This is a genomic window from Neisseria sp. Dent CA1/247 (assembly GCF_022870825.1).
GTDB classification, from domain to species: Bacteria; Pseudomonadota; Gammaproteobacteria; order Burkholderiales; family Neisseriaceae; genus Neisseria; species Neisseria zoodegmatis.
In genome coordinates this window covers 1,324,831-1,382,501 of record NZ_CP091522.1, presented here as the reverse complement: position 1 = coordinate 1,382,501, position 57,671 = coordinate 1,324,831, and the positions used below count along the sequence as shown (strand labels likewise).

Sequence of the window (57,671 nt, the reverse complement as noted above, 5' to 3'; positions counted from 1 at the left end):
GGCGGTTGCCAAGCTGATAGAGGTATTGGGCGATTATGCCGACAGCGGCATGGAAATCGAAATCGCCGTTCGCAAACACCAACTGCCGCATATCTTCAGCGAAGCCTGTTTAGAGGCTGCTGCAAACATTCCCGACCATGTTACGCCGCAAGACATCAAAGACCGCGTCGATTTGCGCGACCTGCCTTTGGTTACGATAGACGGCGAAACTGCACGTGACTTCGACGATGCGGTTTATGCCGAAAAACAAGGCCGCAACTACCGGCTGATTGTGGCGATTGCCGACGTCAGCCACTATGTGCGCCCCAACGACGCAATCGATAAAGATGCCCAAGAACGCGCCACCAGCGTGTATTTCCCGCGCCGCGTGATTCCGATGTTGCCGGAAAATCTTTCCAACGGCATTTGTTCGCTGAATCCCGATGTGGACCGCCTGTGTATAGTGTGCGACATGGTGGTAACGTATGCCGGCAATATTAAAGAATACACATTCTATCCGGCAGTGATGCGCTCGCACGCCCGCTTAACCTACACGCAGGTTTGGGACTGGATAGAGCAGGGCGACGATTATCCGCACAAAGCGCAGATCGAACCTTTATACAAGCTGTTTCAGATTTTGCAGAACAAACGCCAAAAACGCGGCGCAATGGAGTTTGAAAGCACCGAAACGCAGATGATTTTTGACGACAACGGCAAAATCGAGCGTATCGTGCCGGTTGTCCGCAATGATGCGCATAAACTGATTGAAGAATGTATGCTGGCTGCCAATGTGTGCGCGGCTGAATTTTTGCTGAAACACAAGCATCCTTCGCTTTTCCGCAACCACTTAGGCCCCACGCCGGAAAAACTGGCGGTTTTGCGCGAACAGCTCGGCTTACTCGGCCTGCATCTGGGCGGCGGAGACAATCCGGCACCGAAAGATTACGCACTCTTGGCCGAACAGTGTGCAGAGCGCCCCGATGCCGAACTGCTTCAAGTAATGTTGTTGCGCTCCATGCAGCAGGCGGTTTACGAACCCGGCAACCAAGGCCACTTCGGACTCGCTTATGAAGCCTATACCCACTTCACTTCTCCCATCCGCCGCTATCCCGATTTGACCGTACACCGCGCCATCAAAGCCGTGCTGCAAGGCGAACAATACAAACCGGAATCTTGGCAGGCTTTGGGCGTACACACTTCATTCTGCGAACGCCGCGCCGACGATGCCAGCCGTGATGTGGAAAACTGGCTGAAAACCTACTACATGCGCGACAAGATCGGCGAAGTGTTTGAAGGCCGTATCAGCGGCATGGCCAATTTCGGCATTTTCGTTACTTTAGACAATCTCCATATCGAAGGCATGGTCCACATCAGCGATTTGGGCGAAGATTACTTCAACTACCGCCCCGAAATCATGGCCATGCAGGGCGAACGCAGCGGCGTGCGCTTCAATATGGGCGACCGCGTTACCGTGAAAGTGGCACGCGCCGATTTGGATACCAGCAAAATTGACTTAACCCTGATCAGCGGCGGCGAAGTGCCACGAAAGAAAAGCAGAAAAGCCGGCGTTCAGACGGCCTCAGCAGCACCGGCTGCACGCAGCAAACGGGGAGTTACGGTGAAAGTGGAGTCGGGTGCTAAAGCTTCATCCGACCGTAATTCTCACGAAGAAAAGCGGAAAAAACGCAGCCGTAGCGAAAGCACCAAAGCCAAGCGTAAGAAGCGTTAACCGCTTATTTGGCGAGACCCGCTTAGCGGGTTTCGCCAAGCTCACAAAACTTGCTTTCAGACGGCCTTCTGCTATTTATTGTAGTGAGTGAAACACAGGCCAAACACTCTGCTTGTGATAAGAAATTTAAGGAATTGAATATGCCTATTCATTACAACGAAGTGGTAAAGACTGTCGTATTCGATGTCATTGAAACTGCTGATGATGGTCTGGTGTACAGACTTGAAATACTTAAAACGCCTAATGGCTACAAGGGAGAATTGTTTCGATTGGATACCTATTCTCTGCAGTGTTCTTTTGTTAGATATAGGCCTGATGAAAGTATTTACGTTATAGACGGCCATTTCCACTCAATAAATTTAGATGTAAGGACTTTTGAAAGCCCACAAGAATGTATAGATTTTGTAGCCAAATCATTAGAAGAAAAATTCTCCATAAACCATCAGAACACCTGAGTGAAGTAGGAAAAAAATAAGAACCGCTGCGGAAAAGTAAATACTTTTCCGCTTTCTTTATAGTATTAACGCCGACTACTGAAAAACCGCTTCAACATCTCGCCACACTCATCCGCCAAAATCCCGCCTTTTACCGCCGTATGGCAGTTAAGACGGCTATTCGCAAACAAATCGCACACGCTTCCTGCCGCTCCGGTTTTCGGTTCTGCCGCACCATAAATAACCCGCCGCACCCGCGCCTGAATCAACGCGCCCGTACACATGCAGCACGGTTCTAAAGTGATATACACATCGCAGCCGTCCAAGCGGTAATTCTTCAAAACTTCCCCCGCCGCCGACAGCGCATTGATTTCAGCGTGTCGGCTGATGCTGCATCCGGTAACGCAAGTATTGTGTGCGGCAGCAATTACTTCACCGTCGCGCACCACCACCGATCCGACCGGTATTTCGCCCACCGCTGCCGACTGTTCGGCCTGCGCCAAAGCCTCGCGCATAAAATGTTCCATCTCGGCCAATGGCGGAAAAACATCAACGGGCGGATGTTGCTTCAACTTTTCCAGCAGTTCGGCCTTTTCAGACGGCATCAAGTCTTGCGGTTTAACACCACGAATTAAAGCCTCAAGCTGCCACAAAGTGCTGCGGGTAATCGTTAATCCGGCAGCCTTCAGCAGCAAAAATGCCTTAACCGAACCATGCGCGTGCAAATCCTCAAGCGTTTGAATGCCGAGCGAATTTAACGTGTGCAAAACATTAAGCGTGAGCGGAGGGTGGGTAAGCTGCATCGGAAACAGGCCGTCTGAAAAGAAAGAGGAAGATTTTACAAGATATAAGCCGGGCAAGATACTTGAGCAACGGCAAGTATCCAAACAATCATCAGTTTGCCTTGCCCATCCCCATCAAAAATCCTTCAGGCCGTCTGAAACCGCCTTGAAACGCCTTGAGAATCGGGCGATAATCCAAGCGTTTTTACCCCTAAACAACAAAGGTATCCAAATGGCTTCTCAACTGGCAAACGCCATCCGTTTTCTTTCCGTCGACGCAGTTCAAAAAGCCAATTCCGGCCACCCCGGTGCGCCGATGGGCATGGCTGAAATGGCCGAAGTGCTGTGGACGAAATTTTTAAACCACAACCCCGCCAACCCCAAATTCTACAACCGCGACCGTTTCGTCCTTTCCAACGGCCACGCATCCATGATTCTTTACAGCCTGCTGCACCTTACCGGCTACAACGTATCTATTGAAGACCTGAAAAACTTCCGCCAACTGCACAGCAAAACCCCCGGCCACCCCGAATACGGCTACACCGACGGCGTGGAAACCACCACCGGCCCGTTGGGGCAAGGCATTGCCAACGCAGTCGGCATGGCGCTGGCCGAAAAAATCCTCGCCGCCGAATTCAATAAAGACGGCCTCGATATCGTCGACCACCACACCTACGTATTCATGGGCGACGGCTGCCTGATGGAAGGCGTGTCGCACGAAGCCTGCTCGCTGGCCGGCACTTTGGGCTTGGGCAAACTGATCGTGCTCTACGACGACAACAATATCTCCATCGACGGCAAAGTCGACGGCTGGTTTACCGAAAACATTCCGCAACGCTTTGAAAGCTACGGCTGGCATGTGGTGCCGAACGTAAACGGCCACGACACCGCCGCCATTCAGACGGCCATCGAAGCGGCCAAAGCCGAAACCGGCAAACCCTCCATCATCTGCTGCAAAACCCTGATCGGCAAAGGTGCGGCCACCAAAGAAGGCAGCCACAAAACCCATGGCGCACCGCTGGGAGCCGAAGAAATCGAAGCCACCCGCAAACATTTGGGCTGGAATCACGGCCCGTTTGAAATCCCGCAAGACGTTTACGCCGCGTGGAGTGCCAAAGAAAAAGGCGCGAAACTCGAAGCCGGATGGAACGAAAAATTTGCCCGTTATCAAGAAAAATTCCCCGCCGAAGCCGCCGAATTCGTGCGCCGCATGAACGGCACTCTGCCGGAAAACTTCGATGCCTATGTTCAGACGGCCTTAAAAGAAGTGTGCGGTAAAGCCGAAAAAATCGCCACCCGCAAGGCCAGCCAAAACAGCATTGAAATCCTCGCCAAAGTCTTACCCGAATTTGTTGGCGGTTCCGCCGACCTCACCCCGTCGAACCTCACCGATTGGTCGGCAAGCAAAGCCGTAACCAGCGAAAACGGCGGCAACTATATCCACTACGGCGTACGCGAATTCGGCATGGCCGCCATCATGAACGGCATGACCCTGCACGGCGGCGTGAAACCCTTCGGTGCCACCTTCCTGATGTTCAGCGAATACGCCCGCAACGCCCTGCGCATGGCCTCGCTGATGAAAATCAACCCGATTTTCGTGTTTACCCACGACTCCATCGGCCTCGGCGAAGACGGCCCCACCCACCAACCCGTCGAGCAAACCGCCACCCTGCGCCTGATTCCCAACATGGCCGTATGGCGTCCGTGCGACACCGCCGAATCACTGGTGGCATGGGCAGAAGCCGCCAAAGCGGCCGACCATCCGAGCTGTCTGATTTTCAGCCGCCAAAACCTGCCGTTTATCCCGCGCAACCAAGCCCAGTTGGATAACATCAAACGCGGCGGCTATGTCATCAGCGAAGCCGAAAACGGCCAAGCCCAAGCCGTGGTGATTGCTACCGGCTCCGAAGTCGAGTTGGCTTTGAACGCGCAAAAAGCATTGGCCGAACAAGGCATTGCCGTAAACGTCGTTTCCATGCCTTCCACCAACGTATTCGACCGGCAAGATGCCGCCTACCGCAACAGCGTACTGCCGCAAAACCTGCCGCGCATCGCCGTTGAAGCAGGCGTTACCGACGGCTGGTACAAATACGTCGGCCTGAACGGTGCCGTAGTCGGCCTCGACCGCTTCGGCGAATCGGCTCCGGCAGAACTGCTGTTTAAAGAATTCGGCTTTACCGTTGATAATGTGGTAAACACCGTAAAAGCCGTGCTGAAAGGTTAAGTGTAAGCTAGTTGTGAAAGAGGCCGTCTGAAAAGTATTTTTCAGACGGCCTTTGATTTAAAATCGTCGTACAATAACCGCTACAAACATCATCCCGTTGAATATAGCGGAACGCACGTTCTTCCGCATTTTCAAACCGCATAAACGATTATATGGCGGTATTATCATAACTTCGATATTATGCCTTCTCAATATTTTTCCAGTTGTCAATGCAACTTCGTTTGCCAGGAATTTTTGATGAAAAAAGCTGTTTTGCCTGTATTGCTTTCCCTAGTGCTGAGTGCCTGCCAATCTACGCCGAAAGAAGATCGCAACGTCTATACCAATATCAACGAGCTTCCGCAAACCCAAGCGGATTTTTTGAAGCGCACGGCTGCGGCTCAAGAAGCGGCAAAAGGCTTGCCGGTGCAAAAAGTGGTTTATTTTGATGCCGAATGGAATGTTAAAGAGCAGGCCGATCCCAAAGGGTTTTACCGCGAATCTTACGGCTTGCAGGATAACGGCCTTTATCTGATGCAAGACTTTTTTGCCGACGGGCGCAAGCAAACCGATGTGTTTTACGGCGTTAATATCGAAAGCCCGCTCACCAGCAGCGTTCGAGGATATCTGGCCGTTTATACGCCCGAAGGCAAGCTGGATGCAGTTTATTTCAACCACGACAATAAGCAGTTCAACCGTATCGGTTTCTGCGACGACGGCTCTATGTGCGCCGAGCAGCGTTTAAGCGAAAACAGCAGCAGCGAAACCATCTACTACAAAGGTAAGAAAATAGACGAGTGGTCGCGCACGGGCGGCCGAATCGAATACGAAGAAAGCCGCAAGCATTGGTATCTCAACGGGCAGATGGCGATGTCTTTAAATGCCCGCAAAGAAACAAACCGCAAAACCACAATAGAAATTCAATACCGCCTTGAAGACGGCACGCTTTCCACCGTTGAGCCTGCCACGGAAAGCTACCGCTTTATCAAACAAAAAATTATCGACACCGAACGCGATGTATATGGCCGCGAGCCTGCCGCAAAGAAAAAGAAAGTCCAAGCCAGCCCTCCGGCTGAAAAAGCATCGCCGAATACCCAATCGAATACGGAAAACCCTAAACAAAACAAAGCTGATGAATAGGTTTTCGCACGCCCATCAAGGAATCCGAATGAAATTACGTTTATTAGCCCTTTGCCTGCCTTTACTGTTTGCCGCATGTGCCAGCCGCACCGCGCCCGATGCGCCCGCTGCGGTTGAGGAACAAACAGACGTGATGCCGTCTGAAACCGAAAAAACCGCCCCTGCCACTCAAGCAAACGATGAAAGCGTTTTGTTTTATGTGATTGAAAAACCGCTGTATCCCGAGTGTAAAGTTTCTGCGGAAACCCGCTATACCTTGCTGGATAAAAACGGCACGGCCAAAATCGCCGAACAAGATGGTTTCATCTACCCGCTCACCGCCATTCCCAACATCGAAAAGAATTTGACTCAGGAAGAGAAAAAGCTTTTGGCGACTTTGTTTATGTCGGAGAAAAAACCCGAGCAACCGGCTTCCAAAGCGCAACGCAAAAAACACTGTTTGGATGCCCGAACACTCGCCAAAAGAAACCGCGGGTCGTCTTCCAAAATGGGCATCATCAATGCAGAAGGCGAATGGCTGGCCGAGCCGTTTGTGAGCAAGTGGCATCCCGATATTGATGCTTTGCTGCTTCAAAAATTACAACAACTTTTCCCCGGCAAATTTCAGACGGCCTCAGAAAAAGCCCAAAAGCACCAAGCACGCATACAGCAAGATGCCGGTACGGCAGTTTCTTTGTTCTTTCCGAGTGATAAAGCAAACAGCGCCATGGTTTACGACAATGCCGGCACGCAAACGGTGGGGCTGTTCGACGTTAACGGCAGCTGGCTGATTAATCCGCAAGATTTTAAACAACGCGCTTACAACCGCTTGATTCCTTTCCGCAATCCGCAAAATTTCGAGCTGTGGATGTCAGTCAAACAGCAAGGCGGAAAAAAATGCTACGGCTTGGTCAACGCCAAAGGAGAAGATGTTTTACCGCCCGAATTTGAATATTTCCCGGTTGATTGGATGAATCAAGCAGGCAGATTCCCCGTAAAAACATGTAACGGCTTGGAAAAAGGATTTGTCGACCTGCAAGGGCAGTGGATATTCAAAATGCCGCTCGAATACAGCCATCTCGATATCAGCGGCCCGATGGCTCCAAATGGCTGGTTTCGCGTTACCTCGAAAGAAACCGGCTACACGGGCATGATGGATTCGGCAGGCAAACTGCGCATACCGGTGAGGTTTAAAAAGTTGGAACCGCTCGATAACGGAGAATATGTGATGGTTCTCGACGACAAAAACCTCAACGGCGTGCTGAATGCCCAAGGAGAGTGGACGCTCAAGCCGAAAAAAGAAAGCATCAAGCATCTGCCGAACAGCTCTTTGCTGGAAATAACCCAAGCAAGTGGAGAAGCTCAAGTCTCGAGCTATCAATACCGCACGCTAAACGGCCAAGAAATAGCAGAACCTTTTACCGAAAAAGGCGTGGAATTGGTGTTTGGCTTCGACAAGCAAGGCTACGGATTCGCCCGCAAAATAGATGCCGACCGCCAAGCCATGCTCAACCAAGAAGGCTTCGTGAATGAACAAGGCGAATGGATCATCCAGCCGGAATACAGCTTTACCTTGTTGAACCACGATACCAAGCCGGGTAAAAAGGCACAAAAGTCAAACGAAACACCTGCTTCCAGCCCTGCAAAAAAATCCGGCAGCAAAGTTCCCGGCTCAGACTTGCAACACATCCGCTTCAACGAACACGGCCTGCTGATTGCGGCTAAAAACGGTAAAAAAGGCGTAATCGACCGCCAAGGCAAAATCGTTTTACCTTTTGAATACAAGCACATCAGCCTTTACAGCAACAGCATTGTGGCCAAGCAATAGAGAGGTTTCCATAAAAGCTTGAGGCCGTCTGAAAACGAGCTTTGCGAGTTTTGCTAAAGCGAGCTTTGCTGTTTTTTTCAATACAGCCTTGCCGTTATGGATAAGAGGCCGTCTGAAAAACAGCAGACGGCCTCCATATAAAAAAGCTGCCCGACAAATCAGGCAGCTTTTTTATGCTTCATACGACATAGCGATATCAGCGATGCGGGCGGCGTTGGCCTTTCATTTGCTGTTGCGCCATTTGGTTCATTTGTTGGCGGGTAGGGCGGTTTTTCATCATTGCGTGTGCTTCTTCAACCGAGCATTTTTGCGCCATGCACAAAATCGTAATCACGTCTTTTTGCGCTTGGCCGCCGCTGTGGTACATACGGCGCAGGTTGGCTTCGTTCACGCGGCCTTTTTCCGGGTCGATGTCGAATTTTTTCAAACGCTCGAGAAACTGGCGTTGTTGGCGGCGCGAAGACCAAATCAAACCGAAAACCGTGCCGGCGACAACGGCAACTGCCAGCAAAATCGCAATCGGCCAAGAATCGGTAAATAAGACGAAAATCAAGCTTAATACTGCGGCAGTCAGCACCGCGAGGCCGCCTAAGCGGAGTTTGGTTTTGTTATCCATATCGTTGTGTTTCCTTGAAGAACTTGGTTTTTCAGGCCGTCTGAAAGCAAGCTTTGGGGGTTTCGTTAAAACTTTTCAGACGGCCTGTTGTGTAAATGGGTGCATATTATATCCGTTACAAGGCCAAACCCGTAACCAAATGTTTAAATTCCGCCCACGCATTGCCGTCTTCCGCACCCTTGATGATGCGGTCGATGCGGGCGCAATCTTGCAAGGCGGCAAGCAAACGGCTGATGCTGATGCGCTTTACCGCCATCAGTGCGAGGGTTTGTTTGTCGCCCCACAAACGCAGGCTGTTGCGCACGGCCTGTATGCTCTGGCCTTGCTTCAGCGCGGCGGTCAGGCGGATGAGGGTACGGATGTCTTCGGCTACCGCCCACAGCAGCAACACCGGCTCTTCGCCTTCGGCTTCCAACCCTTCGAGCAGGCGGGCAACGCGGGCACTGTCGCCGCTCATCCACGCGCCTGCAAGTTGGAACACATCAAAACGGGCGACATTGGCGACGGCGGCTTCGGCATCCGCCATATTCACGAGATGGCCGGCAGGATGTAGCAGCGCGAGCTTGTCGATTTCCTGCTTGGCGGCCAAGAGATTGCCCTCCACGCGTTCGGCAAACAAAGCCAGCGCATCGGGTTCGATATTGAGTTTTAAAGCGTTCAGACGGCCTCTTATCCATTGCGGCAAGGCTGCACCGGTAACGGCTTTAGCTTCCAACACCACGCCGTGCGCCGCCAACGCGCCGAACCATTTGGCCTGCGTTTGGGCGCGCTCGAGTTTGGGCAGCATCACAATGATCACAGTGTCTTCCGGCAGATTTTCCGCCAGCGATTGCAGCGCATCGCCGCCGTTTTTGCCGGGCTTGCCGTTCGGGATATGGATTTCCAGCAGCTTCAGATCGGCGAACAAACCCATGCTGCCGGCGGAGTGCAATAATTCGTTCCAATCGAACGCATTATCGGCGGTATAGACTTCGCGGTTGAGATAGCCTTGCTGTTTGGCGGCGGCACGCAAAGTGTCCAATGCTTCCACGCGGAGCAAATCCTCTTCGCCGTGAATCACATACAGCGGTTTCAGCGGCAAATCGGGCGATACCTGTTCGATACTCATTACCGGCATCAGTTGGCCTTCAAAAAGGTTAGGCGGCGCACGATTTGGTCGGCTGCATCGGCACGCATTTCCGCCCAAATGGTGGCTTCTTCTTCCTGTTTGCCCAATACTTCGCTGTCGGCATAATCCATCTTGCGTTCAATCAACACCACCATAGGCTCGCCTTGCGGACGCCCGTTCACAAGCATCTGAGCCACTACGCGCAAAGTCAGCAGATATTCATTGATGTCCGCCGCGCGCGTAATCGTATGAATATCACGCTGGGCTTGGGCGGCATTAACCACAATCGTCGCCTGCGCCTGCCCCGCAGACACAGGCTTGCCGTCGGCCCGTCGTAACGCATTTTCCAACGGCTGGCGCATAGATTGCACGCCTTCCACATGCCAAGAAGGATAGGGCAACTTACTCGGCGTACCGGCCATCCCTTTTAAATGAAAGCCGCAAGCGGCAATCAGCAGAGTTGCGGCGGTCAAAAATATCTTTTTCATAACGGCTTTCACAGTCAGATAAACAGATGGGGATTATAGCCCAGCGGGAAAGCGTTTGTCAGGCAGCGGCGATAAGCTTGAGGCCGTCTGAAAGTTTTCAGACGGCCTCTTGTATGGTAGGGCTTATGCCGTTATTTCAGAATGCAAAACATATAGTGGAAATACACACCATACATATTCACGGACCTATAAAAAATCAAACCCGAAATGGTTGTAAGTAGGGCGGGCATCCTTGCCCGCTCTACAGGTGTTTGACTGAAATTTTGTGCGCATAATTTTAGTTCGTTTTTACTATAAAAATAATTGTAGCTGCACATTAACTATATCAGCTTAATTCAATAAAATGGCATTTTCTACTTTTCCTTTTTCATCGAATGTTAGAGCATATTTCAGTTCTTTTTCAGAATTAGCTATTTTTAGGCTGTTATTCAGAGATAACATGAGCATTTCACATTCCTGTTCAGAAAGTTTTATACTATCACTAAATTTATTAGATATAGATAGAACTTCGTTTCTTCTACTTTCCAAGGTATCATTCAAATTAAAAACTTTATTTTGAAATAATTCATATACTTTATTTTCAACTGAATTATTAAATTTAACTACTGAACTATTCCAATCTTCATTGGAAAAAATATTTTCAAATGATGAATACTTTTTATTGTAAGGGTCTATATAGGCAGTTAATAATTTTAATAAACAATAAAGTTTAATAATTAGTTTCCGACGAATGGTAATTCTATTAATATCTAAGATAGTAATTTTTAATTCTTTATGAGTATTACCTGAACCAAACCAATCTTTGTCTTTTTGCTTTTCAATTTTGCTTATTAAGTTCTTTAAATCTACTGTTAATTGTTCTTGAAATTCATATATATCTTGAATAGTATCTTCTAACTTTGTACTTTTTTCTGATGATAGATGATAGGGATTGTAAGGATCCTTAAATACTTTTACACCAGACAAAAAATTTTCTAAGTAACTTATACGACCTTTTATTTTTGAAAGCTTTTCAGATTCTTGGTTATTTTTTATGTCATTGCATAAAGTCTCAATACTCTTTAAACTTTTTTCAATATCATCTAAATGAGATTGTGCTACAGCTATACTTATCAATTGAAATCCAGCTCCTGCTATTTGTTTTAACTTATTACCTTCTACCAAACGTCCTTTTCCAACAATATTTTTACTTGATATATCTATAGCATCAGCCAAGACTTCTCCATTCTTTGTTCTCATGAGTTTATAAGAACCATTTTCTAGGCCTTTTATAATTTCCGGATGAAATGTAACCTCTAGAGTTTTATTGGGTACACTAACTATGCCCTTAAATATATCTGAAGTTAGATGTTTAAAGTGTTGTTGAATATTTTTATCCGGTTCCTTAATATCCTGAAATGGTTTGTTAGATTGGCAAATTGATATTAATTGAATCCCAGAATTATCTACAATAATAGCATCTAGATCTTCTTCTTTAGATTCTTCAAAAATTTGTGTTGTGACATTTGTAGACAGAGTATTTTGATACCGAATAGAATTAGCCACTGAATTATTAATATTCTCATCTGAATTTTTATGTAAAATTCCTTTTTGATTTATTTTTTGTTTTTTTATAATAAAATATACTAAGATAAAAAATATAATAATTAAAAAGACCGTAATAATTATAAGCATTTTATTCATAAATTACCTCTAATTCTATTGTTGATATAAAACAGATACCTAAAAATTAGGTATCTGTTTTAAGAAAAAATTTACAAAATTAAATTGATCTATTATTAATCCAATCATCTACACTACCCAAAGCATCTGGCAATTTAGCAGTATCCGTACCGCCGGCCTGTGCCAAATCCGGTCGTCCTCCGCCTTTGCCGCCTACTTGCTCGGCGACAAATTTCACTAAATCGCCTGCTTTTACTTTGGCGGTTAAGGGTTTGGAAACGCCTGCGCACAGGGAAACTTTGCCGTCGTTTACGGCGGCGAGCAGTACGATGGCTTTGTCGGATTTGCCGGTAAGGTCGGTAACGATTTCGCGTAAAGCGGCTGCGTCGGCTTCGATTTGGGCCACCACGAGTTTGGCTTCGCCTACGTCTTTAGCGTTATCCAAGAGTTTTGCGCCGGCGTGTACGGCAAGCTCGGCTTTGGCTTTGGCCAAATCTTTTTCCAGCGCTTTGGTTTGGGCGGCGTTGGCTTGGATTTTGCCCAATACGTCGCGCTCGGTTTGGGCTTTTACTTCGGCGATGATGTCTTTAACCAAGCGCTCTTGGTTTTGCGCCCATTGCAGGGCGTTCAGGCCGGTGATGGCTTCGACGCGGCGCACGCCTGCGGCGATGCCGCCTTCGGAAATGATTTTGAAGAGGCCGATGTCGCCGGTGCGTTTGACGTGGGTGCCGCCGCACAATTCGGTAGAGAAATCGCCCATTTTCAGTACGCGCACTTCGTCGCCGTATTTTTCGCCGAAGAGCATCATGGCGCCGGCTTTTTGGGCGTCTTCCATGCTCATAATGTCGGCATCTACGGCTACGTTGGCGAGGATGGCGGCGTTAACACGGCGCTCCACTTCGGCGATTTCTTCAGCGGTAACGGGCTGCGGATGGGAAATGTCGAAGCGGGTGGATTGTGCGGTAACGAGTGAACCTTTTTGTTCTACATGTGTGCCCAATACGTCGCGCAGGGCTTTGTGCATCAGGTGGGTGGCGCTGTGGTTGCGCATGTTGGCATCGCGGATATCGTTGTCGATTTCGGCGGTAACGGTGTCGCCCACTTTCAGACGGCCTGATGATACGACGCCGAATTGTCCGAATACGGCGGCTTTGATTTTTTGGGTGTCACGCACTTCAAATACATTACCGCCTGTTTTAATTAAGCCGACATCGCCCACTTGGCCGCCGCTTTCGGCATAGAACGGGGTGTTGTCCAGCACAACCGCGCCGGTTTCGCCTTCGTTCAATTCGTTTACGGGTTCGCTGTCTTTATAAAGGGCGAGGATTTTGGCTTCGGTTTTGCGCTCGGTATAGCCTTTGAACTCGGTGTCTTGACCGTCGTAGGCAAGCTGGGTGTCGGCTTTAAAACTTTGCGCGGCACGGGCGCGTTGGCGCTGGGCTTCCATTTCGCGCTCGAAACCGGCTTCGTCCATGTCGATACCGCGCTCGCGGCAGATGTCGGCGGTAAGGTCGTAGGGGAAACCGTAGGTGTCGTAGAGTTTGAAGATGATTTCGCCGTCCAGCGTTTTGCGGCCGTCTGAAAGGGCGTTTTCCAGTAAGGCCATGCCGGTTTCGAGGGTTTGGGCGAAACGGGTTTCTTCATGGCGCAAGGCTTCGGTGATGGCTTCTTGCTTTTCTTTCAATTCGGGATAGGCTTCGCCCATTTCGGCCACCAAATCAGGCACGAGTTTGTGGAAAAACGCGCCTTTTTGGCCGAGTTTGTAGCCGTGGCGCACGGCGCGGCGGATGATGCGGCGCAGCACATAGCCGCGGCCTTCGTTGCTCGGCAGCACGCCGTCGGCAATCAGGAACGAGCAGGCGCGGATGTGGTCGGCAATCACTTTCAGGCTGGGCACGTCCATGCTGAATTCGGTGCCGGTTTCGCGGGCGGCGGCTTTGAGCAGGTTGCCGAACAGGTCGATTTCGTAGTTGCTGTTAACATGCTGCATCACGGCGGCCATGCGCTCCAAGCCCATACCGGTATCTACGCTCGGCTTGGGCAGCGGGTTCATATTGCCTTGTTCGTCGCGGTTGAACTGCATAAATACGCAGTTCCAGATTTCGATAAAGCGGTCGCCGTCTTCTTCATCGCTTCCCGGAGGGCCGCCCCAGATGTGGTCGCCGTGGTCGTAGAAAATTTCGGAGCAGGGGCCGCAGGGGCCGGTGTCGCCCATTTGCCAGAAGTTGTCGCTGGCGTAGCGTTCGCCTTTGTTGTCGCCGATGCGGATGATTTTTTCAGACGGCATGCCGATTTCGTTTTGCCAGATGTTGTAGGCTTCGTCGTCTTCGGCGTAAACGGTGGCCAAGAGTCTTTCTTTGGGCAGGTTCAGCCATTCGGGAGAGGTAAGGAATTCCCAAGCGAAATGGATGGCATCGCGTTTGAAGTAGTCGCCGAACGAGAAGTTGCCCATCATTTCAAAAAAGGTGTGGTGGCGTGCTGTGTAGCCTACGTTTTCCAAGTCGTTGTGTTTGCCGCCGGCGCGCACGCATTTTTGTGCGGTGGTAGCGCGGTTGTAGGGGCGTTTGTCGAAGCCTAAGAATACGTCTTTAAATTGGTTCATGCCTGCGTTGGTGAAGAGCAGGGTGGGGTCGTCGTGCGGCACGAGTGATGAGGAGCGCACGATTTGGTGGCCTTTGCTTTCGAAGAATTTGAGGAATTTTTGGCGTAATTCAGTGGTTTTCATAGCGGTTTCTGCAATTGGTTAAAACGGTTTCAGACGGCCTCATTTATAGATAAGGCCGTCTGAAAAAATCAGATAAAAATCTTGCGTATATTACCGCAGATTTCAGCTTACGCCTACTCAAATACGGCCGGCTGCTCTATACTTTGGGAAACCTCGATTTATTCGTATCGGTTTGTATCAAAGCAGGGAACTTTACGATGGTTTTTCCCCTAAGAACATAACGCTACCTAAAGGAATGATAATGCCTCTGAAACTTTCTTTTCTCGTGCTTTCCCTTTCATTGCTGGCTGCCTGTGGCGGCCGTTCTTCTGATAAACCCGAAGTAGCCGATGCGCAAAACAGGCCGTCTGAAACGGCTCCTGCACAGCACAGCAATCTGCCTCAAACGGATGCTTTGAAAATTTATAACTGGTCGGATTATGTGGATCCGAAAACGGTGAAACATTTTGAAGAGCAGTTTGGCGTGAAGGTAACTTATGATATTTATGAAAGTGATGAAACGCTGGAATCGAAAGTGCTTACAGGCAAATCGGGCTATGACGTCGTAGGGCCGTCCAACGCTTTTGTCAGCCGTCAGATCAAAGCCGGCGCATATCAAAAAATCGATAAAAGCCTGATTCCGAACTACCGTCATATCAGCCCGAAGTTATTGGATTTAATGAAGCAGGTGGATGCAGGCAACGAATATGCCGTACCGTTTTTTTGGGGCACCAACACCTTTGCCATCAACACCGAACGGGTTAAACGCGCGCTCGGTACAGACAAGCTGCCCGACAACCAATGGGATTTGGTATTCAATCCCACCTACACGGCCAAGCTGAAAAAATGCGGCATCAGCTATTTGGACAGCGCGGCGGAAATGTACCCGATGGTATTGAATTATTTAGGTAAAAATCCCAACAGCAGCAAGCCGGAAGATATTCAGGCCGCCACGGATGTGCTGAAAGCCAACCGTGCCAATGTGAAACGCTTTACTTCTTCCGGCTTCATTGATGCACTGGCGCGCGGAGATACCTGCGTTACAGTCGGATTCGGCGGCGACCTGAATATAGCGAAACGCCGTGCGGCAGAAGCAGGCGGCAAAGAAAAAATCCGCGTGATGATGCCGAAAGAAGGCGTGGGTATTTGGGTGGATTCGTTTGCAATCCCGAAAGACGCCCACAACGTACTCAACGCCCACCGCTACATCAACCATTTTTTAGAGCCTGAAATCGCTGCGAAAAACGGCAATTTCGTCACTTATGCACCATCGTCTATGCCCGCCAAAGATTTGATGGATAAGGAATACAGCAGTGACAATTCGATTTTCCCAAGCGATGAAGATTTGGCCAACAGCTTCATCATGGTGCCTTTGGAGCCGGAAGCGCTGAAAGAAATGGTGCGCCAATGGCAGCAGATTAAAGTAGCGAAATAGACTGAATTCTGTTTGATGTTTTTAACAGTAGATACTTAAAACTCCGCTATGCTTTGTTGTTTGGAGCATGGCGGAGTTTTTTGAATGGATAGGTCTTAACTTGCCGTCTGAAAAAGTGGCTTGGCAAAAATATAAAATCCCTCATGCCGGAACCATTTTTCAGATGGCCTCAAGCATGAGGGATTTTGATATGAATCTTAAGAAATTAAGCGTTTAAGTTGACAGAATGTTCGCGCGTTTCGTGGAACACAATATCCGGCCAGCGCTCTTGGGTTAAATTCAGATTTACGCGGTTGGGGGCAAGATAAGCCAAATTGCCGCCTGCATCAATGGCAAGGTTGATTGCATTGGCTTTTTCAAACTCGGCCAGTTTTTTCTTGTCGGCACACGATACCCAGCGGGCAGACCAAATGCTGGCGTTGTCAAACACAGCTTCCACGCCGTATTCGGCCGCAAGGCGCGACGTAACCACTTCAAATTGCAACACGCCTACTGCACCCAAAATCAAATCGCCGCCGTTGTGCGGTTTAAACACCTGCACCGCGCCTTCTTCGCCCAGCTGTTGCAAGCCTTTTTGCAGTTGCTTCATTTTCAGCGGGTTTTTAATACGCACGCTGCGGAACAATTCCGGCGCGAAAAACGGAATGCCGGTAAATGCCAGCTGTTCGCCTTCGGAAAAACTGTCGCCGATTTGGATGTTGCCGTGATTGGGAATGCCGATGATATCGCCCGCATAGGCTTCTTCCACCAGCTCGCGGTCGTGCGACATAAACGTAACTACGCTGGAAGCGGCAATGTCGCGGTTGATGCGCAAGTGTTTGATTTTCATGCCGCGCTCGAATTTGCCGGAGCAAACGCGCAAAAAGGCGATGCGGTCGCGGTGTTTCGGATCCATATTGGCTTGAATCTTAAACACAAAACCGGAAAACTTTTCTTCAGACGGCATCACTTCGCGCACGGTGGCATCACGGCCTTTGGGAGCCGGCGCCCAGTCAATCAGCGAGTTGAGAATTTCCTGAATGCCGAAGTTGTTGATGGCCGAACCGAAAAATACGGGCGTTAACTCGCCGGCCAAAAATTCTTCGAGGTTAAATTCGTTTGACGCGGCTTGAACCAATTCGATTTCGGCGCGCAGATTATCCATTTCAAGCGGGAACAGCTCGTCTAAGCGCGGGTTATCAATGCCTTCGATAATTTCAAATTCGTGCGGTAACTTCTCTCCTCCGGCATCGAACAGGTAAATTTCATCATTCAGAATGTGGTAAACACCTTTGAAGTTTTTGCCCATACCGATAGGCCAAGTGACCGGCGCGCAACGGATTTTGAGGATATTTTCCACTTCGTCGAGCAGTTCCAACGAATCGCGCACTTCACGGTCGTATTTGTTCATGAAGGTTACGATGGGCGTGTTGCGCAAACGGCAAACGTTCAAAAGTTTTATGGTTTGCGCTTCCACACCTTTGGCGGCGTCAATCACCATCAAGGCGCTGTCAACGGCGGTGAGTACGCGGTAAGTATCTTCCGAGAAATCTTGGTGGCCGGGAGTATCCAGCAGGTTGACGGTATGGTCTTTGTACTCGAACTGCATGACCGACGATGCTACGGAAATGCCGCGCTGCTTCTCGATCTCCATCCAGTCGGAAGTGGCGAACTTGCCGGTTTTTTTGCCTTTTACCGTACCGGCACTTTGAATCGCACCTGAAAACAACAGCAGTTTTTCGGTCAACGTCGTTTTACCCGCGTCGGGGTGGGAAATGATGGCGAATGTGCGGCGGCGGCGCACTTCTTGTAGGATGTCGGACATATAAACTCGTATCGGAATCGTATGAAAGAGATTTTCAGACGGCCTTAAACATTAACCAAACAACTGCCTGCGTTGTATTTTTACTGCGGATATTATGATGCAGGGCGGTATGTGTTCTTAATAATCGTGCCAATGCTTGCGCCTGAAAAAACGGCGGATTATACGGAAAAACGCTTGTTTTTTCAATGTTCAATCATAAAGTGAGGCCGTCTGAAAAAAGCTTTTCAGACGGCCTCATTTATTTATGCTTTATCAAGCAATGCAGGCAAATTATTCGGCAAAGTATTGTTTTTGAACTTTGTCGTAATCGCCGTTTTCACGCACTTTTTTCAGGGCGTCGTTCAGCATGTTCAAAGTGGCGGTATCGCCTTTGCGTACAGCAATGCCGTAGTTTTCCACTTCAAAATCAGGCGGGGCAATCATGTTGAAGCCTTTGTTGCCGTTGTTTTTCACATAGTTGCCGACAACCGCGCTATCAGAGATGACTGCATCCAAACCGCCGTTTTCAAGCTCTTTGATCACGAGCGGCAGGGTCTCGAAGCGGGCGATTTTGGGGCTGTCGTTACCCAAAATTTTAGAAGCGGCAAGGTCGCCTGTTTGGCCGGTTACCACGCCGACTTTTTGGCTGTTTTTCAGATCGTCGATGGATTTGATGTCTTTGCCTTTTTGCACCAAAATCACTTGGGTAATTTTGAAATACGGATCAGAAAAGTCCATGGTTTGTTTGCGGTCGTCAGTGATGGTGATGGCGGAAAGCAGAATGTCCACATCGCCGTTGGCAAGGCCGGGGAAGAGGCTGTTCCACGGTTGGTGTTTGTATTCCACTTTGAAATTGCCGGCTTTGGCCATGGCGTTCATCAGGTCGATATCAAAGCCTTGAATCTCGTTGTTGCTGTTTTTAGATTCAAAAGGGGCGAATTCGGCATTGGTGGCAACGCGGTAAACTTTTTCACCGGCAGCGGCTGTTTGTTTGTTGTCGCTGCTTTGGCCGCCGCAAGCGCTTAAAGCAAATGCCGAGCAGGCAACGGCTGCGGCAATCCATTTTTTCATATTCATTTGATTCTTCCTGATAAAAGAGTGAAAAATTGATTTTAACATAGGCTAATAAAAATACACATATTTTGATGTTGCGCAATGTCACTTGAGGCCGTCTGAAAATGTTTAGGGAAACTGGCTTTCAGACGGCTTGAACATTGGTTGTGTATTTTTTAAAAACGACGTTTCAGCTGGCAAGCCTGCATGATGCTCACGGCCAATTCTTCCACCGATTTATCCGTGGTGTTGGTAAAAGGAATGGAGTGTGCGCGAAACATGCTTTGTGCATCGGCTACTTCGCGGCGGCAAGTAGTGAGCTGCGAATAGTTGGAGTCCGGCCGGCGCTCGTGGCGAATGGCTTGCAGGCGCTCGGGCTGTATGGTTAAGCCGAATAATTTGTGTTTGTACGGTTTTACCATGCGCGGCAGGTCGCTGCTTTCCAAATCTTCGGGGGTTAACGGATAGTTGGCAGCGCGGATGCCGTATTGCAGGGCGAGATACAGGCAAGTAGGGGTTTTGCCCGAACGGGAAACGCCCATCAAAATAACGTCTGCGTCTTTTAAATCTTTGCCGCTGATGCCGTCGTCGTGGTTTAAAGAGAAATTCACCGCTTCCATACGGGCATCGTAGCGTTCGGTGTCGCCGATGCCGTGGGTACGGCCTACCGAATGCCGCGCCCGCAAGCCCAGTTCGCGCTCAATCGTGCCTAAGAAAGCATCGAAAAAGCTGAGATGCAAACCTTGGCAGGTTTTGATAATCGTGCGGATTTCGTCGTTGATGATGCTGGTAAATACCAATGGCCGCAGGCCGCTGTCTGAAGCGGCGGCATTGATGATTTGCACCATTGCGCGCGCTTTTTCGGGCGTATCGACAAAGGGGTAGGTTGCTCTTTTGAAATTCACTCCCTCGAATTGATCCAGCAGGGCTTCACCCATGCTTTCGGAAGTGATACCTGTGCGGTCGGAAATAAAAAAAGCAGAACGGCGTGCCATTATGGTTCCTTTTTATAATGAGTTATTGATTGCTTAGGATGCCTTCAGACAATACCGCCGTATCATAAGGCCATCTGAAAATGTAAGTCAAAGCAAACCTTGATTCGTTGCTGTCCGCCGGGGCGGGTGGATAAACGCAATGCGGCCTTCAAAAACTACATCAAACTACAATTAAAATCAAAAAAATTTTAAACGCACATTTTTTACAATAAATTCATTATTATTGAAACAATATGCCAATATAAGCAGTTTAAATATCTATTGAAAATATGCTGTTTTAAACCAAACCCTATATTTAACAAGGGTTAATAGGATTTCAAACGGTTTTGTATAATTTATTTCAAGAGACTACATATCCGGCTTCCCGCAATTTTTCAGACGGCATCAGCCATTCTTTCGCAATAAAACACATGACACTGCGGGTTTGAGTGGTTAGAATACCCCCGCGAGATTTATTTCTTTTTTAACTTGTTTAATGGATTTAAAAATGGCTGCAAATTACGTGATTTGGTTTGAAAACCTGCGCATGACTGATGTAGAGAGCGTAGGCGGTAAAAACGCCTCTTTGGGCGAAATGATCAGTCAGCTTACTGAAAAAGGCGTGCGCGTACCCGGCGGTTTCGCGACAACCGCAGAAGCTTACCGTGCTTTTTTGGCGCATAACGGTCTCAACGAACGTATCTCTGCAGCCCTTGCAGCTTTGGATGTGGAAGACGTTACCGAATTGGCGCGCGTAGGTAAAGAAATCCGCCAATGGATTCTCGACACACCATTCCCGGAGCAATTGGATGCCGACATTAAAACCGCTTGGGACAAAATGGTAGCCGATGCCGGTACCGATAAAATTTCCGTAGCGGTACGTTCTTCCGCCACCGCAGAAGATTTGCCGGACGCCTCTTTTGCCGGCCAACAAGAAACCTTCCTGAATATCAATGGCTTGGAAAACGTTAAAGAAGCAATGAAACATGTATTCGCTTCTTTATATAACGACCGAGCCATTTCATATCGTGTACACAAAGGCTTTGCCCACGACGTGGTTGCTTTGTCTGCCGGCGTTCAACGCATGGTGCGTTCAGACAGCGGCGCAGCAGGTGTGATGTTCTCCATCGACACCGAATCCGGCTTTGAAGACGTTGTATTCGTTACCGCTTCTTACGGCTTGGGCGAAACCGTCGTACAAGGTGCGGTGAACCCCGACGAGTTTTACGTACATAAGCCCACATTGAAAGCAGGCCGTCCGGCCATCTTGCGCAAAACCATGGGCTCGAAACTGATCAAAATGACGTTTACCGAGCAAGCTCAAGCAGGTAAATCCGTGCAAGTGGTTGATGTACCTCAAGAAGACCGCAAAGCGTTCTCTATCAGCGACGAAGAGATTACCGAGCTGGCCAAATACGCTTTGATCATCGAAGAGCATTACGGTCGTCCGATGGATATCGAATGGGGTCGCGACGGCACTGACGGCAAGCTGTACATTTTGCAAGCTCGCCCTGAAACCGTGAAATCTCAAGAAGACAATACCCGCAGCCTGCGTCGTTACAGCATTAGCGGCGACAAAAAAGTATTGTGCGAAGGCCGTGCCATCGGTCAAAAAGTCGGCCAAGGTAAAGTACGTTTGGTCAAAGACGCTTCTCAAATGGATACCGTTCAAGCCGGTGATGTGTTGGTAACCGACATGACCGACCCGGATTGGGAACCGGTGATGAAACGTGCGTCTGCTATCGTGACCAACCGCGGCGGACGTACTTGCCACGCGGCGATTATTGCCCGCGAACTCGGCATTCCTGCCGTAGTAGGCTGCGGCGATGCCACCAGTGTGCTTTCAGACGGCCAAGAAGTAACCGTATCGTGCGCAGAAGGCGACACCGGTTTGATTTACGACGGTTTGCTGAATGTGGAAGTAACCGATGTGGCTTTGGACAATATGCCCAAATCACCGGTAAAAATCATGATGAACGTCGGCAACCCCGAATTGGCCTTCAGCTTCTCAAGCCTGCCCAACGAAGGTATCGGCCTGGCGCGCATGGAATTCATCATCAACCGTCAGATCGGTATCCACCCCAAAGCTTTGTTGGAGTTTGACCGCTTAGATGCTGATTTGAAAAACGAAATTTCCGACCGCATCGCAGGCTATGCTTCTCCGGTAGCGTTTTACGTTGATAAAATTGCCGAGGGTGTGGCGACATTGGCTGCGTCTGTTTATCCGCGCAAAGTCATTGTGCGTATGTCGGATTTCAAATCAAACGAATACGCCAATCTGGTTGGCGGTAATCTTTACGAACCGCATGAAGAAAACCCGATGTTGGGCTTCCGCGGTGCCGCCCGCTATGTATCGGATGATTTCAAAGACTGCTTCGCTTTAGAATGCCAAGCTTTGAAACGTGTTCGCGACGAAATGGGATTGACCAACGTCGAAATCATGATTCCTTTCGTGCGCACCCTCAACGAAGCCGAAGCGGTAATCAAAGCCCTGAAAGAAAACGGCTTGGAGCGCGGTAAAAACGGCCTGCGTTTGATCATGATGTGCGAACTGCCAAGCAATGCCTTGCTGGCCGAACAGTTCCTGCAATATTTTGACGGCTTCTCAATCGGCTCGAATGACATGACCCAGCTGACTTTGGGTGTTGACCGCGACAGCGGCGGCCCGATTGCCGGTACATTCGACGAGCGTAACCCTGCCGTTAAAGTAATGCTGCACTTGGCGATTTCTGCCTGCCGCAAACACAACAAATACGTGGGCATCTGCGGACAAGGTCCTTCGGATCACCCCGATTTTGCGAAATGGCTGGTAGAAGAAGGTATTGAAACCGTATCGTTGAATCCTGATACCGTGATTGAAACTTGGCTCTACTTGGCTAAAGAATTGAACAAGTAAGCCTTAAGGCCATCTGAAAAATGCCTTGTCTGTTTAGACAAGGCATTTTTGTTTTGAAACATTTGAGATGAAAACGATTTAGCAGAAGCGGCACTGAAAACATCATGCGGGCGTACAATCCACGCTTACGAAAACAGCTCATCGTTGCAAGGGTATTTTGCTAAATCGGTAATGCCTCTCTCTCAAAGCTTGTTTTAGCGAAACTCACTAAGTGCGTTTTAGCTAAACCCGCGTAGCGTGTTTTGGCGAAGCTCACACAGTTCACTTTCAGACGGCCTCAAGTTCTTAGAGCTAAAAAGCAAGCTCAAAATTGAAACCCTCTATGAAAACACGCTAAATTAACGGACTACTGCTTCCGATGCTTTTTCCAGCCCAAAGTTTAAAGATTCCACCATCGCTTTATAACCGTCGCCGTGCTGCTCGGTTTCAACGTGAAAGGGGCGGCTTTGGCCATTCGGCCAAAGTGCATAGCCGCTGACCAATGTTTTGCCTTGATAGCTTCCTTGAAAAGCTTCCACATAAATTTTCAGCGTTTGCGAACTGCTGCTGCGTGCTGCGGGCACAAATGTGTAGTTCGGATTCAATCGGTTCAGCTTGTTACTGAAACCTGAAGCCAAAGCGTTATCCAGCGCACCTGCCCACAAGTGGTTGCGGGCGAAGTTCACATGATAGGCATCGGTTTGGTAAACCAAGCCGCCGTTGTTTAGAGGTTCTGCCAGATAAACGCGCACGGCGACTTCGTTGCTGCTCCGGCCGGGGTGGATGTATTGGCTGTCGGGCAAGGTAAAGTATTGCGGCACGGGGGTGGCGCAGGCGCTTAATGCGAGTAGGGCGCCAATCACTGTCAATTTACGCATCAGCGGCTTCCTTTCGGGATGGGGTCTTTAACATTGCTGTTAAAAATTAATGAATTGGGTTTTTCTTTTAACGTGTTGATTACGGGCTGGGCTTCTTTCAGCGTTTTATCAATGCTTTGCAGGGTTGTTTGAACATCGCTGTAAAGAGGCGATTGCGGCGAAATACCTTGCAATGCTTGGCGCAGTTCGTACAGGGTTTTATTCAACTCGTTAGGAATGCTTTGGGTTTGCGGTTTGCTGATTAAGGCATTGGCAGAATTGAGCGTGGCTTTCAGTTCACGTAATGAACCGTTCAACTCGCCCACGGTTTTTTCCAGCGGCAGTTTGTTGAATTTTTCCAAGAGGTTGCCAAGCTGGTCTTGCAGGTTATCCAAACCGCCGCCGCGGCTGGCAATCACGACATTGCCGTTGTAATTGGCAAAAGGCTTGAGCTTGCTGCTGCTTGAGGGATTGTCGTCCAATTCGATCATCTTGCTGCCTGTAAGCAGGCTGTCGCTGGTTAAGGTGGCGGTAAGCCCTTTGTTTAAGGCCGTCTGAAAACGGTCGCGCCAATATGCTTGGCTTTGGGCTTCGGCGTTGATTTCCATGCGGTCGGGTTCGATGCGGATGCGCACGGGAATCCAGCCGTTGTCCAGCAGCTTCAGGCTGTCGTTTTGGGCGAAATAGGGCACGTCGGCTACTGCGCCGATATTGATGCCTTTGTATTCGACCGGCGCACCGGGTTTAAGCCCGCGCACGCTTTGTTTGAAAAATGCGGTGTAATACAGAGAACGCTCGCTCGGCAGGTTTTCTACTTCGTTGCGGTTGTTGTACACCGTGAACGTATCTTCGTTGACGGCCGGTTCGCCTTTATCTCCGCCAATCGGTGCTGAGAAGGAAATCGAACCGGAAAGCAGCGCGGCAATGGGGGCTGATTCTATCCGTACGCCGCCGCCGGTCGCTTCGATTTGAATGCCGTTTTGCAACCAAAATTGGCTGTTTTTACCGACCAGTTTGTCGTTGGGGCTTTTGATGAATATGGTGTAATGAACGGTTTGTTCTTTAGGGTTGAAATCGGCGCTCTCTACCACACCGACGCTGAAATCTTCATATAAAACCGGGCTGCCTACGCTGATCATTTTGTCGTTTTTGCCCACCAGTTTCAGGCGCAGGCCGTGCTGGCCGATGGCGGTAATCGGCGGAATATCCGAAACTTCGAAGCGGTATTGGGTTTCTTCGCTTTTGCCGGGGGTGAAAGCGATGTAAGAGCCGGAAACGAGTGTGGTCAGGCCGGAAATGCCGCTTTCGTCGATGCGCGGTTTGACTACCCAAAATTGGGTGTCTTTGCGCATCATATCTTTTGCGTCGGCGGTAAGGAGCACGGTAACTTCCACGCCTTTGCGGTCTTTTTGCAGGCCGATATGGGTTACCCGGCCGACTTCGACGCTAAGCACTTTTACCACCGTATTATTGACTTCGATGCCGTCTGCACTGTCCATCAACAGGGTTACTTCCGGCCCTCTGTTGCGGATCTCTTTCATCAGCAACCAGCCGCCCACCAAAAAAGCGATGACGGGAATCAGCCAGATCACGGAGGTAAACACGTTGGTTTTACGCACCACGGCAGGCACGGGTTTGTATTCGGTTTGATTATTATCGTTACTCATATTCAGCTTGTGTTACCGTCAGATTTTCAGACGGCCTCTTGATGTTTGCAGGGTTTTTACGGGCTTTGTCCCACAATAAACGCGGGTCGAAAAAATAGGCGGAAAGCATGGTCAACAATACGACCAAGCAGAAATATACGGCGGCAGACCCCGGCACCACCCGTGCCACATGGGTGTGAAACGAACTCATCAAAATAATGATGACGAAAATATCAATCATCGACCATTTGCCGATAGATTCGGTAAAACGGTACACCCTCAACATGATTTTGGGGCTGGCGGGCAAGCCGTAGTGAGCGCTCAGGTTCAACACCAGCAGCAGGGCGATTTTAGCGCCGGGCACCAAAATACTGGCACTGAAGATAATGGCCGCAATCAGCTTGTCGCCTTCGTCCCACATATAAATGATGCCGTTGAGGATGGTATTGATCTGCACCGTAGTGGGATTGGAAGAAATCATAATCGGCAAGAGATTGGCCGGAATATACAGCACGATGGCCGCCATTAAAAACGCCATCGAAATGTAGATGCTTTTGGGGCGGCGCTCGTAAAGGTCGGCACCGCATACGCCGCAGGTAGGCTCTTCTTTGCTGCGGAAATAAAGACAACGGCTGCAACATATCCGCTCGTTAGAGGCCGTCTGAATCGTATTTCTGCCTAAAATGCGGTGGATTTTGTAATATACCCAATGTTGCGGAATCGACACAGATGTGCGGATCAGCAAAACGGCGAGTCCGAACATCAAATAAAACGCCGCGCCGTATTCGACTTTTGCCACCGAAGAGAGTTTGATGTGCGCCACCAGCGTGGAAATAAAAAACACATCCACCATAATCCAGTGCCTTAAACGCACCAAAGTACGCGTTGCCGTGCGCAATCCCGGATAAGCCTTGCCTTGCCACAAAGCCGTGTACACATAAAGACACAACAGCAAAAAAAGCAGCGGCGTGCCGAACGTGAGCGCGAACATTACTTCCGCCAAGAAGCCGAAATCAAGCAGAATCAGCTTTCTCATCATCGACGGCAGCGACTGGATAGACGTTACGCCCGCCATCGTGACCGTAACAAACATCATCGTGTAAACGAAACCCATCAACACCAAAGAGGCCGTTGCATAAGCCAAAGGCGCGATATACGGGTTTTTCTCCACTTCCACCACCTCGTAGCCGCAATTGGGGCAATGCGCTTCCTGCCCCTGATGCAAACGCGGCAATTCCATACGCTGCCCGCATTCGGGGCAGTCGAGCGTATGGGCGGGGAGAGCCATATGACGTTGCAGGGTGTGGTAACGCCACCAGCGGCGGTATTGTCGGACAGCTTTCACAGTTATTCAGACGGCCTCGTAAAAGCACGGGCGGGGAAATCAAACAGGTGTGTATTATAACTGAAAACAGCAAAATACATTTTAGCGAAACCTGCTTGGCGGGTTTGGGCGAGGCTCACACAGTTTGCTTTAGCGAAACTCGCAAAGCTCGTTTTAGCGAAGCTCACATAGTTCGCTTTCAGACGGCCTCAAATTCCCACATCACGCCAACACCATACTCACGCTTTCGGGCATTCCTGTTACAATTCGCATCTTAATCAAAACACTCGACTTCCCACACAGGAAAACGCATGAGCGAAAACATTTTAATTACCGGCTCCAACCGCGGCATAGGCAAGGCCGTTGCCTTGGGGCTGGCCGCAGACGGCTACGATATTGTGGTGCACTGCCGCAGCCGTCGCGAAGAAGCAGAAGCCGTTGCCGAAGAAATACGCGCATTGGGCAGACAAACACGCGTATTGCAGTTCGATGTATCAGACCGCCAACAGGCGCGGGAAATCCTGACGGCCGATATCGAAGCCAACGGCGCTTATTACGGCGTGGTGCTGAATGCCGGTTTAACGCGCGACAATGCGTTCCCTGCTTTTGAAGATGAAGACTGGGATCAAGTGTTGCGCACCAATTTGGACGGCTTTTATAACGTTTTGCACCCCGTAATCATGCCGATGATACGCCGCCGCAAAGCCGGGCGCATCGTGTGTATGTCTTCTGTATCCGGCCTTACCGGCAATCGCGGACAAGTCAATTACAGCGCATCGAAAGCAGGTATTATCGGCGCAGCCAAAGCATTGGCGGTGGAGTTGGCCAAACGCAACATCACCGTAAATTGCGTTGCTCCCGGTTTAATCGACACAGAGATTGTTGATGAGCATGTGCCTGTGGACGAAATTTTGAAAGCCATACCCGCGGCACGGATGGGCTTGCCCGAAGAAGTAGCCCATGCCGTACGCTTTTTGATGGATAAAAAAGCCGCCTACATCACGCGGCAGGTTATTGCAGTAAACGGAGGTTTATGTTGAAACGGGTAGTCATCACAGGCATAGGCGGCATCACAGCCTTCGGACGCGACTGGCACACCATTCAGACGGCCTTCAAACGCAAACGCAACGCCGTGCGCAACATGGGCTGGCAAGAGCAGTTTCCCGATTTGGAAGCCAATCTGGGCGCTCCCGTGCCCGACTATGCACCGCCCGCGCATTGGACACGCAAACAGTTGCGCAGCATGGGGCGGGTGTCTTATCTCTGCGTCGATGCGGCCGAACAAGCCCTAACCGACGCCGGGCTTTTGGGAGACGAGTCGATTAAAGACGGGCGCATGGGTGTGGCCTGCGGTTCTTCAACCGGCAGCACCAAAGACATCCGCGACCTCGGCGAACTGCTGCTTACCGGCACTTCGCGCAATTTCAGCGCCAACACCTATGTACGCATGATGCCGCACACCACTGCGGCCAATGTCGGTATATTTTTCGGGCTTACCGGCCGCATCATTCCCACTTCCAGCGCCTGTTCGTCGGGCAGCCAAGGCATAGGCTATGCTTACGAAGCGATTAAATACGGCATGATCGACATGATGCTTGCCGGCGGCGGCGAAGAGTTTTGCCCGTCGGAAGTGTATGTGTTCGACTCACTCTATGCCGCCAGCCGCCGCAATGACGAGCCTGAAGCCACTCCGCGCCCTTACGACGCGGGCCGCGACGGCTTGGTAATCGGCGAAGGTGCAGGGATGTTGGTTTTGGAAGAGTTGGAACACGCCAAAGCGCGTGGTGCCAAGATTTACGCGGAGATTGTCGGCTATGGCGCCAACAGCGACGGCACCCATGTGACCCAGCCTCAAAAAGACACTATGCGCCGCTGTATGGAGTTGGCACTGAAAGATGCCGGCATCAAACCCGAGCAGGTAGGCTACGTTAACGGGCACGGAACCGCTACCGAAAAAGGCGATATAGCCGAAACATTGGCAACCGAGGCTGTGTTCGGCCACGTTCCCATGAGTTCGCAAAAAAGCTATTTCGGCCACACCTTAGGCGCGTGCGGTGCGTTGGAATCTTGGTTTTCGATTGAAATGATGAACGGCGGCTGGTTTGCGCCCACCATCAATCTCGAGAATATCGATCCGCTGTGCGGCAAGGTGGACTACATTCGCGGCGACGGGCGGGAAATCCGTACCGATTATGTAATGAACAACAACTTTGCCTTTGGCGGTGTGAATACTTCGCTGATTTTCAAACGTTGGCAGAAATGAAGCGGCAAACCGGTTAAAAGAAAAGGATTTTAAACCGTAGGCCTTAAATAGAACGCCAAAGCCGCAATATTTTAGCTGCTGTTTCGGTGTTATATTTAAGGCCAATTTACTTCAGCCCCATTTTAATTCTTATCTTAAATTATTTTTGCAAAAATTATTTTTGCAAAAATCTATCAATTTTGCTTTTTGTTTTAATTACAACTATTAGATATGGGTTAACCAATTTTCTACCATAATATTAAAGATTTCAGGTTGGTCGATTTGTAAATTATGTCCTGCAATATCTAAAGTTAGAAAAGTCAGTCTCTCATAATTTTTTGAAACTTCCCATAAATCTTCATAGCCGACAACGTTATCTTGTTTACCACTCAAAATCAAAATTGGTTTGCCAAATTTTATTTCATTCAGTTTTCGATAAAGTTCAAAACTGAATTTATAGTTTTTAACTACTTCTTCTACAAAAGCCAAATCCATCAGCTTATTGCCTGTTTTCACTTCATTGTTATATCTTTGATAGGTTTTTTGGGTGGCAACGACTGCAATGTTTAAAAAGTCGTCTTTTTCTTCCTGAGGCAATGTTTTTAAAAACTCTTCATCTTTAACGATAATGGATTTTTGGGGCAGCTTTCTCGTTGAATGTTCGGGATTAACCATAGGGCAGATAAGGCACATTCCCAAAATCTGAGTATGGAATTTTGAAAGAATACCCATGGATAAATAGCCGCCATAAGACTCCCCGATAATAAGATACGGAGTTTTTCCAATCTCTTTCTCGATAAAACCAATCAAGATGTTTAATATTGCATCAGAATTTGCATATTGTATATCGTTGCCGGATTTTCCCATGCCGGGCAAATCTATATAAATACGTTTAAATCTTTTTTTATTGGCAAATACCGGTTCTAAACAAGCTGTCATCAGACGATGGTCGCAGGTTAGCCCATGTAAAATTAATACGGGTACGCCTTCCCCGATTGACTGATAATGCAGCAATATGTCATCTTGTTTGTAAAACATTTTTCTTTAAACGTTCATTTCTAAAAGCACGGAATTTGGGTTAAGTGATTTTGTTTTCTAAGCTTCAAACTGCTTGAGGCCGTCTGAAAATATAATCACCACTTGAATCTTGATTATTCGGCTTCCGGCAAATCCATTGCCAATACAGTTTGCTCCTGCTTGTCGCGGAACGCCGCAAGTTTCTGCGCCAGTTCGGGATTTTCGTTGGCTAACATGGAAACGGCAAAAAGGGCGGCATTGGCGGCGCCGGCTTCTCCGATGGCAAAAGTGGCAACAGGCACGCCTTTCGGCATCTGAACGATGGATAACAACGAATCTTCGCCGCGCAGGTATTTACTCGGCACGGGCACGCCCAATACCGGCACGGTGGTTTTGGCCGCTACCATGCCGGGCAGGTGGGCGGCACCGCCGGCACCGGCGATAATCGCTTTGATACCGCGTTCACGGGCGGTTTCAGCGTATTCAAACATTAAGTCCGGCGTGCGGTGTGCAGACACGACACGCGCTTCAAACTCAACGCCGAAGTCTTTCAAAAACTGTGCCGCATGCTGCATAACCGGCCAGTCGCTGTTGCTGCCCATGATGATGCCTACCTGTATCATATGTTTTCCTTGTGGATAAAAAATCGAAAATTTGTTGGGTGTTGAAACCGGAAAATCGGATGATTCTCCGGCTTCTTTATTATATTAATAGACGCTTAACTAAATCAGCGTTTTTTCAATTCGCCGTAAGCACGCTTGGCCGAAGCACTGTCGGGATAAATCTGAATCAGCTTCCGCCAAGTATCGCGGGCAATGTCTTGCTGCTGCATACGGTATTGGCATGAACCGACGCTAAACAAGGCTTCTGCGGCTTGCGGGGAATGGCGGAAGCGGGTGGCGAAGCGGTTGCCTATATTGATTACGGATTCGCAGTTTCCCAAGTTTTGATGGCTCTGCATCAGCAGATACATGCTTTGCCTATCGGTGTCGCCGCCGTTGCCGCCGCCGTCTACGCCTTTAAGCAAGGCCACGGCTGCGGCATAGTTTCCGCTTTTATATTGCTTTAAAGCCTGCTCGTATTGTGACGACTGTGCCGCCGAACGGGTCGGCTCTGCCGCGACTGCATTTGCCTGATTGCCGGAAGAGCGGTTTTGCGTGCTGCGTCGAACGGCAGAACGGCGTTCGAGTTGGCGGACGCGGGTTTTTAAACTCTCAACTTCTTTTTCAAGGCGTGCTACTTTGATGCCCAAACTGTCGATTTGGACTTGCGCGTCAGGTTCGGGATAGGGAATGGCGTTGTTTTTGCTTTGCTTGTCGTCGGGAACGGGAGCAGGCGGCGTCATGCTGACACAGGCACCCAGCAGAAACGTGCCGAATAACGGGGCGGTAAATTTGAAATTCATCATCATGACCTCGCATTACTTTTTGAGCAGAAGGGTCAAACCGTCGCCCACGGGGAGCGTGATGGGAATGATGCGTTTGTCTTGAGGCAGGCTTTCATTGAACGCCTGCAAAATGCCGAGAGCCGGCGGGCTGTTTTCATCAGCGGGATCCAACACTCTGCCGCCGAGCAAAACGTTGTCGATGGCAATCACGCCGCCGCTACGCACGAGCTGTAAACAGCGTTCGTAATATTCCGGCGTGGGCGGTTTGTTGGCATCAATCAGGGCTATATCATAAGTGCCTGTTTCGCCCGCGTCGATCAGGTCGTCCAACGTCAATAAGGCGGGCTGGAGATGCAGGGTAATTTTGTGTTCGACCCCGGCCGCCTGCCAAGTTTCACGGGCGATATCGGTAAAGGTAACGTTGATGTCGCAAGCGGTAACGGTGCCGTGGGGCGGCAAAGCCAAAGCCATGGCAGTACTGCTGTAACCGGTAAACACGCCCACTTCCAAATAGCGTTCGGCGCGTATCAGCCTTGCCAGCCAAGTCAGCAGTGTCGCTTGGGCTGGGGCAATGGCCATTTTACCGAGGCGGTGTGTGGCCATGCGTTCGCGTAAGGCGGTTAGGGCAGGGTGTTCCGCTTCGCCGATGCGGTTAAGGTAGGCGCCGAGCTTAGGGTCGATATTGTGTATGTGGGTTGCCATTGAAAGTTAGGCCGTCTGAAAACTCAGTCGGGCTGGTAGGCATAGGGTTTTTTAGGCAGCTTGGCAGCTTCGAATCCGGCTTGTTCTTCGGGATTTAATTCCACATCCCACAACAAGCCGCGGTTTTTCAGGCGTTGTTCTGCTTCTTCGGGATGCTTGGCAATGTATTCTTCGAGAAATTGGGTGGCATCTGATTTGTAGTGGTACATTTTGTTCTCCGAATGGATGGCGTGGTGTGTATCGTATAAGCTAAATTATATTATAGCTTGATACCTTTGCAAAATCCTTATCTGCGGTGCATTGCGGCAGTTGTGCGGTTGTGCGTATGACGGAATTTCAGACGGCAGGCTATTGCCGGAAATGTGAACAAGCCTGTGGTGTTTTTGAGGTAAAACAGCAAGCTCAATTTCAATCGGGTATAATACGCCGTTTTGTTTTTTCAGGCTTTTTACCGTGGCCGTCTGAAACCTTTGCAGAAAGGCTTGTGTGCAGGCTTTTCTGCAAAGGTTCAGGCGTTTCAGACGGCATGGTTTTGAAATGGTTGATTGATATATGTTGAAAAAATGGCTGCATAAGGTGTTGCCCGGCAAATCGGGCAAGCCTCGTGCGCGTAAAGAAGTGATTCCGTTTACCGAGCACCGCATCAGTGCCGATATGTTGAGTTTTGCAGCTGAGAAAGTTGTCCGCCGCTTGCACAATGAAGGTTTTGAGGCGTATGTGGTCGGCGGTGCCGTGCGAGATTTGCTGCTCGGCATGGAACCCAAAGATTTTGATGTGGCGACCAATGCTACGCCCGAGCAGATACGCAAAGTGTTCCGCCGCAGCCGTATTATCGGACGACGCTTTCAGATTGTGCATGTGATGATCGGGCCGGAAACGATCGAGGTAACGACCTTCCGCAGCGGCGGCAAGGTGCAGCACAACGAACACGGCCGCATTATGAAAGACAATGCGTATGGCTCGATGGAAGAAGATGCCATGCGTCGCGATTTTACCTGCAACGCTTTGTATTACGACCCGATCCGTCAGCAGATTATCGACTTCCATCACGGCGTATCGGATGTTTTGGCGCGCAAACTGGTGATGATTGGTAATCCGGCCGAACGCTATCAGGAAGACCCTGTGCGCGTGCTGCGTGCGGTGCGTTTGTCGGGCAAACTTGGTTTTGAAGTGGAGCAGGAAACTGCCGCGCCGATTGCGGAGTATGCAGGCCGTCTGAAACAAGAGCCGGTAGCGCGTTTGTTTGACGAAATCATGAAGCTGCTGTTTTCGGGCTATGCTTCGAGCTGTTTGGCGCAGTTTGACAAACTCGGCGTGCGGGAAAATATCCATCCGATTTTATCCGCCTTGCTGAAAGCGGCGAAAGACGGGCAGAGCATTGCCGCAGCCGCTTTGCGCAATACCGACGAGCGTTTGCGTGCTGATAAATCGGTGTCTGTGGGCTTTGTGCTGGCGGCGGTAATGTGGCCGCAACTTGATGCGCGCTGGCAGAAAAACATCAAAAGCGGTCTGAAACCTGCTCCGGCGCTCACTCAAGCCATTAACGATTTGCGCGATATGGAAAAAGGTTGGGGCGTGCCGCAGCGTTTTTCGGCAACAATGCGCGAAATCTGGCAGCTGCAACCACAATTTGAAAACCGCAAAGGCGCCCGTCCGCATCGTTTGTTGGCACAACAGCGTTTCCGTGCCGCCTATGATTTTCTTCTGCTAAGGGCGGAAACAGGCCATGCCGATCTCGAGTTGGCGCACTGGTGGACGGCGTTCCAATACGCAGACGATACGCTGCGGCTGGAAATGACGGCTTCACAACGCGGCCAAGGCGCAAAATCCGGCGATGAAGCCAAGCGCAAGCGCCGCCGCAAACCGAGGAAGAAAAAAGAGGTTTCGCATGAGGCCGTCTGAAAAAGTACAGCAGCCGCAATGGAAACTAACTTTGATGTTCCGCGAATATTGCAGCTTGTGCCACAAAATGCGCGATGCTTTACAGCCTTTTCAAACGGAATACGGGTTTGCGCTGAATGTGGTTGATGTGGACGACGATCCTGTTTTGGAAGAAAAATACAACGAATTGGTGCCTGTATTGCTGGATGGCGATGTTGAAATCTGCCACTGGTTTTTAGATGAAACCAAGTTACGGGCGCATTTGGACGCAAAGGCCGTCTGAAAAAAAGCCGGAGCCGCATATCAGCAGCTCCGGCTTTTTTCAGACGGCATCATCGCTATATTATTTTCCGTTTACCGTAATCACGCCGAATGGGAACTAAGATTGGCACGCACAGCGTCAAGGCTTTGTGCAAACGGCATTATATTTTGCAGATTTTAAAGTTTGCTTACGCTGATTTATAGTTAAATGTGGCGCAAGTCTGTCATGACATTGAAAGGAAAGAGATGAAAACATTAACGGCCGCCTTATTTGCCGTACCCGTTGCTATTGTGGCGCCTTATGCCGCCGCCCAAACCCAACAGCATCCGGCGCAAGCCCAGCTTCAGCAGAATATCGACGCAGTGTTGAAAGTGGTGCGCAACAAGGGCTTGAGTGAGCAGCAGAAAATCAAACAAATTGAGCGCTATGCCGACAATTATCTCGATTACCAACGCATTTCCGCTCTGGCCGTCGGCCTGCCGTGGAAAGAGTTCAGCCCCAAGCAAAAAACCGAATTTATTTCGGCGTTTAAAGAAATGATTATCTCCATGTACGCCCATTCGGCTTTGATGGGGGCGGAAAAAGCGCAAGTGAAGGTGCTGCCGAAGATGGTGGATAACGGCAAAAACAAGGTTGATACTTATAGCGAAATCGTTACGCCCTCGGGCAAAAAATACGAAGTTTCTTACCAGTTTTACAAAGTCGGCTCCGTTTATAAGGTGTACAACATCCGCGTTGACGGCGTGAGCATGGTCACGGTGTACCGCAACCAGTTTAATGATTTGATCAAACAAAAAGGCATCGACGGCACGATTGCCACCGTCCGCGCTAAAGGTTTGAAGAAAGCCGAATCGCTGTAACTCGTTTTGAGCTTATATAAAATGAGGCCGTCTGAAAATGATTTTTCAGACGGCCTTAATATATAAACCGTACATTTCATTTTATAGATGGCTTATTTTTTCCTTTTTACAAGCCATCAGGCAAATTACCTTGCAAGCAACACCCGATGCCGTCTGAAAATTACTTCTGGCAGTTCGGGCAATAAAATGTACCGCGTTGGCCAATGGTTTCTTTGTGAATCAAACCGCCGCACTTCATGCAGGCTTGGTTGTGACGGCCGTAAACCGTGTATTCCTGCTGAAAGTAGCCGCTTTTCCCTTCGCTATCGACAAAATCACGCAGCGTGCTACCGCCGGTTTCGATGGCACGCATCAGTACCGCCCGTATATTGTCTACCAGTTTGGCGCATTCTTCTTGAGACACTTGGTTGGCGGGGCGTTTGGGCGAAATGCCCGCTTTAAACAGGCTCTCGTTGGCGTAGATATTGCCCACGCCCACCACCACGGCATTGTCCATCAAGGCCAGTTTCACGGCGCGTTTTTGCGTGCTCAGTTTTGCGTGCAGATAAGCCGCATCAAATCCGCTTTCCAGCGGTTCCGGCCCTAAAGACGCCAACAAAGGATGATGCTCGGCGGCTCCGGCAAACCACACCACCATACCGAAACGACGCGGATCGTGATAGCGCAGAACCGTGCCGTTTTCAAATCTGATGTCCACATGATCATGCTTGCCGGCGTGTTCGATGAGGGGATGATCCGCCGTGAAAATGCGCAAACTGCCCGACATCCCCAAGTGAATCAGCAAGATACCGGCTGGGAAGTGAATCAACAGATACTTGGCGCGACGCGTGCAGCCCGATACTTTCTGATGGCGCAGAATGTCGGCCAAATCAGGCGTAACCGGCAAACGCAGCTTGGCTTGACGGACGACAACGTCTGCAACGGTTTGGCCTTCGATGTGGGAACGGATACCGCGCAGGGTGGTTTCAACTTCCGGTAATTCAGGCATGGCAGGCTTTCATGAAAGAAGCAGTTGATGAGGATTAAGCATAATATTCAGAGCAGGCAGAAAGTTTGCAGGCCGTCTGAAAACAATCCATGCTGTTTTCAGACGGCCTGTGCCAGTGTTATGCCGATTATTTCCACACCAGCAAAGCATGATTGCGCTTGCCGCGGCGGATAATCGTGTATTTGCCGAAGCGTTTGTGTTCGTCGGTAATCAGGTAGGCATCATCGGGCTTTTCGGCGGCGTGTTCGGGGTTGTTGAACACGGCCGTTTCTCCGTTGAGCAAAACCGCTTTGTTTTTCACAAACTCGCGCGCTTCTTTGTTTGACTTGGCCAAACCCGCAGTAATCAAGGCCTCCACCACATTCAGACGGCCTGATACCTCAAACGCAGGCAAGCCGTCTAGAGCAAGCTGCGCGTAGTCGCTTTCGGTCAGGCTGCTTTCGTCTCCGGAGAACAGACTGGCGGAAATGCGTTGCGCCGCCTCCAAAGCCTCTTCGCCGTGAATCAGGCGGGTCATTTCTTCCGCCAAAATACGCTGTGCCTCCGGTTTCACGCCGCTGGCTTTATCTTTCGCTTCGATGGCATCAATTTCTTCAACCGACAAGAACGTGAAGTATTTCAGGAATTTATACACATCGGCATCGGCTACTTTCAGCCAGAATTGGTAAAACTGGTAGGGCGAAGTTTTTTGCGCATCCAACCATACCGCGCCGCCTTCGGTTTTGCCGAATTTCGTGCCGTCCGATTTCGTTACCAGCGGCAAAGTCAAGCCGTAAACGGTGGCTTTGTTTAAACGACGGCACAAGTCGATACCGCCGGTGATGTTGCCCCATTGGTCGGAACCGCCGATTTGCAACACCGTGCCGTAGCGTTTGTTCAACTCGGCAAAGTCATAACCTTGCAGCAGCGCGTAAGCAAATTCGGTAAACGAAATGCCCACGTCGTCGCGCTCGATACGCTGCTTTACCGATTCCTTGTTCAACATCGCATTCACAGAAAAATGCTTGCCGATGTCGCGCAGGAAATCCAAGCAGTTCATGCCGCCGAACCAATCATAGTTGTTCGCCATAATCGCGGCATTGTCGCCCTCAAAACTCAAAAAAGGCTTGAGCTGGTTGCGGATTTTCTCCACCCAGCCCGCCACGGTTTCCGCCGTATTCAAACTGCGCTCAACCGCCTTAAAGCTCGGATCGCCGATCATGCCCGTCGCACCGCCCACCAAAGCCACCGGCGTATGCCCGGCCAATTGGAAACGGCGCAAAGCCAACACCGGCAGCAAATGGCCGATATGCAGGCTGTCGGCAGTAGGGTCGAAACCGCAATATAAAGCGATTTTTTGTTCGTTTAATAAAGCGTCTAAGGCTTCGGCATCAGTGGTTTGCGCGATTAAGCCGCGGGATTGGAGGTCTTGGATAACTGATTTCATTGAAATTTCCGTGATTAATATAAGCTGGATGTTATCCAGCAATTTCAAGAATTTAATTATTTCTAAATTTTTGATTAATATATTATTTATGTTGTTAATTCATATTTTTTGTACAATTTAGCCACAGTCCATTTGTGAAAAATTGCTTCTAAGTAATGTAACTCAGTTAATGCTTGGAATCTTAAAAATCTTCTTTTTATTTTATCGGCTACATCAGCCGCTTCTTTTAAATGTTCTGGATATTTGTCGGGGAAATTTGCCCCTGACGGATAAAAACTTTCAGCATGCTTATTAAAATACCAAGCTGGATTTTCATCATCGCATCGAGGTTCCCATTCTGGAACTTGTATGTATTCTCTTAGATGATTATATTCATTCATAATTTCTATTAGTTCAATATTAAAATAGCATGCAATATGACTAGAAAAGCGTGTATATTGTTTTTTCTCTCTAATATCATTACCTAAAATACCCATATCTAGAAAAAACTTACTAGAAACACGACGATGCAAATAAATACTTGAATCTAAGTATAAAATCCTATCTTCTTCGATGAGTTCAATTATTTTTTTTGCATTTTGAAAATCTTGCTGAAGTTTACTCTCAAATACTGGACGAAAAAACGCAAATAACCCTGCCAAAGAACCAATAAAATAAAATATATTTTTTACAATATCTATATAACTAACATTAGACATTTTTCTGAAGCTTTTGAAGAAAAAGTAGGCTAATAAAAGCCTAGCCTACTAAACTTACATTTTTTATATTTTCAAATGACCTTACACATTAAACAAGAAATGAATCACATCTCCGTCCTGCACCACATATTCCTTACCTTCGGCGCGCATTTTGCCGGCTTCTTTGGCTTTGGCTTCGCCACCTAAGGTAACGAAATCGTCGTAAGCAATGACTTGGGCGCGGATGAAACCGCGTTCGAAATCGGTGTGGATCACGCCGGCGGCTTGCGGGGCGGTGTCGCCTTTGCGGATGGTCCAAGCGCGGACTTCTTTTACGCCGGCGGTGAAGTAGGTTTGCAGGCCGAGCAGGTCGTAGCCTGCGCGGATCAGGCGGTTGAGGCCGGGTTCTTCCAAGCCCATTTCGGCGAGGAATTCGGCTTTTTCTTCGTCTTCGAGTTCGGCGATTTCGCTTTCCAATGCGGCGCACACGGCAACTACGGGTGCGTTTTCTTTAGCGGCCAATTCTTTCAGGCGGTCTAAGTGCGGGTTGTTTTCAAAACCGTCTTCCGCTACGTTCCCCACATACATGGCGGGTTTGGCGGTGAGCAGGAACAGGGGGCGCAGCATGGCGAGTTCTTCGGCATCAAGGCCGAATGAGCGTACGGGTTTGCCTTCGTTGAGATGGGGCAGCAGTTTTTCGCACAGGGCAACGAGTTTTTGCGCGTCTTTATCGCCTGATTTGGCGCGTTTACCTTCGCGGGTGATGGCTTTTTCTACGCTGGCAAGGTCGGCCAATGCCAGCTCGGTGCCGATGGTTTCGATGTCGGCAATCGGATCAACTTTGCCGGAAACGTGCACGATATTGTCGTCGTCGAAGCAGCGCACGACGTTCACAATGGCATCGGTTTCGCGGATGTTGGCGAGAAACTGGTTGCCCAAGCCTTCGCCTTTGCTCGCGCCTGCTACCAAGCCGGCGATGTCGACAAACTCGACAATGGCGGGCTGCATTTTTTGCGGGTTAACGATTTTAGCCAGCTCGGCCATGCGCGGATCGGGCACTTCGACGATGCCGACGTTGGGTTCAATCGTGCAGAAGGGGTAGTTGGCCGCTTCGATACCGGATTGGGTTAAGGCGTTGAACAAGGTGGATTTGCCGACGTTGGGCAGGCCGACGATGCCGCATTTTAAGCTCATGTGATTTCCTGAAATGGCTAATGTAATCAAACGGGGGATTTTAGCATATTTCAGACGGCCTCATGCCTTTATGTGAAAGGTATTAGGCAGAAAACGGTATGGGTTGCCGAGGTATGATCGTGTAGAGCTAAAGAGTTTGCAGAATGTGGCGGGACGGGATTTTCAGGCTGTGAGCGCGGCGGGCAAATATTTCCACTATCTTTACTTAAATTGGCGTGTGCCTTTGCGGGATTGATATATGCTCAAACTTTTAACCGAAGGAGAGTGTGTGATGAAAATGAAAGGCTTGTTTTTGCTGGGTGCGGTGTGTTGTGCCGCTTCTGCACAGGCGGAGGGTTTGCCGCCGCTGCAAACCGTGCCGCAAGTGGATGTGCAGCGTTATGCCGGGCAATGGTATGAAATCGCGCGTTTGCCTATGCCTTACCAAAATCAATGTGCTTCGGATGTGACGGCGTTTTATCAAATTAAGAGTAAAGACACCATCAGCGTGACCAACCGTTGTTTGAAGGCCGACGGCACTTGGTCGGTGGCGGAAGGTTTGGCGCGCGTGCAGAATGCGGAAAACACTAAGCTGAACGTGACTTTTCTGCCTAAAGCGATACGCTGGCTGCCTGTGGGCAAGGCGCCTTATTGGGTAATGGCGTTGGACAGCGATTACCAATATGCGATGGTGGGGCAGCCGGATAGGAAATATCTGTGGTTGTTGTCGCGCAAGCCGAATATGGATGAGGCAGTGTATCAGGCTTATCTGCAACAGGCGCAGGCTCAAGGATATGATTTATCTACGCTTATCCGCACCAAGCACGGGCAGGCAAAGTAATCTGCAAATGCGGTTTGAAATACAAAAAGGCCGTCTGAAAATTTCAGACGGCCTTTCATTCAATGGGGTGCTTATTTGCCTTCTTTGTCGGCTTTTAACAGGATTGCGTACAACTGGTCTTTCAGATGTAATTTTTGTTTTTTCAGCTCTTCGATTTCATCCAAGCCGCCGGTAACGGGGTTGTTGGTTAAGCCGGTGATTTTGTCGTCAAGCTCGTTGTGCTCGTTAAACAAACGGGCAAAGTGTGCATCTTCTTGTTTTAATTTTGAAATTAAATCACGGTATTCTGGAAACATATCGTTTTCCTCTTTAAATGACAATTAAAAATTAAGCAAATGATTGCTTACCTGAGTCTGATTGCATTTTATAACAAAGCCGCAGTGCTATCCAGCTTTTTGATGCGGCGTGCGGGTTGCGCCCGGTATAGACGTTTCGCCTTGTCGGGCATACAATTTTCACGTTTCTTGATTCAGGATAACCGCCATGAAAAACGCTGTCGAAACCATGCTGAACCACCGCACTTACCGCCATTTTAAAAACACACCCGTGCCTGACGCCGACATTCAAACCATTATCGATTGCGCCAAACAAGCACCATCTTGGATGAACGGCCAACACTATACGATTATTAACATCACTTCGCCCGAGTTGCGCCAAAAAATTGTTGAGTTGCAGCCTGCCAATCCGCAAATCGGCACCTGCGGCGTGTACTTGATTTTCGTAGCTGATCTTCACCGCGCCGACTTGTGCAGCCGTGCGGCCGGAGGCACTTACACCGCGGCAGGCGAGCTGGACAGCTTGATTACGGCGGTAACCGACACGGCATTGGCTGCCCAAAATGCGGTGGTTGCCGCCGAAAGTTTGGGTTACGCCACCTGCTATACCGGCGGTATCCGCAATATTGCGGTGGAGTTGGTCGAACTACTCAAGCTGCCAAAGAATACGTTTCCGATTGTCGGGCTGTGTATCGGCGAGCCGGACGTTGAGATGAAGCTCAAACCGCGTTTGCCCGAGCAAACTGTTTATGCGGAAAACGCTTATCCCGACGACGCCACGCTTTCAGACGGCCTCGAGCAATACGAGCAAACGATGACGGCGTTTGGTGAAGCGCGTGAAAAATTTCCTTATCGAGAGAAGTTCGCCCGCTATTACAGCAATACTTACGCGCCCAGAAACATCAAGCTGATGCAGCAGCAAGGTTGGTTGACTAAGATGAATGCGGATTCGGAACCATCTTAAAATCATCATCTTATGATGAAGCCGATAGCAAGAGGCCGTCTGAATATTTTCAGACGGCCTTTATCGTAAGCAAACATTAAGTTCCAAACAAACCGCTAAACCAATTCGGGGTCGGGGCTGTCTTCCAAAACTTTTTTGCGCACATAGGCTTCGGCGGCTTCTTTCAATGCAAATCTGTCTTGGCCTTGATATTCCTCGCTGGTAATCGGTTTGCCGAAATCCACATGAATGTGCAGTTCGGGCATGGAGACCACGCGCCAGAGCGAGGTAAGCAGGTTGACGTCGGCGTAGGAAGGCATGGCGGTGCGTCGGCCTAAATGGTCGTAATAGCGCAAAACCACGGTTTGCACGGGTGCGCCGCTGTCTAGGGCGGATTGGAAGAGGGCGGCTTTAAAGGGTAAAACGTCCATACCGGAAGAGGTTTTGGCTTCGGGGAAAAAGCTGACGTTTTGGCCGTTTTTCAATGCTGCGGTAATGGCTTGGTTAATCGGTTCGACATCTTTGCGCGAGTTGCGGTTGATGAACACCGTGCCTGCGTTGCGCCCCATTTTGCCCAATACCGGCCAGTTGCTGATTTCCTGTTTGGCGATGAAGCTGCTGGGAAAGAGGGCGCTCATGGCGAAAATATCCAGCCAAGACACATGGTTGGCCACGACCAAAGTGCCGGTAACGCTGAAATGTTCGGGCGGCGTGGTCACGTTGAGTTTGGCGCCGACCGCCTGCAAAGCGGTGGAGCCGAGTGTAATCAAGGCTTGTTCGCGCTCGTGGGGATTGTTGCCGTCGATATTGCTCAGATTGCGGCCGGTTTTAAACAGCCAAACGGCGAGCTTGGCCAAGCGGGCCAAACGTAAGGTGAAAGGGGCTTTTTGCTGGGACATGTGTATCGTTGCCTTAGAGAAGTGGCGGCGATTATAGCAAGCAGCGGTATTTCGTGGAATGTGTGAATGAAAGCAGGCAGCTTTTTATTAAACACCACTCATCTCGTTTTCAGACGGCCTCAAGCCTGCATCATGGGTTTGAGGCCGTCTGAAAAGACCGTTTTCCTTATGCGGTATTTATAGAGAGAAGGGCGTATAATTCATGTGATAAATACTTTAACGAACCCTTGTTCAGGAGCTGCGCTGTATGGCGAAAGACGAACCCAAACCAACCAATACCCATTCTGCCAATTACGGCTTTTTGATTATGCCGCGCTACGGCCTGCTGTGGCTGTTTGGCGCGCTGACCGTATTCAGCCTGCTGTTTCAAATTTGGTGGCTGTTTGCCATTTCGTTGGCGTTTTCGCTGCTGGGCATACACGACGTTACCCAAAGACGCCATGCGATTCTGCGCAACTATCCCATCGGCGGACACATCCGTTTTCTGCTGGAAAACTTCCGCCCCGAAATCCGCCAGTATTTCTTGGAAGACGATCAGGAGCAGGTGCCGTTTTCGCGCCAGCAGCGTTCGCTGGTTTATCAACGGGCAAAAAATCTCGACAGCACAACGGCTTTCGGCAGCATCAACGATTTAAACAAAACCGGCAGCGAGTGGTTTTTGCACTCGGGCAACAGCCACAAAATCGACAACCACGATTTCCGCGTGCGTGTGGGCAACGAACGCTGCCTGCAACCTTACGACTTATCCGTCTTCAACATTTCCGCCATGAGCTTCGGCGCACTTTCCGCTGCCGCCATCGAAGCGCTCAACAGCGGGGCGAAGATGGGCGGTTTTGCCCACGACACCGGCGAAGGCAGCATCAGCCCTTACCATAAAAAACACGGCGGCGACCTGATTTGGGAGCTGGGTACGGGTTATTTCGGCTGCCGCGACGAGCACGGCAATTTCAATCCTAAAACCTTCGCCGAACGCGCTTCGCTTGAGCAGGTAAAAATGATTGAAATCAAGCTGTCGCAAGGCGCGAAGCCGGGCAAAGGCGGCGTGTTGCCCGCGTCTAAAATCACCGAAGAAATCGCACGCACGCGCGACATTCCCATCGGCGTGGACTGTATTTCTCCGGCCAGCCATCCCGCTTTTTCCACGCCGAGCGAGTTGGTGAAATTCTGGCAGCAGCTGCGTGAATTGTCCGGCGGCAAGCCCGTAGGCTTCAAGCTCTGCATCGGTATGCCGTGGGAGTTTATGGCGATTGTTAAAGCCATGATTGAAGAAGACAACTATCCCGACTTCATCGTGGTGGACGGCGCGGAAGGCGGCACCGGCGCAGCGCCTGTTGAGTTTATGGACTCCATCGGTATGCCTCTGGTTGATGCCTTGATTTTCGTGCAAAACACATTGGTCGGCGCCGGCATCCGCGACAAAATCAAAGTCGGCGTGAGCGGCAAATTGGTGAGCGGTTTCGACATCGCCAAAATGATGAGCTTGGGCGCCGACTGGTGTAACAGCGCGCGCGGCTTCATGTTTGCCGTCGGCTGCATCCAATCGCGTTCCTGTCACACCAACAAATGCCCCACCGGCGTGGCCACGCAAGATCCGTCGCGTCAGAAAGCTTTGGACGTGCCGGACAAATCCCAACGCGTGAAAAACTTCCACGCCAACACTTTGAAAGCCCTCGCCGACATCGTCGGCAGCGCGGGATTGGATCATCCGCAGCAGCTGAAACCGCACCACATCGTGCGCCGCCAGCCCGACGGTTGGATCAAACTGTTGTCGGAGCATTATCAATTCATCCAATCCGGCTCGCTGTTGAGCGGCGATTGCGGGCGCAGGGTGTTGGACGATATGTGGCATTTGGCCGACCCCGACAGCTTCCAAGCAATGGGGATTGCCGACCAAATCATCAATGCGGAAAACATGCGCAATATCAAACAGTAAGCCGCCAAATAGCCAAAAGGCCGTCTGAAATTTTCAGACGGCCTTTCTTAATATCAAAGCCGATAAACTACGCTTCTTTCGCTTTCGGCCTAAACGTAGGTTTCAAGCGGATATAAAGCGTGCGCGTTGCAATGGCTACCGTTTCGCCGTTTTTATCGAACACGCGCACCGGAATTTCAGGCAGGTATTTTTCGCCGTTTTTGGTGTTTTCATAAATATCGTGCAGCATTTCATCGGTGATGCGGCACTCGATAAACACCGCCCCGCGCCCGGGCTTGATAAAGTCGATGTGCGCCGATTTGTCCCACACATAATAACGCTTGCCGATCATGCCGTTGAGCATGGCCGAATAAGAAGCGTCGGTTAGCGCAAACAGGCTGCCGCCGAATTGTGCGCCGTGCACGTTGCGCGTGCTCGACCAATCTTTCAGCGTTGCCTTCATGTAGCGGAAATCGTCGGAAAGCTCCAGTATGCGGATGCCGCTGAAAAACAACGGCGGCCAAAAATTGAGCATGATGCGGGTAAATTTTGCACTGTCGGTGCTGATTCTCATACTAAACATAATGTTCGGGCAGTAGGTTTGGTGTTCCAATATAGCGAGGTCAAGTAAAGATTAAGGGCAGGGCATGAGGCCGTCTGAAAATGTCTTGCGCTTATTCTTTATCTTCTGTTTTGAAGAAAACAGCTTTTTGTTTTAAAGCATTACCGTCGGCATCGTCCAATTCGCCTTCGGCTGCCGAAAACTTAATCACTGCAAGACTGATGCTGCCTTGCTCGGTTAGTGCGTTGTTGATAATCACACCGGCTTCCGCACCCCCGCTCACAACGGCCACGCCCGGCGCTTCGAGCGATGCGCTTTCCAATACGGCCAAACCGCGTTTTACCTGACCGCGGTATTGGGCGCGGGCAATGATTTCCTGCCCGGGATAGCAGCCTTTTTTGAAATGTACGCCGCCGATGATGTGCTGATTGAGCATTTGCGCCACGCTGCTTTCGCTGGTTGCGGCGCCAATCCACGGATAACCGCTGTTTATTTCGTGTACGTTCCAAGCGTTTTCTACGGCTGCATCATACTCGGGCAGTTCTGACAAAGAGCCGATTTTCAGACGGCCTCCATGCGGCAGCTCTACCGTCCACATACCGTTTTCCTGCACCGCATCAAAAGACAATGTCGGCGCTTCGGCGATTTTCGGTTCAAGCTCCTCGGGCAGTTCGCAGGCAACACCCCACTCAGGTAGAGGCTCAAAAACCACTTTCGCACGCAGCACAAACATCCGCAGCCGTTTAACCACGCTCTCAGCCAAATCGGCAGCCAAGGCCAGCAGCACGTCATCGTCTCGGTTTAAAACCAGCATATTGGCAATCACGCGGCCTTTGGGCGTATTGTAGGTGGCATAGCAGGCTTGTCCGGCAGCCAGATGGTTGATGTCGTTGGAAAATTGATTGTGCAAAAACTCGGCACGGTCATCTCCGCTGACACGGACGATGCTGAAAAAGGGAAGGCGGGTGTGGCGCATGAGACATCCTTTATAGATAGAGTGTGTGTGGAGCTTGTGTGAAATTGCAGCCGTATTTTAACGCTTCAACGCAGAAGCGTGTTGATATTTGCCGTCGGCATCGTCTTCAATCTCCGCATGAACCCGGCACCTATTCGGAAAAATACGCAGGCATAACTTTATCCAAACAAGCTCGTTTCAGATAGATTTCAGACGGCCTCAACGAGATTCGGCAGCTTTAAATCATTGACTGAAAGAAGGTTATTATTTCTACCGATTCTGTCAAGCGGTAAACGGTTTATCCACACTTTCGCATCCCGATAGGCGACCGCTGCTCAAAAGCGGCTTGACAACTCTATTTTTAAATTAACCATATGATTTAAATGGATTTTAGTTGTCGGCTTATTTTTTGTGCAATCCTGTGAAAACCCTGATTTGACGGGAAAAGGATGAGAATCTCACAAACTTTCCACAAACTTATCCACAGCTTTTGTGAGTAACCTCGAAAGGCTTTGCGGGACTTCGATTTAACGATACGGCATATTTTTGAAAGCCTAGATTTTGGCTGTGAAAAATAAAAAAGATGAAGCGGTTTTCTTTTCTGATAAACTATTTTAGAGTTATTGTTCAAATTATTCCCCAAACATGATATCGGGTTTTCAGACGGCCTGATAACCCAACTCGGAATTTAAGTAAATCAAAGCCCCCGCAGGTTGTTCACAAATTTGCATACCTTTTCCATGTGGCACCTTTGCGGAAGATAGGCTTTTTGCGACAATAGCCCCGTTCTTCGGAACACTAAAACCGAAAACAACAACATAAACCACATACCCAAAGGAAAGTCCGTGAAACGTATCTTCTTATTCTTACTGACCAATATTGCCGTGTTGGTTGTCATCAGCATCATTTTGAGCATATTGGGGGTAAGCAGTAACCCCAACGATATGGTCAGCTTGCTGATTTATTCGGCAGTAATCGGCTTTACAGGCTCCATCATTTCGCTGCTGATGTCCAAAACCATGGCCAAGCGTTCCGTAGGTGCCGAGGTCATTACCCAGCCGCACAATGAAACAGAAGCTTGGCTGCTGCAAACCGTGCAAAACCAAGCCGCGCAATGGAATTTGAAAACACCCGAAGTGGCGATTTACCACTCTCCCGAGCCGAATGCCTTTGCTACCGGCCCCAGCAAAAACAACTCTTTGGTGGCCGTCAGCACCGGCCTGCTCGACAACATGACCCGCGATGAAGTGGAAGCGGTATTGGCGCACGAAATGGCACACGTCGGCAATGGCGACATGGTAACGCTGACTTTGATTCAAGGCGTAGTGAATACCTTCGTCGTATTTTTAGCGCGTGTCGTTTCCGGCATCGTAGCGCGTAACGACAACGGCGAAACGTCTCAAGGCACTTACTTCTTGGTCAGCATGGTATTGCAAGTTGTGTTCGGCTTTTTGGCCAGCTTTATCGTGATGTGGTTCAGCCGTCAGCGCGAATACCGTGCAGACGCAGGTGCAGCGCGTTTGGTCGGCGCCCCGAAAATGATCGCCGCCTTGCAGCGTTTGAAAGGCAATGCGAGCGATTTGCCGAAAGAAATGACTGCCATGGGCATCGCCAGCGAAGCGCGTGATTCATTGTTGAGCACACACCCGACATTGGATAACCGCATTGCACGTTTGAAGCAGCTGTAAGCTTATCAAGAAAAGAATAAAAAGCAATTAAACAATTTTCTGACTTTCACTCTAAGCGAAATAAATGAGAATAAAACACTTGGCATTTTAGCCAAGTGTTTTTTTATAACCAAACTAATGGAGTTATTTCATTTACTTTGAAGTCTAAGCATATTGCGATAGATGATAAAAGCAATGTTAGATTACATAGGTAATCATCTTAGAGAACGCATAAGCCATCGCAATTTTGCTTAGCAAAAAAGTCATTACACATTAATAAACCGACTTTTTAGTGGTTAACAATTTCACTTCAAATATGAGGCCGTCTGAAAAATTTCAGACGGCCTCATCATTCTTACATCAATACTTCATCAAACCACAACTTCTTCTTTCTGCTTTTGCTGTTTGGCTAAGTTGTCGCGGTTAAGACCGAACATCAGCAATAGAGGGCTGGCAACTAATACGGAAGAGTAGATGCCAAACAGAATGCCGATGGTCAGGGCTAGTGAGAAGCCGTGCAAGGCAGCACCGCCGAAAATCAGCATAGAAAGAACCATGGCTTCGGTAGAGCCGTGGGTGATTGCGGTACGGCTCATGGTTGCGGTAATGGCATTATCGATAATCTGCGGCACGGTTTTATTGCGCATATGCGGTTTGCGGAAGTTTTCGCGGATTCGGTCGAACACCACCACCGATTCATTCACGGAGTAACCCAACACGGCCAAGATACCGGCCAATACGGTGAGGGAAAACTCCCATTGGAAGAAGGCAAAAAATCCGAGAATGATAATAACGTCGTGCATGTTGGCAATAATGGCGGCAACAGCGAAACGCCATTCAAACCGTACCGACAGATAAATGATGATACCGATCACCACCATGCTTAATGCCAACAGACCGTTATTTACCAGCTCTTCGCCTACCTGCGGGCCGATAAACTCAACCTGACGCAACGTAATCGTATCGGAAGTGTCTTGCTTCAATAAGTCCATCACATTGTTGGATAGTTGTGCAGACGGCACACCTTCCTTGTTTGGCAAGCGGATCATGATGTGCTTATTCGTGCCCAGTGCCTGCACCTGTACGTCGCCGAGCTTCAAGGTATCAAGGCGTTGGCGGACTTTGTTGACATCCGCTCCTTGCTGGTATTGCACTTCCATAACGGTACCGCCGGTAAATTCAACCGAAAAACTCAGACCTTTGATAACAAGGAAAAACACGGCGGCAATGAAAGTAACCAACGAAATAAACGTGGTCAGCTTGCCGTAGCTCATAAACGGAATATCGCGTTTGATTTTAAATAATTCCATATTGTTTACTCCTTACCGGCTGTTTCGGTATTGGGTTTCCACACCGAGCCGATGGAAATATGTTGCAGTTTGCGGCGGCCGCCGTACCAAAGGTTAACCAATGAACGGGACACGACAACCGAAGAGTACATAGAGGTAAGAATGCCCAAACAATGTACTACGGCAAAACCGCGAACCGGGCCGGAACCGAAAATCAGCAAGGCGATACCGGCAATCAACGATGTGATGTTGGAATCGACAATCGTTGCCCAAGCGTGCTGATAACCGAGGTTGATGGCTTGTTGCGGCGGTACGCCTGCGCGGAGTTCTTCGCGGATACGCTCGTTAATCAATACGTTGGAGTCGATTGCCATACCCAAAGTCAAAGCCAAAGCGGCAATACCCGGCAAGGTCAATGTGGCTTGCAGAGCCGACAAAATAGCAATTAAAAACAGGATATTGGTTGAAAGAGCAATGACAGAGAAGAAACCGAACAAGCGGTAATAAATGATCATGAACAAGGCTACGGCGGCAAAACCCCATAAAGTGGAGTTAAAGCCTTTTTCGATGTTCTCTTTACCTAAAGAAGGGCCGATGGTGCGTTCTTCCACGATTTCCATAGGAGCAGCCAGCGAACCTGCGCGCAAAAGCAGGGAAGTATCGTTGGCTTCTGCGGTGGACATGCTGCCGGAAATTTGTACGCGGCCGCCGGTAATGGCAGAACGGATAACCGGAGCGGTAACCACTTCGGCTTTGCCTTGGTCGATCAACACCATTGCCATGCGTTTATTCACGTTTTGGGCGGTTAAGTCGGCAAAAATGCTGCCGCCTGTGCTGTCCAAATTGATGTTAACAGCAGGAGCGCCTTTGTCGTCAAAACCGGGTTGCGCATCGTTGATGTTGTCGCCGGTAAGCTCAACCTGTTTGTTAACAAGAGTAGGTTGGGGATGCTCGCCTGCGGTATAGAGCAAGTCGTAACCGGCAGGTACGTTACCTGATAAGGCCGCCTGAACTTGGGCTGGATCATCGGATACCATGCGTACTTCCAAGGTAGCGGTTCTGCCGATAATGTCTTTGGCTTTGGCGGTATCTTGAACGCCGGGCAATTGCACGACAATGCGTTCCGCACCCGCCTGCTGAATCACAGGCTCGGCCACGCCCAATTCATTCACACGGTTGTGCAAAGTAGAGATGTTTTGCTTCAAAGCGTCGGTGCGGACTTTATTGACGGCTTCTTCAGAAAGGCTCAACACCAATTCGTTGCCTTGGGGAGTCAGCGTAGCTTCAAGGAAAAAGCTTTTCAGCTGCGGCAATGCTTTTTGCAGATCGGCGGCATCTTGGAAAGGAACGGTCAGGCTGTTTTCTGTTTGGCGGATGGTGCCCGTGCGGATTTTTTGACGGCGCAACTCGCGGCGGATATCACCGGCATAGCGGTCAAACGTTTTCTGCATGGCGGCTTTCATATCCACCTGCATGGTGAAATGCACACCGCCGCGCAAGTCTAAGCCTAAAAACATGGGGTTGGCATTGATTTTAGACATCCATTCGGGGCTGTCGGCCAACAGATTGAGCGCGGTGATGTAGCCGTCGCCCAATGTTTTCTCAATCACGTCACGCGCTTTGAGCTGGGTTTCGGTGTCTTTAAAACGTACTTTCAGTGAGTTTCCCGCAATAAACATTCCGTCGGTCGGAATATTGGCCGTCTGAAGCGCAGATGCGACGCGCGATTCGGTTTGTTCGTTAATCACGATCGACTGGCGGTTGGTTGAGATTTGTACTGCGGGCGTTTCGCCAAACAGATTGGGCAAGGTATAAACAATGCCCAAAATAATGGTGAAAGCAATCAGCAGGTATTTCCAAAGCGGATAGCGGTTCATGGTTAAACCTTTATTTTAAAATACAAACAGCCGCAGCAGGATGCGGCGGCTCTTGGGGCTGGATAAGTTATGCTACTTTGCTGGCAACGGCGTTGCGTTCTACTTCAACTTCTACGCCGCGGGCAATTTCAACAGTGAAAAATTGTTCGCCCACTTTTTTTACGGTACCTTTGAAACCGGAAGCCAGCAACACTTTGTCGCCTACTTTCAATTCGGCAATCATGGCTTGGTGGGCTTTAAATTTCTTTTGCTGGGGGCGCATGATTAAAAAGTAAAACACCACGATAATCAAAATCATCGGTGCCATCGACATAAGAAAGTTGGGTTGTGCGGCATCGGCGGCGTAAGCAAAATCGATCATAGTTTTCCATTCCTTTTTTGATGGGGGCGGCAAACGATTTGGATTGCCGTCTGAAATAAGCTATTCTAAAGGGCAGGGCGGATTTTTCCAAGAAATTTCCGTGTCGATTAACTATATTTAGCATAAATTACTTGAATATGGCGGCTTATGGCGGCGGCAAATCAAGGATTTGCAGAGAAAAATAACAATGAACAAAATAGTACGCTATATGCGTTTGCAGTTACGCCGCATGCTCGGGCGGCAGGCAAGGGCGGCTTGGATAAGCCATCCTTTATTTTTGCATTACGGATGCGGGAACGGACATCCTGAATCGGCTGAACGGATTAAAGCGATTGAAGCGGAAGTAAAAAAACAAGGGTTTTGGGACGTATTCCAAAAAATCGAAGCGGCCGAAGTATCCGACAGCCAGCTGGCTTTGATTCACCCGCGTAAATATCTGCGCTTTTTGGAATCGGTGCAGCCGCAACCGGGGAAAATTTACCGTATCGACGATGATACGGTGATGGGCAGCGGCGCTTTAGAGGCGGCACGTTATGCGGCAGGAGCAGTAGTAGCGGCGGTTGACATGGTGATGAAAGGCGAGGCTTTCCATGCTTTTTGTGCGATACGCCCTCCCGGCCATCACGCCAAAAGTGATCAGGCGGGCGGATTTTGCTTGGTCAACAATGTCGCTGTCGGCGTAATGCATGCGATTGCGCGCTTCCGACTGGAAAGAATTGCCGTTGTCGATTTTGACGTTCATCATGGCGACGGTACGGCTGAAATCTTTAAAGACGACCCCCGTGTGCTTTTTCTCAACAGCTACGAAGAAGATTTGTTTCCCTTCCCAAATCAGGAAAGCACCGAAAAGCCTTCCCCCTATGCAGTCAATATCCCGCTTGCGCCAAACAGCAGCAGTCGCGACTTTAGGGAAGCCGTGCGCGAACATTGGCTGCCGAAACTGCTTGCTTTTCAGCCTGAACTGGTTTTGCTTTCTGCCGGCTTTGACGGTCATAAATCGGATGAAACAGGCCGTCTGAATCTGCATGAGGCCGATTATGCGTGGCTAACCCACAAGCTTATTCAGACGGCCTCAAGCTGCAAGGGCAAAATTGTTTCTGTATTGGAGGGCGGCTATACTTTGGATAGTTTGGCAAAATCATCGGCGGCACATTTGTATGTTTTGGCCGGACTGGGCAAGCCTGAATGTGCTGTTATTTACGATAAGTTTTTAAAATCTGGGCATGCTTAACCGCTTGAATCAGGAGCTTTGGTTAAAAACTGTCATTAAGGTTTCTGAAAGAACAAAAAGCCAAACAAAAAACGCTGCATTTCCCATCGCAACGGATTTGCAGCGTTTTTTTTATAGGCATATCGGATTATGGCGACAAGCGCTCTTTCAACCAATTTTCCTTTTCCAAGCGGTATTGGATGCGGTCGTGCAGGCGGCTGGGGCGACCTTGCCAAAATTCTACGCGGTCGGGAATAACCACATAGCCGCCCCAATGCGGCGGTCTCGGTACATGCAACGGATGTTTCAACCCTATCGCTGCTGCGCGTGTTACCAGCACCGATTTGCATGAAATCACTTGGCTTTGTTCGCTCGCCCATGCACCGATGCGGCTGGTGTAGGGGCGGCTTTCAAAATATTCGTCGGATGCGGCGGCATCCAATTTTTCCACCCGCCCTTCAATGCGGACTTGGCGTTCCAACTCGGGCCAAAAGAAGGTGAGGGCGGCGAAAGGATGTGCTTCAAGCGCCCGTCCTTTTCTACTGTGGTAATTGGTAAAAAATACAAAGCCTTGCGGATTTACTTCCTTCAACAGCACTTGCCTGTTTTCGGGGCGGCCGTCTGAATTGACCGTAGCAATATTCATCGCAGTCGGTTCGTTCACTTCAGCGCGGATGGCTTCGTTGAGCCAGCGTTCAAACTGTTTCAGCGGGCTGGCATCGCAATCGGCTTCAGAAAGCTCTTGTTTGCTGTAATCTTCGCGGATATTGTGTAAGTCCATCTTTTTGTCTGCTTACAATATGGTTTACGGGATAAAGATTAGATGAGGCCGTCTGAAAAAAATTCAGACGGCCTGTATCTTGGTTTATTGGGGTTGTACGATAAACGGCATATCAACTTTTTCCCATTGCTCGCTTTCGTAGTCCAACGCACCGGCAATCAGGGGATGCTCGTCAAGCCATTGTTTGTTGATGCGCAGGGTAAAGCCTTTGCCGCCGTCGTTGCTGCGCAGTTGAGTGTGTTGGGGCAACTCAAGCGGCAGGCGGTTGCGGCAGAATAGGGCACCCAAACGCAAAGACAAAATGGCAAACCACATCATTTCGCTTTCCACCAAAGGAATCATCTTGCACACATCGCCGCGGTGTCCGAGCACCAGCAGCGATAAAATATTCTGCTCTTTACGCGAAAAGCCGGGCATATCGGCATTTTCGAGAATGTAGGCCGAATGCTTGTGGTAGCCGGTGTGGGCGATGTCGATGCCGATTTCGTGCAGCATACCCGCCCAGTTGATGTATTGTTTCCAATAGGCAAGCTCTTGCACGGGGGTGTTTTGGGCATGGCAAATGCTTTCCATGATTTTCTGCGCGGCGGAGGCAACCCGCAAGGCTTGGTTTTTGCTGACGTGGTAACGCTTTTGGAATTCGGCCGTGGTTTGGTCGCGCATATCTTCGTTGAGTTGGCGGCCGATTAAGTCGTAAAACACACCGTCGCGCAGCGCGGCTTCGGTTACGATCATTTTTTCGATGTCGAGTTCTTCAAAAGCCGCCATCATCACCGCCAAACCGCCGGCAAATACTTCAACGCGCTCGGGCTTCATCGCCTCAAAACGTGCTTTTTTAACACTGCCCGCGCTCACGATTCTATCTGCCAGCTTTTTCATGCCCGCGTAAGTAATATCGGCTTCTTGAGGATTTTCGGCCGCAATCACGTCGCGAATGGATTTGGCAGAACCCGACGTGCCGACGGCAAAATCCCAGCCGGTGCGTTTCATTGATTTGCTGATGCGCTGGATTTCGTTGCGGGCAGCGGTAATGGCCGCCTGAAAATCTTTCTGACTGATTTTGTTTTGGAAAAAACGCATGCTGTAAGTAACACAGCCCAAAGCCAAACTTTCGGTCAACATAGGTTGCAGATCGGAGCCGATCACAAATTCGGTCGAACCGCCGCCGATGTCGATAACCAGCATTTTGTCGCCGTTGGGCGGAAGGGTATGCACCACACCGGTGTAAATCAAACGCGCTTCTTCGCGTCCGGCAATGACTTCGATGGGAAAGCCCAAAGCAGCTTCGGCTTTAGGGATAAATTCCTCAATGTTTTTAGCCACGCGGAAAGTGTTGGTTGCTACGGCACGCACCTGTTCCGGCTCGAAACCTTTCAAGCGTTCGCCGAATTTTGCCAAACATTCCAAAGCACGCTCTTGAGATGCTTGGTCTAGATTTTTCTGGCTGTCTAAGCCGGCGGCAAAACGAACCATTTGTTTCAATGAATCAATGACTTTGAGTTGGCCGTTGTTGATTTCGCAGATTTGCAGGCGGAAGCTGTTGGAACCTAAGTCCACCGAGGCGAGTACATTGGGGGTCATATTCAGAAGATGAAAGGGAAAATATTGAGAAGTGCAAATGTTACCGTGCACTCGTGGCGCTGTCATCCTTGCCTAAAATAAGTATTTGTAACTTATTGATTAAAATTATAGCTTTCACACTGATTGGCCTGAACAGGGTGGGGTTACTAAGTACTGAAGACCGAGCTAAAAGGCTGTTAAAACGTTTGAAATACGTCCCAACCGAATTTCCCAATCAATACACACAACAACGCCATAAATCCGAAACGTAAAAACTTCGTACCGCCGCGCATAGCCAAATAAGAACCAACCAATCCACCGCAAAGATTAGCCGCAGCCAACGGCAAAGCCCACGTCCAAACGATATGCCCGTGAGGCACAAAAAACGATAGGGCGGCGATGTTTGTCGTCACGTTAATCACTTTCGCAGAAGCCGTGGCCGCCAAAAAGTCGTAAGCAAAAAAGCGCACGAATACAAAAGCAAGCAGGCTGCCTGTGCCGGGGCCGAATAAGCCGTCGTAAAAGCCGATAAGGGCGCCGAAAAACAAACCCCAACCGTATTCTTTGCGGGTCAGTGCAGTTTGTCGGACGACTTGCCCCAAGTCTTTTTTACTGAACGTATAAACCACCATCAGCACCATAATTACCAGCATCACGGGCTTGAGGTAGCGGACGGGCAGATAAGCCACCAGATTTGCGCCGGAATAAGAAGCGAGAAAAGCCAGCAGGGCCGCCGGCAACAGCATTTTCCACGGCACGGCGATTTTGCGGACAAACTGTGCTGTGGCGGTTACCGTACCGCAAAAAGATGCGAATTTATTGATGCCCATTATCGGGCTGACTGCCGTAGAAGAAGGCAGAATGTTGAACAATGCGGGAATTTGGAGCAAGCCGCCCCCGCCGACTGCGGCATCCATCAACCCGGCGGCAAAACCGGTCAGCAAAAGCAGAATAATGTGGGAATCCATGGTTGTTATCACGTTTTCATGGCGGCGCATTCAGAGAGTTTATGTGCAAGCAAAATTTTTGGCTCTGCATGATACCAAACCGGCGCAAGCCCCGAAAAATATGTGCCGTAGAACAGCGTTTTTTGTGTATGGAAAAAGGCCGTCTGAAAAAGTTTTCAGACGGCCTGAGATTTATTTGTTACGGTTGGTCATCGTAGTAGGGTGTTTGCCTACCCGCTCAATTACCCGTTGCCGTAAAACTTCAACGTTGGCCGGTCTGCCGTCTTCACAAAAAGCGCGATACAGCGGCGCACGGACAGGGTCGGCACTGTTTAAAATAGCGCCAACCGGCTTCCATTGGGCGTTGCGCGGCGTAATCCAGCGTTTGTTCACGGTGTCGCCGTAACCGAAAATTTTAAACGCAGAACGTTTGCTTTCCTTGATGGAAAACGAAGTATCCGCACAAAACAAACCTTCGGCGCTTAAATTATCATGCCCTTGTTTTGACTTCACATTCAATACATAGCGCACAGAGGTATCCGGAGCGATGGTCAAGCTGTCGAGCAGGATTTTCGGCTGTTTGTCGAATGTGTTGCCCACATAAATATCAAACCAGTTGCCGCTGCGCGTATCGGGAAAAGCAGGTAAGCCGATGTCGGCTTCTTTAAACTCTTTCGCGGCTTTTTCAGCCTCGCTTTCCTGATATCGGTTGTTCTCTAAAGTGTCTTTATCATGGCGCGGTGCAGCAGTGGACACAGCCGAAACCGCCAGCAGCAAAGGCAAAAGCAAAAAGCGCATGGTGTTCTCCATAGTTTAGACCCGCGTCATTGTAGGGATGCGGGTAAGAGGCTGCAACTTGGAAAAACGGAATATTCCTTATCTTCACAGCTTTTTACGCTGCGGCAACTTGTTGAGGCCGTCTGAAAAAGCTACCGTAAACCTCTGATTTGTATTCTGCAATTTCAGACGGCCTCTAAAATTGCTATTCAGCCGAATCAAGTCATCCAATGCCGAACCCGCCAATTCTAACCCGTTTTATGCTAAAATCACGCGAAATTTTTCTATCGAAATCTCAAATATCACCATGACCGACGCAACAACCCGCAACGACCACCACTTCGCCAAAGAAACCATCCCCATCAGCCTTGAAGACGAAATGCGCCGCAGCTACCTCGATTACGCCATGAGCGTGATCGTCGGACGTGCGCTGCCTGATGTGCGCGACGGTCTCAAACCCGTTCACCGCCGTGCGCTTTATGCCATGCACGAGCTGAAAAACAACTGGAATACGGCTTATAAAAAATCCGCCCGTATCGTCGGCGACGTTATCGGTAAATACCACCCGCACGGCGACAGCCCCGTTTACGAAACCATCGTGCGTATGGCACAGCCTTTCTCAATGCGCTATGTATTGGTTGACGGTCAGGGCAACTTCGGCTCTGTGGACGGCGACGGCGCAGCGGCCATGCGTTATACCGAGATCCGCATGGCGAAAATCGCCCATGAAATGTTGGCCGATATTGAAGAAGAAACCGTTAACTTCGGCCCCAACTACGACGGCAGCGAAAGCGAACCGCTGGTGTTGCCCACCCGTTTTCCGGCCTTGTTGGTCAACGGTTCATCAGGTATCGCCGTCGGCATGGCGACCAATATTCCGCCGCACAACCTGCCCGACACCATCGACGCCTGCCTGCAATTGCTGGCTGAACCTGAAACCGATATCGACGCTTTAATCAATATCATCAAAGCGCCCGATTTCCCCACCGGGGCAACGATTTACGGTTTGGGCGGTGTTCGCGAGGGTTACAAAACCGGCCGCGGCCGCGTGGTTATCCGCGGTAAAACGCATATCGAGTCTATCGGCAAAAACGGCGAGCGCGAAGCCATCATCATTGATGAAATTCCGTATCAGGTAAACAAAGCCAAGCTGGTTGAAAAAATCGGCGAGTTGGTGCGTGATAAAGTTTTGGAAGGCATTTCCGACCTGCGCGACGAGTCCGACAAATCAGGCATGCGCGTGGTTATCGAGCTGAAGCGCAACGAAAACGCCGAAGTGGTGTTAAACCAACTGTACAAACTCACCCAGCTGCAAGACAGCTTCGGTATCAATATGGTGGCATTGGTCGACGGTCAACCGCGCTTATTGAACCTGAAACAGATTTTGAGCGAGTTTCTGCGCCACCGCCGCGAAGTGGTTACGCGAAGAACCTTGTTCCGCCTCAAAAAAGCGCGTCACGAAGGCCATATCGCCGAAGGTAAAGCCGTGGCTTTATCGAATATCGACGAAATGATTCAGCTGATTAAAGAATCTGCCGATGCGCCCGAAGCCAAAGAAAAACTTCTCGCCCGTCCGTGGCAATCCGGCTTGGTTGGCGAAA

At 49.7% G+C, this 57,671-nt stretch carries 50 protein-coding genes (2 of these 50 only partly in view); 18 read left to right on the top strand and 32 right to left on the bottom strand.

Translation table 11 applies throughout. The annotated features are described in order from the left end of the window. Together rnr and LVJ85_RS06845 are read left to right on the top strand one after the other, a co-directional pair. Window positions 1–1,708: the 3' portion of a ribonuclease R gene (gene rnr, locus LVJ85_RS06850; protein ID WP_244738195.1), read on the top strand. It extends 668 nt beyond the left edge of the window; the window shows 1,708 of its 2,376 coding nt (coding positions 669–2,376); the start codon falls outside the window, past its left edge; its stop codon occupies window positions 1,706–1,708. 140 nt (window positions 1,709–1,848) lie between these two features. Next, window positions 1,849–2,163, top strand: coding sequence for a hypothetical protein (locus tag LVJ85_RS06845; RefSeq protein WP_244738192.1), 315 nt, complete (start codon window positions 1,849–1,851; stop codon window positions 2,161–2,163). Window positions 2,164–2,228: 65 nt separating this feature from the next. Here the strand turns inward: LVJ85_RS06845 and tadA are convergent, their stop codons facing one another. After that, on the bottom strand, window positions 2,229–2,945 hold the full coding sequence (gene tadA, locus LVJ85_RS06840; RefSeq protein WP_244738190.1) for a tRNA adenosine(34) deaminase TadA: 717 nt from the start codon (window positions 2,943–2,945) through the stop codon (window positions 2,229–2,231). 211 nt (window positions 2,946–3,156) lie between these two features. On the opposite strand from tadA, the gene tkt reads away from it, so the two are divergent. From tkt to LVJ85_RS06825, 3 genes are all read left to right on the top strand, one after another. Further along, window positions 3,157–5,148, top strand: a complete 1,992-nt coding sequence (tkt, locus tag LVJ85_RS06835; protein ID WP_244738188.1) for a transketolase — start codon at window positions 3,157–3,159, stop codon at window positions 5,146–5,148. Window positions 5,149–5,385: 237 nt separating this feature from the next. Next, window positions 5,386–6,267 (top strand): hypothetical protein, encoded by an 882-nt coding sequence (locus LVJ85_RS06830; protein ID WP_244738182.1) that lies wholly within the window; start codon window positions 5,386–5,388, stop codon window positions 6,265–6,267. 28 nt (window positions 6,268–6,295) lie between these two features. Then, window positions 6,296–8,074 carry a WG repeat-containing protein gene (locus LVJ85_RS06825; RefSeq protein WP_244742917.1) on the top strand — a complete coding sequence of 593 codons (1,779 nt, stop codon included), beginning with the start codon at window positions 6,296–6,298 and terminating at the stop codon, window positions 8,072–8,074. A gap of 196 nt (window positions 8,075–8,270) precedes the next feature. On the opposite strand, the gene LVJ85_RS06820 is transcribed toward LVJ85_RS06825, so the two are convergent. The 5 genes from LVJ85_RS06820 to alaS all read right to left on the bottom strand — a co-directional run bounded on the left by LVJ85_RS06820 (window position 8,271) and on the right by alaS (window position 14,673). Beyond that, window positions 8,271–8,690, bottom strand: coding sequence for a hypothetical protein (locus tag LVJ85_RS06820; protein ID WP_085362588.1), 420 nt, complete (start codon window positions 8,688–8,690; stop codon window positions 8,271–8,273). A gap of 115 nt (window positions 8,691–8,805) precedes the next feature. After that, window positions 8,806–9,807: a DNA polymerase III subunit delta gene (gene holA, locus LVJ85_RS06815; RefSeq protein WP_244742913.1), complete on the bottom strand. Its 1,002-nt coding sequence runs from the start codon at window positions 9,805–9,807 to the stop codon at window positions 8,806–8,808. Further along, the gene (gene lptE, locus LVJ85_RS06810; protein ID WP_244742910.1) at window positions 9,807–10,286 is read right to left on the bottom strand and encodes an LPS assembly lipoprotein LptE; all 480 of its coding nucleotides are present in this window, start codon (window positions 10,284–10,286) and stop codon (window positions 9,807–9,809) included. The genes holA and lptE overlap by 1 nt, the downstream gene beginning before the upstream one ends. A gap of 330 nt (window positions 10,287–10,616) precedes the next feature. Beyond that, window positions 10,617–11,969, bottom strand: coding sequence for a hypothetical protein (locus LVJ85_RS06805; RefSeq protein WP_244742907.1), 1,353 nt, complete (start codon window positions 11,967–11,969; stop codon window positions 10,617–10,619). Window positions 11,970–12,048: 79 nt separating this feature from the next. After that, window positions 12,049–14,673: an alanine--tRNA ligase gene (gene alaS / locus LVJ85_RS06800; RefSeq protein WP_244742904.1), complete on the bottom strand. Its 2,625-nt coding sequence runs from the start codon at window positions 14,671–14,673 to the stop codon at window positions 12,049–12,051. Window positions 14,674–14,914: 241 nt separating this feature from the next. Here alaS and LVJ85_RS06795 point away from each other — a divergent pair, with 241 nt between their 5' ends. Then, window positions 14,915–16,087, top strand: a complete 1,173-nt coding sequence (locus tag LVJ85_RS06795; RefSeq protein ID WP_244742901.1) for a polyamine ABC transporter substrate-binding protein — start codon at window positions 14,915–14,917, stop codon at window positions 16,085–16,087. A 205-nt stretch (window positions 16,088–16,292) separates the two neighbouring features. On the opposite strand, the gene LVJ85_RS06790 is transcribed toward LVJ85_RS06795, so the two are convergent. The 3 genes from LVJ85_RS06790 to LVJ85_RS06780 all read right to left on the bottom strand — a co-directional run bounded on the left by LVJ85_RS06790 (window position 16,293) and on the right by LVJ85_RS06780 (window position 19,918). Continuing rightward, window positions 16,293–17,891 carry a peptide chain release factor 3 gene (locus LVJ85_RS06790; RefSeq protein WP_085362594.1) on the bottom strand — a complete coding sequence of 533 codons (1,599 nt, stop codon included), beginning with the start codon at window positions 17,889–17,891 and terminating at the stop codon, window positions 16,293–16,295. A 270-nt stretch (window positions 17,892–18,161) separates the two neighbouring features. Continuing rightward, complete coding sequence (locus LVJ85_RS06785; RefSeq protein ID WP_115133383.1) at window positions 18,162–18,947, bottom strand: basic amino acid ABC transporter substrate-binding protein; 786 nt, start codon at window positions 18,945–18,947, stop codon at window positions 18,162–18,164. Window positions 18,948–19,099: 152 nt separating this feature from the next. Continuing rightward, window positions 19,100–19,918 (bottom strand): pyruvate, water dikinase regulatory protein, encoded by an 819-nt coding sequence (locus LVJ85_RS06780; protein WP_085362596.1) that lies wholly within the window; start codon window positions 19,916–19,918, stop codon window positions 19,100–19,102. 487 nt (window positions 19,919–20,405) lie between these two features. Here LVJ85_RS06780 and ppsA point away from each other — a divergent pair, with 487 nt between their 5' ends. Beyond that, the gene (gene ppsA / locus LVJ85_RS06775; RefSeq protein ID WP_115133956.1) at window positions 20,406–22,793 is read left to right on the top strand and encodes a phosphoenolpyruvate synthase; all 2,388 of its coding nucleotides are present in this window, start codon (window positions 20,406–20,408) and stop codon (window positions 22,791–22,793) included. Window positions 22,794–23,131: 338 nt separating this feature from the next. Here the strand turns inward: ppsA and LVJ85_RS06770 are convergent, their stop codons facing one another. From LVJ85_RS06770 to LVJ85_RS06760, 3 genes are read right to left on the bottom strand one after another with little or no spacing between them, the layout of a single operon-like run. Beyond that, window positions 23,132–23,650, bottom strand: coding sequence for a membrane integrity-associated transporter subunit PqiC (locus tag LVJ85_RS06770; RefSeq protein WP_244742897.1), 519 nt, complete (start codon window positions 23,648–23,650; stop codon window positions 23,132–23,134). Then, complete coding sequence (gene pqiB, locus LVJ85_RS06765; RefSeq protein WP_244742894.1) at window positions 23,650–25,296, bottom strand: intermembrane transport protein PqiB; 1,647 nt, start codon at window positions 25,294–25,296, stop codon at window positions 23,650–23,652. Before pqiB ends, LVJ85_RS06770 begins: the two co-directional genes overlap by 1 nt. Continuing rightward, window positions 25,289–26,563: a paraquat-inducible protein A gene (locus tag LVJ85_RS06760; protein ID WP_244743102.1), complete on the bottom strand. Its 1,275-nt coding sequence runs from the start codon at window positions 26,561–26,563 to the stop codon at window positions 25,289–25,291. Before LVJ85_RS06760 ends, pqiB begins: the two co-directional genes overlap by 8 nt. 347 nt (window positions 26,564–26,910) lie before the next feature. Here LVJ85_RS06760 and fabG point away from each other — a divergent pair, with 347 nt between their 5' ends. Beyond that, window positions 26,911–27,639 carry a 3-oxoacyl-ACP reductase FabG gene (fabG, locus tag LVJ85_RS06755; RefSeq protein WP_244742890.1) on the top strand — a complete coding sequence of 243 codons (729 nt, stop codon included), beginning with the start codon at window positions 26,911–26,913 and terminating at the stop codon, window positions 27,637–27,639. Further along, window positions 27,633–28,862, top strand: coding sequence for a beta-ketoacyl-ACP synthase (locus LVJ85_RS06750; protein WP_244742887.1), 1,230 nt, complete (start codon window positions 27,633–27,635; stop codon window positions 28,860–28,862). The genes fabG and LVJ85_RS06750 overlap by 7 nt, the downstream gene beginning before the upstream one ends. Window positions 28,863–29,066: 204 nt before the next feature. Here the strand turns inward: LVJ85_RS06750 and LVJ85_RS06745 are convergent, their stop codons facing one another. The 5 genes from LVJ85_RS06745 to LVJ85_RS06725 form a co-directional block, all read right to left on the bottom strand. Continuing rightward, window positions 29,067–29,879 carry an alpha/beta fold hydrolase gene (locus LVJ85_RS06745; protein ID WP_244742884.1) on the bottom strand — a complete coding sequence of 271 codons (813 nt, stop codon included), beginning with the start codon at window positions 29,877–29,879 and terminating at the stop codon, window positions 29,067–29,069. 113 nt (window positions 29,880–29,992) lie between these two features. Continuing rightward, window positions 29,993–30,481 carry a 5-(carboxyamino)imidazole ribonucleotide mutase gene (gene purE, locus LVJ85_RS06740; protein ID WP_244742880.1) on the bottom strand — a complete coding sequence of 163 codons (489 nt, stop codon included), beginning with the start codon at window positions 30,479–30,481 and terminating at the stop codon, window positions 29,993–29,995. A gap of 104 nt (window positions 30,482–30,585) precedes the next feature. Continuing rightward, window positions 30,586–31,263: a tol-pal system YbgF family protein gene (locus tag LVJ85_RS06735; RefSeq protein WP_370686953.1), complete on the bottom strand. Its 678-nt coding sequence runs from the start codon at window positions 31,261–31,263 to the stop codon at window positions 30,586–30,588. A gap of 15 nt (window positions 31,264–31,278) precedes the next feature. Next, a complete protein-coding gene (locus LVJ85_RS06730; protein ID WP_244742873.1) occupies window positions 31,279–31,947 on the bottom strand; it encodes an O-methyltransferase in 669 nt (222 codons plus the stop codon). A gap of 23 nt (window positions 31,948–31,970) precedes the next feature. Continuing rightward, window positions 31,971–32,156: a DUF3460 family protein gene (locus tag LVJ85_RS06725; RefSeq protein ID WP_085362605.1), complete on the bottom strand. Its 186-nt coding sequence runs from the start codon at window positions 32,154–32,156 to the stop codon at window positions 31,971–31,973. A 343-nt stretch (window positions 32,157–32,499) separates the two neighbouring features. On the opposite strand from LVJ85_RS06725, the gene LVJ85_RS06720 reads away from it, so the two are divergent. The 3 genes from LVJ85_RS06720 to LVJ85_RS06710 all read left to right on the top strand — a co-directional run bounded on the left by LVJ85_RS06720 (window position 32,500) and on the right by LVJ85_RS06710 (window position 34,950). Then, window positions 32,500–33,849, top strand: coding sequence for a polynucleotide adenylyltransferase PcnB (locus LVJ85_RS06720; RefSeq protein ID WP_244742870.1), 1,350 nt, complete (start codon window positions 32,500–32,502; stop codon window positions 33,847–33,849). Further along, window positions 33,836–34,111, top strand: a complete 276-nt coding sequence (locus LVJ85_RS06715; protein WP_244742867.1) for a glutaredoxin family protein — start codon at window positions 33,836–33,838, stop codon at window positions 34,109–34,111. Before LVJ85_RS06720 ends, LVJ85_RS06715 begins: the two co-directional genes overlap by 14 nt. Before the next feature lie 224 nt (window positions 34,112–34,335). Next, window positions 34,336–34,950: a phospholipid-binding protein MlaC gene (locus LVJ85_RS06710; protein WP_244742865.1), complete on the top strand. Its 615-nt coding sequence runs from the start codon at window positions 34,336–34,338 to the stop codon at window positions 34,948–34,950. A gap of 160 nt (window positions 34,951–35,110) precedes the next feature. Here LVJ85_RS06710 and mutM read toward each other — a convergent pair whose 3' ends face one another. From mutM to ychF, 4 genes are all read right to left on the bottom strand, one after another. Further along, window positions 35,111–35,938 (bottom strand): bifunctional DNA-formamidopyrimidine glycosylase/DNA-(apurinic or apyrimidinic site) lyase, encoded by an 828-nt coding sequence (gene mutM / locus LVJ85_RS06705; protein ID WP_244742862.1) that lies wholly within the window; start codon window positions 35,936–35,938, stop codon window positions 35,111–35,113. Between the two features lie 127 nt (window positions 35,939–36,065). Beyond that, window positions 36,066–37,364: a tyrosine--tRNA ligase gene (gene tyrS / locus LVJ85_RS06700; RefSeq protein ID WP_244742858.1), complete on the bottom strand. Its 1,299-nt coding sequence runs from the start codon at window positions 37,362–37,364 to the stop codon at window positions 36,066–36,068. An 86-nt stretch (window positions 37,365–37,450) separates the two neighbouring features. Continuing rightward, window positions 37,451–38,062 (bottom strand): hypothetical protein, encoded by a 612-nt coding sequence (locus LVJ85_RS06695; RefSeq protein ID WP_244742855.1) that lies wholly within the window; start codon window positions 38,060–38,062, stop codon window positions 37,451–37,453. 81 nt (window positions 38,063–38,143) lie between these two features. Further along, window positions 38,144–39,235 carry a redox-regulated ATPase YchF gene (gene ychF, locus LVJ85_RS06690; RefSeq protein ID WP_244742851.1) on the bottom strand — a complete coding sequence of 364 codons (1,092 nt, stop codon included), beginning with the start codon at window positions 39,233–39,235 and terminating at the stop codon, window positions 38,144–38,146. Between the two features lie 238 nt (window positions 39,236–39,473). Between ychF and LVJ85_RS06685 the strand changes: the two genes are divergently transcribed. Further along, a complete protein-coding gene (locus LVJ85_RS06685) occupies window positions 39,474–40,055 on the top strand; it encodes a lipocalin family protein (RefSeq protein WP_244742848.1) in 582 nt (193 codons plus the stop codon). A gap of 71 nt (window positions 40,056–40,126) precedes the next feature. Here the strand turns inward: LVJ85_RS06685 and LVJ85_RS06680 are convergent, their stop codons facing one another. Then, window positions 40,127–40,351: a YdcH family protein gene (locus LVJ85_RS06680; RefSeq protein ID WP_244742843.1), complete on the bottom strand. Its 225-nt coding sequence runs from the start codon at window positions 40,349–40,351 to the stop codon at window positions 40,127–40,129. A gap of 187 nt (window positions 40,352–40,538) precedes the next feature. Between LVJ85_RS06680 and LVJ85_RS06675 the strand changes: the two genes are divergently transcribed. Next, window positions 40,539–41,294 (top strand): nitroreductase family protein, encoded by a 756-nt coding sequence (locus LVJ85_RS06675; protein WP_244742841.1) that lies wholly within the window; start codon window positions 40,539–40,541, stop codon window positions 41,292–41,294. 95 nt (window positions 41,295–41,389) lie between these two features. Here LVJ85_RS06675 and LVJ85_RS06670 read toward each other — a convergent pair whose 3' ends face one another. Beyond that, window positions 41,390–42,172: a 1-acylglycerol-3-phosphate O-acyltransferase gene (locus LVJ85_RS06670; RefSeq protein ID WP_244742837.1), complete on the bottom strand. Its 783-nt coding sequence runs from the start codon at window positions 42,170–42,172 to the stop codon at window positions 41,390–41,392. A 247-nt stretch (window positions 42,173–42,419) separates the two neighbouring features. Here LVJ85_RS06670 and LVJ85_RS06665 point away from each other — a divergent pair, with 247 nt between their 5' ends. Then, entirely contained in the window at window positions 42,420–44,105 is a 1,686-nt protein-coding gene (locus LVJ85_RS06665) for an FMN-binding glutamate synthase family protein (protein WP_244742834.1), read from the top strand. Window positions 44,106–44,172: 67 nt separating this feature from the next. Here LVJ85_RS06665 and LVJ85_RS06660 read toward each other — a convergent pair whose 3' ends face one another. After that, window positions 44,173–44,667, bottom strand: coding sequence for a DUF4442 domain-containing protein (locus LVJ85_RS06660; protein WP_085362618.1), 495 nt, complete (start codon window positions 44,665–44,667; stop codon window positions 44,173–44,175). Between the two features lie 91 nt (window positions 44,668–44,758). Then, the gene (locus LVJ85_RS06655) at window positions 44,759–45,622 is read right to left on the bottom strand and encodes a folate-binding protein YgfZ (protein ID WP_244742831.1); all 864 of its coding nucleotides are present in this window, start codon (window positions 45,620–45,622) and stop codon (window positions 44,759–44,761) included. 824 nt (window positions 45,623–46,446) lie between these two features. Between LVJ85_RS06655 and htpX the strand changes: the two genes are divergently transcribed. Then, window positions 46,447–47,289: a protease HtpX gene (htpX, locus tag LVJ85_RS06650; RefSeq protein WP_085362620.1), complete on the top strand. Its 843-nt coding sequence runs from the start codon at window positions 46,447–46,449 to the stop codon at window positions 47,287–47,289. 350 nt (window positions 47,290–47,639) lie between these two features. Here htpX and secF read toward each other — a convergent pair whose 3' ends face one another. The 3 genes from secF to yajC all read right to left on the bottom strand — a co-directional run bounded on the left by secF (window position 47,640) and on the right by yajC (window position 50,795). Further along, entirely contained in the window at window positions 47,640–48,578 is a 939-nt protein-coding gene (secF, locus tag LVJ85_RS06645; protein ID WP_244742828.1) for a protein translocase subunit SecF, read from the bottom strand. A 5-nt stretch (window positions 48,579–48,583) separates the two neighbouring features. Beyond that, window positions 48,584–50,434 (bottom strand): protein translocase subunit SecD, encoded by a 1,851-nt coding sequence (gene secD / locus LVJ85_RS06640; RefSeq protein WP_244742826.1) that lies wholly within the window; start codon window positions 50,432–50,434, stop codon window positions 48,584–48,586. A gap of 67 nt (window positions 50,435–50,501) precedes the next feature. Next, entirely contained in the window at window positions 50,502–50,795 is a 294-nt protein-coding gene (gene yajC, locus LVJ85_RS06635) for a preprotein translocase subunit YajC (RefSeq protein WP_244742823.1), read from the bottom strand. 187 nt (window positions 50,796–50,982) lie between these two features. Between yajC and LVJ85_RS06630 the strand changes: the two genes are divergently transcribed. Next, window positions 50,983–52,026 (top strand): histone deacetylase family protein, encoded by a 1,044-nt coding sequence (locus tag LVJ85_RS06630; RefSeq protein ID WP_244742820.1) that lies wholly within the window; start codon window positions 50,983–50,985, stop codon window positions 52,024–52,026. Window positions 52,027–52,153: 127 nt separating this feature from the next. On the opposite strand, the gene pdxH is transcribed toward LVJ85_RS06630, so the two are convergent. The 4 genes from pdxH to LVJ85_RS06610 all read right to left on the bottom strand — a co-directional run bounded on the left by pdxH (window position 52,154) and on the right by LVJ85_RS06610 (window position 56,091). After that, window positions 52,154–52,786, bottom strand: a complete 633-nt coding sequence (pdxH, locus tag LVJ85_RS06625; protein ID WP_244742817.1) for a pyridoxamine 5'-phosphate oxidase — start codon at window positions 52,784–52,786, stop codon at window positions 52,154–52,156. 84 nt (window positions 52,787–52,870) lie between these two features. Beyond that, window positions 52,871–54,367: an exopolyphosphatase gene (ppx, locus tag LVJ85_RS06620; RefSeq protein ID WP_244742814.1), complete on the bottom strand. Its 1,497-nt coding sequence runs from the start codon at window positions 54,365–54,367 to the stop codon at window positions 52,871–52,873. A gap of 176 nt (window positions 54,368–54,543) precedes the next feature. Next, the gene (locus LVJ85_RS06615; RefSeq protein WP_244742811.1) at window positions 54,544–55,314 is read right to left on the bottom strand and encodes a TSUP family transporter; all 771 of its coding nucleotides are present in this window, start codon (window positions 55,312–55,314) and stop codon (window positions 54,544–54,546) included. 171 nt (window positions 55,315–55,485) lie between these two features. Continuing rightward, window positions 55,486–56,091 (bottom strand): CNP1-like family protein, encoded by a 606-nt coding sequence (locus tag LVJ85_RS06610; RefSeq protein ID WP_244742808.1) that lies wholly within the window; start codon window positions 56,089–56,091, stop codon window positions 55,486–55,488. 286 nt (window positions 56,092–56,377) lie between these two features. Between LVJ85_RS06610 and gyrA the strand changes: the two genes are divergently transcribed. Further along, window positions 56,378–57,671, top strand: partial view of a DNA gyrase subunit A gene (gene gyrA, locus LVJ85_RS06605; RefSeq protein WP_244742805.1) — the 5' portion only. Its footprint extends 1,523 nt past the window's final position; only the first 1,294 of its 2,817 coding nucleotides appear in the window; it begins with the start codon at window positions 56,378–56,380; its stop codon lies off the right edge, out of view.

Bases quoted from the DNA above. Each gene is read 5' to 3' on its own strand.
- LVJ85_RS06845 (WP_244738192.1), top strand. From the start codon at position 1,849: ATGCCTATTCATTACAACGAAGTGGTAAAGACTGTCGTATTCGATGTC.
- tadA (WP_244738190.1), bottom strand. From the start codon at position 2,945: ATGCAGCTTACCCACCCTCCGCTCACGCTTAATGTTTTGCACACGTTA.
- tkt (WP_244738188.1), top strand. From the start codon at position 3,157: ATGGCTTCTCAACTGGCAAACGCCATCCGTTTTCTTTCCGTCGACGCA.
- LVJ85_RS06830 (WP_244738182.1), top strand. From the start codon at position 5,386: ATGAAAAAAGCTGTTTTGCCTGTATTGCTTTCCCTAGTGCTGAGTGCC.
- LVJ85_RS06825 (WP_244742917.1), top strand. From the start codon at position 6,296: ATGAAATTACGTTTATTAGCCCTTTGCCTGCCTTTACTGTTTGCCGCA.
- LVJ85_RS06820 (WP_085362588.1), bottom strand. From the start codon at position 8,690: ATGGATAACAAAACCAAACTCCGCTTAGGCGGCCTCGCGGTGCTGACT.
- holA (WP_244742913.1), bottom strand. From the start codon at position 9,807: ATGCCGGTAATGAGTATCGAACAGGTATCGCCCGATTTGCCGCTGAAA.
- lptE (WP_244742910.1), bottom strand. From the start codon at position 10,286: ATGAAAAAGATATTTTTGACCGCCGCAACTCTGCTGATTGCCGCTTGC.
- LVJ85_RS06805 (WP_244742907.1), bottom strand. From the start codon at position 11,969: ATGAATAAAATGCTTATAATTATTACGGTCTTTTTAATTATTATATTT.
- alaS (WP_244742904.1), bottom strand. From the start codon at position 14,673: ATGAAAACCACTGAATTACGCCAAAAATTCCTCAAATTCTTCGAAAGC.
- LVJ85_RS06795 (WP_244742901.1), top strand. From the start codon at position 14,915: ATGCCTCTGAAACTTTCTTTTCTCGTGCTTTCCCTTTCATTGCTGGCT.
- LVJ85_RS06790 (WP_085362594.1), bottom strand. From the start codon at position 17,891: ATGTCCGACATCCTACAAGAAGTGCGCCGCCGCCGCACATTCGCCATC.
- LVJ85_RS06785 (WP_115133383.1), bottom strand. From the start codon at position 18,947: ATGAATATGAAAAAATGGATTGCCGCAGCCGTTGCCTGCTCGGCATTT.
- LVJ85_RS06780 (WP_085362596.1), bottom strand. From the start codon at position 19,918: ATGGCACGCCGTTCTGCTTTTTTTATTTCCGACCGCACAGGTATCACT.
- ppsA (WP_115133956.1), top strand. From the start codon at position 20,406: ATGGCTGCAAATTACGTGATTTGGTTTGAAAACCTGCGCATGACTGAT.
- LVJ85_RS06770 (WP_244742897.1), bottom strand. From the start codon at position 23,650: ATGCGTAAATTGACAGTGATTGGCGCCCTACTCGCATTAAGCGCCTGC.
- pqiB (WP_244742894.1), bottom strand. From the start codon at position 25,296: ATGAGTAACGATAATAATCAAACCGAATACAAACCCGTGCCTGCCGTG.
- LVJ85_RS06760 (WP_244743102.1), bottom strand. From the start codon at position 26,563: ATGGCTCTCCCCGCCCATACGCTCGACTGCCCCGAATGCGGGCAGCGT.
- fabG (WP_244742890.1), top strand. From the start codon at position 26,911: ATGAGCGAAAACATTTTAATTACCGGCTCCAACCGCGGCATAGGCAAG.
- LVJ85_RS06750 (WP_244742887.1), top strand. From the start codon at position 27,633: ATGTTGAAACGGGTAGTCATCACAGGCATAGGCGGCATCACAGCCTTC.
- LVJ85_RS06745 (WP_244742884.1), bottom strand. From the start codon at position 29,879: ATGTTTTACAAACAAGATGACATATTGCTGCATTATCAGTCAATCGGG.
- purE (WP_244742880.1), bottom strand. From the start codon at position 30,481: ATGATACAGGTAGGCATCATCATGGGCAGCAACAGCGACTGGCCGGTT.
- LVJ85_RS06735 (WP_370686953.1), bottom strand. From the start codon at position 31,263: ATGAATTTCAAATTTACCGCCCCGTTATTCGGCACGTTTCTGCTGGGT.
- LVJ85_RS06730 (WP_244742873.1), bottom strand. From the start codon at position 31,947: ATGGCAACCCACATACACAATATCGACCCTAAGCTCGGCGCCTACCTT.
- LVJ85_RS06725 (WP_085362605.1), bottom strand. From the start codon at position 32,156: ATGTACCACTACAAATCAGATGCCACCCAATTTCTCGAAGAATACATT.
- LVJ85_RS06720 (WP_244742870.1), top strand. From the start codon at position 32,500: ATGTTGAAAAAATGGCTGCATAAGGTGTTGCCCGGCAAATCGGGCAAG.
- LVJ85_RS06715 (WP_244742867.1), top strand. From the start codon at position 33,836: ATGAGGCCGTCTGAAAAAGTACAGCAGCCGCAATGGAAACTAACTTTG.
- LVJ85_RS06710 (WP_244742865.1), top strand. From the start codon at position 34,336: ATGAAAACATTAACGGCCGCCTTATTTGCCGTACCCGTTGCTATTGTG.
- mutM (WP_244742862.1), bottom strand. From the start codon at position 35,938: ATGCCTGAATTACCGGAAGTTGAAACCACCCTGCGCGGTATCCGTTCC.
- tyrS (WP_244742858.1), bottom strand. From the start codon at position 37,364: ATGAAATCAGTTATCCAAGACCTCCAATCCCGCGGCTTAATCGCGCAA.
- LVJ85_RS06695 (WP_244742855.1), bottom strand. From the start codon at position 38,062: ATGTCTAATGTTAGTTATATAGATATTGTAAAAAATATATTTTATTTT.
- ychF (WP_244742851.1), bottom strand. From the start codon at position 39,235: ATGAGCTTAAAATGCGGCATCGTCGGCCTGCCCAACGTCGGCAAATCC.
- LVJ85_RS06685 (WP_244742848.1), top strand. From the start codon at position 39,474: ATGCTCAAACTTTTAACCGAAGGAGAGTGTGTGATGAAAATGAAAGGC.
- LVJ85_RS06680 (WP_244742843.1), bottom strand. From the start codon at position 40,351: ATGTTTCCAGAATACCGTGATTTAATTTCAAAATTAAAACAAGAAGAT.
- LVJ85_RS06675 (WP_244742841.1), top strand. From the start codon at position 40,539: ATGAAAAACGCTGTCGAAACCATGCTGAACCACCGCACTTACCGCCAT.
- LVJ85_RS06670 (WP_244742837.1), bottom strand. From the start codon at position 42,172: ATGTCCCAGCAAAAAGCCCCTTTCACCTTACGTTTGGCCCGCTTGGCC.
- LVJ85_RS06665 (WP_244742834.1), top strand. From the start codon at position 42,420: ATGGCGAAAGACGAACCCAAACCAACCAATACCCATTCTGCCAATTAC.
- LVJ85_RS06660 (WP_085362618.1), bottom strand. From the start codon at position 44,667: ATGTTTAGTATGAGAATCAGCACCGACAGTGCAAAATTTACCCGCATC.
- LVJ85_RS06655 (WP_244742831.1), bottom strand. From the start codon at position 45,622: ATGCGCCACACCCGCCTTCCCTTTTTCAGCATCGTCCGTGTCAGCGGA.
- secF (WP_244742828.1), bottom strand. From the start codon at position 48,578: ATGGAATTATTTAAAATCAAACGCGATATTCCGTTTATGAGCTACGGC.
- secD (WP_244742826.1), bottom strand. From the start codon at position 50,434: ATGAACCGCTATCCGCTTTGGAAATACCTGCTGATTGCTTTCACCATT.
- yajC (WP_244742823.1), bottom strand. From the start codon at position 50,795: ATGATCGATTTTGCTTACGCCGCCGATGCCGCACAACCCAACTTTCTT.
- LVJ85_RS06630 (WP_244742820.1), top strand. From the start codon at position 50,983: ATGAACAAAATAGTACGCTATATGCGTTTGCAGTTACGCCGCATGCTC.
- pdxH (WP_244742817.1), bottom strand. From the start codon at position 52,786: ATGGACTTACACAATATCCGCGAAGATTACAGCAAACAAGAGCTTTCT.
- ppx (WP_244742814.1), bottom strand. From the start codon at position 54,367: ATGACCCCCAATGTACTCGCCTCGGTGGACTTAGGTTCCAACAGCTTC.
- LVJ85_RS06615 (WP_244742811.1), bottom strand. From the start codon at position 55,314: ATGGATTCCCACATTATTCTGCTTTTGCTGACCGGTTTTGCCGCCGGG.
- LVJ85_RS06610 (WP_244742808.1), bottom strand. From the start codon at position 56,091: ATGCGCTTTTTGCTTTTGCCTTTGCTGCTGGCGGTTTCGGCTGTGTCC.